Annotated in this window: 49 protein-coding genes (1 of these 49 only partly in view); 16 read left to right on the top strand and 33 right to left on the bottom strand. The window is 62.5% G+C overall.

Annotated features, from left to right (window positions below; genetic code table 11):
• Positions 1-173 precede the first annotated feature (173 nt).
• On the top strand, positions 174-1505 hold the full coding sequence (tig, locus tag AACZ65_RS08595) for a trigger factor (protein ID WP_339669892.1): 1332 nt from the start codon (positions 174-176) through the stop codon (positions 1503-1505).
• Between the two features lie 126 nt (positions 1506-1631).
• Here the strand turns inward: tig and AACZ65_RS08590 are convergent, their stop codons facing one another.
• The 5 genes from AACZ65_RS08590 to rpsF form a co-directional block, all read right to left on the bottom strand.
• Positions 1632-2426, bottom strand: coding sequence for an acyl-homoserine-lactone synthase (locus AACZ65_RS08590; RefSeq protein WP_339669890.1), 795 nt, complete (start codon positions 2424-2426; stop codon positions 1632-1634).
• 187 nt (positions 2427-2613) lie between these two features.
• On the bottom strand, positions 2614-3288 hold the full coding sequence (locus AACZ65_RS08585) for a LuxR family transcriptional regulator (RefSeq protein WP_037269562.1): 675 nt from the start codon (positions 3286-3288) through the stop codon (positions 2614-2616).
• A gap of 422 nt (positions 3289-3710) precedes the next feature.
• Entirely contained in the window at positions 3711-4313 is a 603-nt protein-coding gene (gene rplI / locus AACZ65_RS08580; RefSeq protein WP_339669884.1) for a 50S ribosomal protein L9, read from the bottom strand.
• A gap of 11 nt (positions 4314-4324) precedes the next feature.
• Positions 4325-4552 (bottom strand): 30S ribosomal protein S18, encoded by a 228-nt coding sequence (rpsR, locus tag AACZ65_RS08575; RefSeq protein WP_008282293.1) that lies wholly within the window; start codon positions 4550-4552, stop codon positions 4325-4327.
• Positions 4553-4581: 29 nt separating this feature from the next.
• Positions 4582-4998, bottom strand: a complete 417-nt coding sequence (gene rpsF / locus AACZ65_RS08570) for a 30S ribosomal protein S6 (RefSeq protein ID WP_339669881.1) — start codon at positions 4996-4998, stop codon at positions 4582-4584.
• Between the two features lie 235 nt (positions 4999-5233).
• Here rpsF and AACZ65_RS08565 point away from each other — a divergent pair, with 235 nt between their 5' ends.
• Both AACZ65_RS08565 and AACZ65_RS08560 read left to right on the top strand, forming a co-directional pair.
• Positions 5234-5743: a hypothetical protein gene (locus AACZ65_RS08565; RefSeq protein WP_339669879.1), complete on the top strand. Its 510-nt coding sequence runs from the start codon at positions 5234-5236 to the stop codon at positions 5741-5743.
• 137 nt (positions 5744-5880) lie between these two features.
• Complete coding sequence (locus AACZ65_RS08560; protein WP_339669877.1) at positions 5881-6456, top strand: YceI family protein; 576 nt, start codon at positions 5881-5883, stop codon at positions 6454-6456.
• Positions 6457-6519: 63 nt separating this feature from the next.
• Here the strand turns inward: AACZ65_RS08560 and AACZ65_RS08555 are convergent, their stop codons facing one another.
• The 6 genes from AACZ65_RS08555 to AACZ65_RS08530 form a co-directional block, all read right to left on the bottom strand.
• The gene (locus AACZ65_RS08555) at positions 6520-7728 is read right to left on the bottom strand and encodes an aminotransferase class I/II-fold pyridoxal phosphate-dependent enzyme (protein ID WP_339669875.1); all 1209 of its coding nucleotides are present in this window, start codon (positions 7726-7728) and stop codon (positions 6520-6522) included.
• A 126-nt stretch (positions 7729-7854) separates the two neighbouring features.
• On the bottom strand, positions 7855-9159 hold the full coding sequence (locus AACZ65_RS08550) for an FAD-binding oxidoreductase (protein WP_339669873.1): 1305 nt from the start codon (positions 9157-9159) through the stop codon (positions 7855-7857).
• Between the two features lie 48 nt (positions 9160-9207).
• Positions 9208-10575: a glutamine synthetase family protein gene (locus tag AACZ65_RS08545; RefSeq protein WP_102105841.1), complete on the bottom strand. Its 1368-nt coding sequence runs from the start codon at positions 10573-10575 to the stop codon at positions 9208-9210.
• Positions 10559-11254 (bottom strand): type 1 glutamine amidotransferase, encoded by a 696-nt coding sequence (locus tag AACZ65_RS08540; protein ID WP_339669870.1) that lies wholly within the window; start codon positions 11252-11254, stop codon positions 10559-10561. Before AACZ65_RS08540 ends, AACZ65_RS08545 begins: the two co-directional genes overlap by 17 nt.
• Before the next feature lie 47 nt (positions 11255-11301).
• On the bottom strand, positions 11302-12618 hold the full coding sequence (locus AACZ65_RS08535; protein WP_339669868.1) for a glutamine synthetase family protein: 1317 nt from the start codon (positions 12616-12618) through the stop codon (positions 11302-11304).
• A 183-nt stretch (positions 12619-12801) separates the two neighbouring features.
• Positions 12802-13491 (bottom strand): M48 family metalloprotease, encoded by a 690-nt coding sequence (locus AACZ65_RS08530; protein WP_339669866.1) that lies wholly within the window; start codon positions 13489-13491, stop codon positions 12802-12804.
• Positions 13492-13716: 225 nt separating this feature from the next.
• On the opposite strand from AACZ65_RS08530, the gene AACZ65_RS08525 reads away from it, so the two are divergent.
• The 4 genes from AACZ65_RS08525 to AACZ65_RS08510 all read left to right on the top strand — a co-directional run bounded on the left by AACZ65_RS08525 (position 13717) and on the right by AACZ65_RS08510 (position 16417).
• Positions 13717-14052: an SMR family transporter gene (locus tag AACZ65_RS08525; RefSeq protein WP_037269911.1), complete on the top strand. Its 336-nt coding sequence runs from the start codon at positions 13717-13719 to the stop codon at positions 14050-14052.
• Positions 14053-14135: 83 nt separating this feature from the next.
• Complete coding sequence (locus tag AACZ65_RS08520) at positions 14136-14552, top strand: Fur family transcriptional regulator (RefSeq protein ID WP_339669864.1); 417 nt, start codon at positions 14136-14138, stop codon at positions 14550-14552.
• A complete protein-coding gene (locus AACZ65_RS08515; RefSeq protein ID WP_339669862.1) occupies positions 14545-15462 on the top strand; it encodes a cation diffusion facilitator family transporter in 918 nt (305 codons plus the stop codon). The genes AACZ65_RS08520 and AACZ65_RS08515 overlap by 8 nt, the downstream gene beginning before the upstream one ends.
• Positions 15463-15541: 79 nt before the next feature.
• A complete protein-coding gene (locus AACZ65_RS08510) occupies positions 15542-16417 on the top strand; it encodes a DMT family transporter (protein WP_339669860.1) in 876 nt (291 codons plus the stop codon).
• A 3-nt stretch (positions 16418-16420) separates the two neighbouring features.
• Here AACZ65_RS08510 and AACZ65_RS08505 read toward each other — a convergent pair whose 3' ends face one another.
• Together AACZ65_RS08505 and AACZ65_RS08500 are read right to left on the bottom strand one after the other, a co-directional pair.
• Positions 16421-17056 (bottom strand): DsbA family oxidoreductase, encoded by a 636-nt coding sequence (locus tag AACZ65_RS08505; RefSeq protein ID WP_339669857.1) that lies wholly within the window; start codon positions 17054-17056, stop codon positions 16421-16423.
• Positions 17043-18569: a class I adenylate-forming enzyme family protein gene (locus AACZ65_RS08500; RefSeq protein ID WP_339669855.1), complete on the bottom strand. Its 1527-nt coding sequence runs from the start codon at positions 18567-18569 to the stop codon at positions 17043-17045. Before AACZ65_RS08500 ends, AACZ65_RS08505 begins: the two co-directional genes overlap by 14 nt.
• Positions 18570-18636: 67 nt before the next feature.
• Between AACZ65_RS08500 and AACZ65_RS08495 the strand changes: the two genes are divergently transcribed.
• Positions 18637-19260 carry an XRE family transcriptional regulator gene (locus AACZ65_RS08495; RefSeq protein WP_339669853.1) on the top strand — a complete coding sequence of 208 codons (624 nt, stop codon included), beginning with the start codon at positions 18637-18639 and terminating at the stop codon, positions 19258-19260.
• A gap of 72 nt (positions 19261-19332) precedes the next feature.
• Here AACZ65_RS08495 and AACZ65_RS08490 read toward each other — a convergent pair whose 3' ends face one another.
• Both AACZ65_RS08490 and AACZ65_RS08485 read right to left on the bottom strand, forming a co-directional pair.
• Complete coding sequence (locus tag AACZ65_RS08490; protein ID WP_339669851.1) at positions 19333-19593, bottom strand: hypothetical protein; 261 nt, start codon at positions 19591-19593, stop codon at positions 19333-19335.
• A 173-nt stretch (positions 19594-19766) separates the two neighbouring features.
• Positions 19767-20177: a group III truncated hemoglobin gene (locus AACZ65_RS08485; protein WP_339669849.1), complete on the bottom strand. Its 411-nt coding sequence runs from the start codon at positions 20175-20177 to the stop codon at positions 19767-19769.
• 283 nt (positions 20178-20460) lie between these two features.
• Between AACZ65_RS08485 and ileS the strand changes: the two genes are divergently transcribed.
• The gene (gene ileS / locus AACZ65_RS08480; RefSeq protein ID WP_339669848.1) at positions 20461-23400 is read left to right on the top strand and encodes an isoleucine--tRNA ligase; all 2940 of its coding nucleotides are present in this window, start codon (positions 20461-20463) and stop codon (positions 23398-23400) included.
• Between the two features lie 92 nt (positions 23401-23492).
• On the opposite strand, the gene AACZ65_RS08475 is transcribed toward ileS, so the two are convergent.
• From AACZ65_RS08475 to AACZ65_RS08465, 3 genes are all read right to left on the bottom strand, one after another.
• A complete protein-coding gene (locus tag AACZ65_RS08475) occupies positions 23493-24656 on the bottom strand; it encodes a serine hydrolase (RefSeq protein WP_339669847.1) in 1164 nt (387 codons plus the stop codon).
• A gap of 175 nt (positions 24657-24831) precedes the next feature.
• Entirely contained in the window at positions 24832-25512 is a 681-nt protein-coding gene (pth, locus tag AACZ65_RS08470) for an aminoacyl-tRNA hydrolase (RefSeq protein WP_339669845.1), read from the bottom strand.
• A 138-nt stretch (positions 25513-25650) separates the two neighbouring features.
• The gene (locus tag AACZ65_RS08465; RefSeq protein ID WP_339669843.1) at positions 25651-26277 is read right to left on the bottom strand and encodes a 50S ribosomal protein L25/general stress protein Ctc; all 627 of its coding nucleotides are present in this window, start codon (positions 26275-26277) and stop codon (positions 25651-25653) included.
• Between the two features lie 164 nt (positions 26278-26441).
• Here AACZ65_RS08465 and AACZ65_RS08460 point away from each other — a divergent pair, with 164 nt between their 5' ends.
• Entirely contained in the window at positions 26442-27470 is a 1029-nt protein-coding gene (locus AACZ65_RS08460) for a hypothetical protein (protein WP_339669841.1), read from the top strand.
• A 6-nt stretch (positions 27471-27476) separates the two neighbouring features.
• Here AACZ65_RS08460 and AACZ65_RS08455 read toward each other — a convergent pair whose 3' ends face one another.
• The 9 genes from AACZ65_RS08455 to zwf all read right to left on the bottom strand — a co-directional run bounded on the left by AACZ65_RS08455 (position 27477) and on the right by zwf (position 37414).
• Positions 27477-28643, bottom strand: coding sequence for an alpha-hydroxy acid oxidase (locus tag AACZ65_RS08455; RefSeq protein WP_339669839.1), 1167 nt, complete (start codon positions 28641-28643; stop codon positions 27477-27479).
• 78 nt (positions 28644-28721) lie between these two features.
• Positions 28722-30074, bottom strand: coding sequence for an MATE family efflux transporter (locus AACZ65_RS08450; RefSeq protein WP_339669837.1), 1353 nt, complete (start codon positions 30072-30074; stop codon positions 28722-28724).
• Positions 30075-30116: 42 nt separating this feature from the next.
• Complete coding sequence (locus tag AACZ65_RS08445) at positions 30117-31040, bottom strand: hypothetical protein (RefSeq protein WP_339669835.1); 924 nt, start codon at positions 31038-31040, stop codon at positions 30117-30119.
• The gene (locus tag AACZ65_RS08440; protein WP_339669833.1) at positions 31022-31666 is read right to left on the bottom strand and encodes a DUF1007 family protein; all 645 of its coding nucleotides are present in this window, start codon (positions 31664-31666) and stop codon (positions 31022-31024) included. Before AACZ65_RS08440 ends, AACZ65_RS08445 begins: the two co-directional genes overlap by 19 nt.
• Positions 31667-31744: 78 nt before the next feature.
• The gene (locus tag AACZ65_RS08435) at positions 31745-32503 is read right to left on the bottom strand and encodes a TylF/MycF/NovP-related O-methyltransferase (protein ID WP_339669831.1); all 759 of its coding nucleotides are present in this window, start codon (positions 32501-32503) and stop codon (positions 31745-31747) included.
• Positions 32504-32603: 100 nt separating this feature from the next.
• On the bottom strand, positions 32604-33581 hold the full coding sequence (gene ppk2 / locus AACZ65_RS08430) for a polyphosphate kinase 2 (RefSeq protein ID WP_339669829.1): 978 nt from the start codon (positions 33579-33581) through the stop codon (positions 32604-32606).
• A 117-nt stretch (positions 33582-33698) separates the two neighbouring features.
• Positions 33699-35279, bottom strand: a complete 1581-nt coding sequence (gene pgi, locus AACZ65_RS08425; RefSeq protein ID WP_339669827.1) for a glucose-6-phosphate isomerase — start codon at positions 35277-35279, stop codon at positions 33699-33701.
• Between the two features lie 12 nt (positions 35280-35291).
• The gene (pgl, locus tag AACZ65_RS08420; protein ID WP_339669825.1) at positions 35292-35963 is read right to left on the bottom strand and encodes a 6-phosphogluconolactonase; all 672 of its coding nucleotides are present in this window, start codon (positions 35961-35963) and stop codon (positions 35292-35294) included.
• Complete coding sequence (gene zwf, locus AACZ65_RS08415; protein ID WP_339669822.1) at positions 35960-37414, bottom strand: glucose-6-phosphate dehydrogenase; 1455 nt, start codon at positions 37412-37414, stop codon at positions 35960-35962. Before zwf ends, pgl begins: the two co-directional genes overlap by 4 nt.
• Positions 37415-37574: 160 nt before the next feature.
• On the opposite strand from zwf, the gene AACZ65_RS08410 reads away from it, so the two are divergent.
• Positions 37575-38528 carry a radical SAM protein gene (locus AACZ65_RS08410; protein WP_297537879.1) on the top strand — a complete coding sequence of 318 codons (954 nt, stop codon included), beginning with the start codon at positions 37575-37577 and terminating at the stop codon, positions 38526-38528.
• A 238-nt stretch (positions 38529-38766) separates the two neighbouring features.
• Here the strand turns inward: AACZ65_RS08410 and AACZ65_RS08405 are convergent, their stop codons facing one another.
• Both AACZ65_RS08405 and AACZ65_RS08400 read right to left on the bottom strand, forming a co-directional pair.
• Positions 38767-39171 carry a hypothetical protein gene (locus tag AACZ65_RS08405; RefSeq protein ID WP_339669819.1) on the bottom strand — a complete coding sequence of 135 codons (405 nt, stop codon included), beginning with the start codon at positions 39169-39171 and terminating at the stop codon, positions 38767-38769.
• Between the two features lie 8 nt (positions 39172-39179).
• The gene (locus tag AACZ65_RS08400; protein ID WP_339669818.1) at positions 39180-40382 is read right to left on the bottom strand and encodes a pyridoxal phosphate-dependent aminotransferase; all 1203 of its coding nucleotides are present in this window, start codon (positions 40380-40382) and stop codon (positions 39180-39182) included.
• An 85-nt stretch (positions 40383-40467) separates the two neighbouring features.
• Here AACZ65_RS08400 and AACZ65_RS08395 point away from each other — a divergent pair, with 85 nt between their 5' ends.
• The 3 genes from AACZ65_RS08395 (at position 40468) to AACZ65_RS08385 (ending at position 41749) form a co-directional block, all read left to right on the top strand.
• Positions 40468-40869 (top strand): helix-turn-helix transcriptional regulator, encoded by a 402-nt coding sequence (locus tag AACZ65_RS08395; RefSeq protein ID WP_297537873.1) that lies wholly within the window; start codon positions 40468-40470, stop codon positions 40867-40869.
• A complete protein-coding gene (locus AACZ65_RS08390) occupies positions 40862-41158 on the top strand; it encodes a succinate dehydrogenase assembly factor 2 (protein WP_206018420.1) in 297 nt (98 codons plus the stop codon). Before AACZ65_RS08395 ends, AACZ65_RS08390 begins: the two co-directional genes overlap by 8 nt.
• A 90-nt stretch (positions 41159-41248) precedes the next feature.
• Positions 41249-41749, top strand: coding sequence for a winged helix DNA-binding protein (locus AACZ65_RS08385; protein WP_297537870.1), 501 nt, complete (start codon positions 41249-41251; stop codon positions 41747-41749).
• Here AACZ65_RS08385 and AACZ65_RS08380 read toward each other — a convergent pair.
• The 4 genes from AACZ65_RS08380 to AACZ65_RS08365 all read right to left on the bottom strand — a co-directional run bounded on the left by AACZ65_RS08380 (position 41743) and on the right by AACZ65_RS08365 (position 45283).
• The gene (locus AACZ65_RS08380) at positions 41743-42423 is read right to left on the bottom strand and encodes a DUF1194 domain-containing protein (protein WP_339669900.1); all 681 of its coding nucleotides are present in this window, start codon (positions 42421-42423) and stop codon (positions 41743-41745) included. The genes AACZ65_RS08385 and AACZ65_RS08380 overlap by 7 nt on opposite strands.
• The gene (locus AACZ65_RS08375; protein WP_339669814.1) at positions 42417-42845 is read right to left on the bottom strand and encodes a VOC family protein; all 429 of its coding nucleotides are present in this window, start codon (positions 42843-42845) and stop codon (positions 42417-42419) included. The genes AACZ65_RS08380 and AACZ65_RS08375 overlap by 7 nt, the downstream gene beginning before the upstream one ends.
• A 79-nt stretch (positions 42846-42924) precedes the next feature.
• Positions 42925-44346, bottom strand: a complete 1422-nt coding sequence (locus tag AACZ65_RS08370; RefSeq protein WP_339669812.1) for a hypothetical protein — start codon at positions 44344-44346, stop codon at positions 42925-42927.
• Positions 44347-44356: 10 nt separating this feature from the next.
• A complete protein-coding gene (locus AACZ65_RS08365; RefSeq protein ID WP_339669810.1) occupies positions 44357-45283 on the bottom strand; it encodes a thymidylate synthase in 927 nt (308 codons plus the stop codon).
• Between the two features lie 205 nt (positions 45284-45488).
• On the opposite strand from AACZ65_RS08365, the gene thyX reads away from it, so the two are divergent.
• Entirely contained in the window at positions 45489-46403 is a 915-nt protein-coding gene (gene thyX, locus AACZ65_RS08360; RefSeq protein WP_339669808.1) for an FAD-dependent thymidylate synthase, read from the top strand.
• Positions 46404-46583: 180 nt separating this feature from the next.
• Positions 46584-47047, top strand: the 5' portion of a protein-coding gene (locus AACZ65_RS08355; protein WP_339669806.1) for an HTH domain-containing protein. 319 nt of this gene lie beyond the right edge of the window; the window shows 464 of its 783 coding nt (coding positions 1-464); its start codon is at positions 46584-46586; its stop codon lies beyond the right edge, outside the window.

Genomic DNA, 47047 nt, shown 5'->3' with positions numbered 1-47047 from the left:
GATTTAGGTTCTGGCGCCGCAAGGCGTGGGGGTTCAAGTCCCTCCACCCGCACCAACAGACTGGCGAAATGACGCCGGATTCCCCTTGCACGTTGGCGGGGGCCTCAATAGAACACGCGTGATTTTGACCGCCGCGGACGCCTCCGCGGCCCGATGCATATGAGAGGACGAAAATGCAGGTCACCGAGACCCTGAACGAAGGGCTGAAGCGCGGCTACAAGATGATCTTGTCGGCCAAGGATCTGGACGAGAAGGTAAACGCCAAGCTCAAGGAGGCCCAGCCGGATATCGAGATCAAAGGGTTCCGCAAGGGCAAGGTGCCGCTTCCGCTCTTGAAAAAGCAGTTTGGCCAGCGCGTGCTGGGCGAAGCCATGCAAGAGAGCGTCGATGACGCGATGAAGGCGCATTTCGAGGCCAAGGGCGAACGCCCGGCGTTCGAGCCTGACGTCAAGATGGCCAATCAGGAATGGAAAGAAGGCGACGATGTCGAAATCGTGCTGAGCTACGAAGCTCTGCCTGCGATTCCCGATGTTGACCTCAAGTCGATCAAGCTGGAGCGTCTGGTCGCCAAGGCCGACGATGCGGCGGTTGACGAAGCGCTGAAGAACCTTGCCGAGAATGCGCAGGATTTCAAGGACCGCAAGAAAGGCTCCAAGTCCAAGGATGGCGATCAGGTTGTGATCGACTTTGTTGGCAAGGTCGATGGCGAAGCCTTTGACGGCGGCAGCGCCGAGGATTATCCGCTGGTTCTGGGCTCAGGCAGCTTTATCCCCGGTTTTGAAGAGCAGCTTGTCGGCGTCAAGGTCGAAGAGGTCAAAGCCGTGACCGTGACCTTCCCCGAGCAATATCAGGCTGCGCATCTTGCCGGCAAGGAGGCTGTGTTCGATTGCACCGTCAAGGCCGTCAAAGAGCCGGTGGCCGCCGAAGTCAACGATGAGTTGGCGCAAAAATATGGGGCCGAGGATCTGGCCGCGCTCAAGACGCAAATCGCTGAGCGTCTGGAAATGGAATATGCCGGGGCCGCACGTGCGATCCTCAAGCGTCATGTTCTGGATCAACTGGATGAGAAGGTCAGCTTTGACCTGCCGCCGACCATGGTCGAAACCGAGGCCAAGCAGATCGCGCATCAGCTTTGGCACGAGGAGAACCCGGACGTTCAAGGCCATGATCATCCCGAGATCGACGTGACCGAAGAGCACACCAAGCTTGCCGAGCGCCGCGTGCGCCTTGGTCTCTTGCTGGCGGACCTGGGTCAGAAGGCGGATGTGGAGGTCACGGATGCTGAAATGACGCAAGCGGTGATGAACCAGGCGCGCCAGTATCCGGGGCATGAGCGGGAGTTCTTTGAATTCGTGCAGAAGAACCCGCAAATGCGTCAGCAATTGCGCGCCCCCATCTTCGAGGACAAGGTCATCGATTATGTGGTCGAGCTGGCCGATGTGAGTGAAAAAGAGTTGTCCAAGGAAGAATTGGAAAAAGCGATCGAGGCGATGAACGACGAGTGATCGTCAGGCAACCCGCCAAAAAATGAAGGGCCGCCCCGGGGAGAAGTGGGGCGGCCCTTTTCGTTCGAGCGCATGTGACATGGGCGACAGTGCCGGTCGCCGGTCAGGATTGCGCGCCCCTGGGGGTCAGGCGCGCTGATCCATGCGCGAACGAATCTTGTCCTCGAGTGCCGCCTTGAGGCGCAGAGCGGCAACACGCTCTTTTTCCGAGGTGGCTGCGGTAATCTGCTCGTCGCAATATTGCTCAAGCGGCGTTTTGGGAGTGGCAATGCGAGCAATCGCCGGAAGGGCAAGAGCCGCCTCATCGCTGATAAAAACGTCGCCCTCAACTCCGCCAAAGGCGCGGATGCGATTAATCCGCTCTTCCGTGCAATCCAGAAGGGCCGCGAGTGCGGGCACCTTGCCCATATCGGCTGTCTTGCCGACATAGTCATAGGGTGCATTGCCCGAGCGTTTCAGAACCCGGTCCATCACCGGATCAATTACGGTTACGATATCTGATACACCGGCGCGCTTTGCTGCCTCGAGCGAGGCGATCATCAACTCGCAGGTTGCGTATGAGACCGAATTGCGGTCCCGCCCCCGTCCAAGACGGCGCGTGTCCACGCAAAAGCGGGTGGATTCCCACAAGGTCGCGCTGCGCAAGGGCGGCTCGCCATCGAGAATATCGGCAAAGACATCGGCCAACATATGCGGACCGGTGGTCTGAAGTGCGCGCACGCAAGAGACGACATTCCCCTCATCGTCGAGCCCTACGGCGTAAGCCGGGTTCAGATCATCGAACAGGTCCCGCTCGCGTCCATCTTTTACTTCAACCTGCCACCCGAGTCGGTCCCCAAAGACCCGTGCGCGCAGTTTGAACATCTCGTCCAGCACATGGCCGAACCTGTCTTTGTTAATGGCATCAATTACCAAAATCATTGTGTCGTCTCCCCAAAAGTGGCGTATCCCGTGTGAGTGGTGCTTTTCGCAATTCAGAGGTTAGTAAAATTGGGGGATTATACTATTGGGGAAATCCCGTATCGCCGCACACGACTGCTCACCAACCCGTGACAACCTCTTTGGAAATACGTAAAATTTCGGATATCTGATCAAAAGCCCGCCCAGGTCAGCGCGGGTAGATCAAACCGAGATTGATCGCGCGGCCAATCGCCTGTGGCGTTGTCAACGCATTGAGTTTCTGACGCGCAGACCGCAGGTGCACTTCGACGGTGCGATGCGAAATGGACAGGATATCGCCGATGTCCTGTTGGGATTTCCCGGCGGCCGTCCATTGCAGGATTTCAATCTCGCGAGTCGAGAGAGAGGGGGTATTGAGCATCCTTGTCAGAGGATCAGCCTGGATCACCATGTCATGCATATACACTGCTGCCGACTGGAGATCACCAATGATCCCCGAGATGAGCAGGTGCCACTCGCGTTCAGAGCAATCACGATTGATGCTGAGACCGCCGACATCACCGTAGGGGCCGTGAATGGGAATCGTCAGCCCCCGATCCGAGATCCCAAAGTCACGGGCAGCCCGAAAGATGGTTTGAAATTCGGCCCCCCGCTCCAGTCTGTTCCAGTCCACCGGAGCGATGCTGTGACGGGCCTTGAGCAGGGTCGGGTCGATCTCGTAGTACTTGTTCTGGAGATAGTGAGATGTCCAGTCCGCACCATAGGTCATATGACCATGTGTGGCCCCGCTGATCGGGTTCATGCCGGCATAGGCAACGTGATCAAGTTCGAACCTATTGCGCAAATCGTCAAGAAACTGCCGGAACGGATCCAACTGAGCCATTTACCGCGTCCCCCTTTTATGGGTGGGCGGGCTGGTTGGTAAGGCCACCAAGAGAAAGGACATGCGCGTCAGATACCCGGCGCCTCCGCTCATAGGTTGGATCGCAAGACAGCCGACTCCAAGAGCATGCCACCGCTGGTGGCGGTGTAGGGTCAAATTCTGGATAAGCGGGGTTTCCATGTTGAGCAGGCCCAGGTGATATGGCGACAGGGGAACTGGTTGGTCCCACAATTTACGTCAGAAGCGAGCGAGACGGTGGGGTTACAGCACGAGAACCGCAAGGAAAGAAACCACTAGGAGGACAGAAAACTCGAATTTAAAGCCAAGCGTAACATTGCAAGACGCGTCTTGTCGACCGCGATGTCACAAAACAATGCCGCGCAGGAGACTGCGCGGCACGTTTTTCAGAACAATTGCCGATATCAGGCGTTATTGTCGCGACGATCCGAATAGTCATCCTCGTCGCCTGCGGCGCCGCCGATGTCGTCAAACAGTTCCGCGATCTCAAAATCAGCGGCCTGATCGGCCTCGGCGGCAGCATCTTGGATGCTCTTGCCAGAGGCTTGCAGGGCCGCTTCTTCGACCGAGCGTGCAACGTTCAACTGGATCGTGGCCACGACCTCGGGGTGCAGCGTCACGAGGACGTCATGCAGACCAAGATCCTTGATCGGACGGGTCAGGGCAACCTGCTTGCGCTCGACGGTAAAGCCATTCTCGGTCGCGGCTTCTGCCGCGTCGCGGGTGCTGACCGAGCCGTAGAGCGCACCGCTGTCAGATGCCTGACGGATGACGATGAACTGCTGACCGTTCAGCTTGTCCGCCATGGCTTCGGCTTCTTTGCGGGTTTCAAGGTTCTGGGCCTCAAGCTGGGCTTTGCGGGCGGCGAAATCGGAAATGTTCTTTTCCGACGCGGACAGCGCCTTGCCCTGCGGCAGCAGGTAGTTGCGGGCAAAGCCGGGCTTGACGTCGACGACATCGCCCATCTGGCCAAGCTTGGCAACGCGTTCAAGAAGGATCACTTGCATTTGAGGTCTCCTTATTTCACGGCATAGGGCAGAAGGGCGAGGAAACGGGCACGCTTGATGGCGCGCGCGAGTTCACGCTGCTTCTTGGCCGAAACGGCGGTGATGCGCGACGGCACGATCTTGCCACGCTCGGAAATGTAGCGCTGCAGCAGACGCGTGTCCTTGTAGTCGATCTTGGGCGCGCTATCGCCCGAGAACGGACAGACCTTGCGGCGACGGAAAAACGGTTTTGTAGCCATGGTTTATGCTCCTTGTCTCAGGGGATGGATCAGCGACGTTCGCGGCGTTCGCCACGGTCGGGGCGGTCCCCACGGTCGGGCCGGTCGCCACGATCAGGGCGGTCGCCACGGTCGCCGCGCTCGTCACGCTTCTGCATCTGGACAGAGGGGCCTTCTTCATGCGCGTCGACCTTGACGGTGAGCACACGCATCACGTCGTCATGCAGACGCATCAGGCGTTCCATCTCCTGCACAGCGCTTGAGGGCGCATCGCTCTTGAGAAAGGCATAGTGGCCTTTGCGGTTCTTGTTGATCTTGTAGGCCATCGTCTTGACGCCCCAATACTCGTGCTCGACGAGTGTGCCACCGTTCTCGGTCAGCACGGCACCAAAATGTTCGATCAGCCCTTCAGCTTGCGCGCTGGACAGGTCCTGACGCGCGATCATCACATGCTCATAAAGCGGCATGTTCACTCCATTTCTATCAAGGCGCATTTCATAGGACGGGCTTTGGATCTTTCGCGCCCCATCCACGAGAGACTGCGCGGTTCATAACGATTGCGAAAGATTGGGCGCGTATACATGGCCCTGCGGGTCGGCGCAAGGCGCTTTGATCCAGCCCGCAGAATGCCGCCGACTTGCCGCAATGCGGACGAATTTGGCGGGCAGGTTGGTCGTGTTCGAGGTGAAAAGGAGTATGACCATGGTTGCCCTGCCGGATTTTGAGCGCGAGTTCACGCATGCACCGTTCGATTACCACGAGACCACCGGCCATGCTTTGCCAGAGGCCCCGGCACTCGATCTTGGTCGCGCCACGCAGACCTTGTGCGGCAGTGCGCTGATCTTTTCGGCTTTTGGCCTCTGGCTGGTGTCGGCTGGCGCGCAGGACTCCGCGATGATGATGATCAAGCTGCTGTTCTTCGTGACGCTGCTCTTTGGGGGTCTGATGTGCCTGAGCCGCGCGCGTTCGGGTCAGACAGGACCCGAGATTCAGGTCGACGTGATGAACCGCCGCCTGCATGTGATCGCCCCTGTTGCGGGTGGGCGGGTGGCGCGCGTCGCAGTGCATGACCTCGACACGCTGTCGGAACTCTCGATGCGGGACCGGGTGCTGACGGCGCGTGATGCCGCCGGTCGTCAGATTGTCGCGATGAAGATCGAGGATCGCGCCACGGCCAAGGCCCTGCGCCTTGCCTTGGGCTTTCCTGCCTGAGCCGGGCAGGTATCACGCGCTACTGCGGCAGGTGTTCGCCAATCCACAGAGGTTGTTTGAAACTACGGGATTGTGATTTGGACCCGGAGCGCCAAATGTGATCATGTACGTCACATTTCACTCTCTGGAAGTTTCCGATGAAGAATATCCTGCTCGCCACGGCGCTTGCGTTCACCGCGACCGGCGCTGTTGCTGCCCCTGAAAAATACGAGCTGGACCCCAGCCACAGCCAAGTTGTGTTTTCCTACAATCACTTGGGCTTTTCCACCACCCATGGCATGTTTTCTGGCTTTGCTGGTGAGATCATGTTCGATGCCGAAGATCCGGCCGCGTCTTCGGTCAACGTGTCGATGCCGGTGATGTCGATGTTCACCGGCTGGGAAAAGCGCGAAGAGCATTTCATGTCTGAGGATTTCTTTGGCGCGACCGAAGGCGATATGGTCACCTTTACCTCAACCGGGATCGAGGTCACGGGCGACACCACCGCCAAGATCAGCGGCGATCTGACCATGAACGGCGTGACAAAATCTGTCGTGCTGGATGCCCGCCTCAATCAAAAGGCGGATGCGCACCCGATGAACAACAAGCCGTGGCTTGGGTTTGACGCCACCACAACGCTGTTGCGCTCGGATTTTGGCGTGGACAAATTCACCCCCTTCGTCAGCGACGAGGTCGAGGTGCAGATTTCGATCGAAGCTGGCAAAGCCGAATAAGCTTCTGTGAGAGAGGAATAAGGGCCGTCCGCACGCTGCGGGCGGCCCGTTTTCATGGCGGGATCAGGTGCCGTAGGCGCGGCCGCGGCCCATCACATCCTCTGCCGCAAGAACCAGCGCATCGGCGATCAGATCGAGATCGGCGCGGGTCAGGCGCGCGGGCAGGCGGGTATCGCAGGCGCGCATCAACATGGCGCGAGTCTGCGGCAGAACCGGGGCCGCACCGGGCAAGAACCGCCAGTTCCAGAACGCTCGGGCATTGTCGGTGCTCAGGCCAAATACCTGCACCTTGACGCCGCGCGCCGCCGCGGCCTGGGCAAAGGCGCGGGTATCCTCTTCGGTCATTCCCACCAGATTGAACTGGATCGAATCCGGGGCGCGCTCTTCGGGGGGGAGTTTGGCGGGAACGCTCATCCAAGGCGAGGTATCGAGCCGCGCCGCGACATAATCGTGATTGGCCCGCCCGTCGCGCACGCGCCGCTCCACCTCTGCCAATTGCGGACGGATAATGGCCGCCGACAGATTGTTGAGCCGCAGATTATAGAGCGGAAGCTGGTTCTGAGCGCGCGCGAACGCTGCTTCAAGCTCTGCATCGGGCGCGCTCAGGTGTTTGGCCCAGTTGTGTTCATAGGCGCCGGACATGATGACCGCGCGGGCGATGAGATCGGCGTCGTCGCTGACCATGATCCCGCCTTCACCGGCATTGACCAGCTTGTAGGATTGAAAGCTGAAACAGCCGATCTTGCCGATGGTGCCGATGTTGCGCCCGCCCCAGGTCGTGCCGAGCGAATGCGCCGCATCCTCGATCACCGGAATGCCGCGTGCGTCGCAGAGGTCCATGATGGCATCCATATCCGATGTATGGCCGCGCATATGGCTGATGATCACGGCCTGCACCGTATCCAGTCGAGATGTGAAGTCCGCAATGTCTATCCGGTAATTCTCGCCCACCTCGCACAGCACGGGCAGACAATCGGCATGCAGCACCGAAGAGGGCACGGCAGCAAAGGTGAAGCCGGGGATCAACACCCGCGCATCGCGCGGCAGGCCCAGTGCCTTGAGCGACAGGAACAAGGCCGCAGAACAGGATGACACAGCCAGCGCATATTTCGTGCCCAGCAATGCGGCAAACTCCTGTTCCAACAGCGTCACCGGGGCGTTCTCCGGGGCCGTGTAGCGGAAGAGATCGCCCGATTGCAGCATCCGGTCGATCTCCGCACGGGCGGCCTCGGGGATGGGTTCCGCGTCATAGACATTGGGGGCAAGCGCCATATTTTCGGATTTCCTGAAGTTAGATTTCGGTTTTCCGGAACATATAGGCGTGAATTGTGACAGTTTGTCAAAGGAAACCCAGCTGATACCGGGGCAAAGGGCAGAATTACGCTGAAATGGGCGGGGTCAAAGACCGAGACGGTCGCGCAGCGAAAACCAAGTCATCGCCAGCACCAGAAGCGGGCTGCGCAGCGCGGCGCCCCCCGGAAAGGCCGGCGCAGGCACCCGCGCCATGCAGTCAAAGCCCGATGCCTCGCCGCGCAGGGCCTCGGCCATCAGGCGGCCTGCATGTGTGGCGGTGCCCACACCATGCCCGGAATAGCCCGAGGCAGACAGGATATTGGGGGCAAGGCGCGCCAGATAGGGCATCCGCCGCAGAGTGATCGCCAGCGTGCCGCCCCATGCATACTCAAGCGCAACATCCTGTAAATGCGGAAAAATCTCGAGCATCGGTTTGCGGACGGTGGCGCGAATATCCTTGGGAAAGCGATAGCCATAGCTTTCGCCGCCGCCAAAGAGCAGGCGCTTGTCATGGCTGAGGCGAAAGTAATTGACCACGAATTTCGTATCGGCCACCGCGACATCCCGCGTCAGAACGCGGGCGGCGTCATCGCCCAGTGGCTCTGTCGCCACGATGAAATTGTTGATCGGCATCACCCGCGCGGCGACTTTGCGATCAAGGCCGCCGAGATAGCCGTTGCAGGCCAGAATAAGGTGATCCGCCTCGACCGCGCCTGCATCCGTGGCCACGCGCAGCTTGGGGCCGCGCGTGATCTGATGCACCGCTGATCCTTCGTGGATACGCACCCCTGCCGCCGCTGCCGCACGCGCAAGGCCAAGCGCATAGGCCAGAGGATGCAGATGCGCGGCCCCCATATCCAGCGTGCCACCGTGATAGGCGGGTGAGGGGCAGAGCGTTGCAAAGCCCTCGGCATCCAGCTTTTCGATCTGATCATAGCCATAGCGATTGGCCAGATGATCGGCATAGGCATGCTCTGCCGCCATTTCGCGCGCCGTAAAACAGGCATGCGCCACACCCGGTTTCAGGTAACAGTCGATGCCATGGCGCGCCACCAGCGACTTGACCAGATCCTTGGCTTCTTCCGCCAGCCGCCACAGATGCGCGGCATCATCCGCGCCCACCAGCCGCTCGAGCGCGGTCTGCTCCATGCGCTGCCCGCTGCCCAATTGCCCGCCATTGCGCCCCGATGCACCAAAGCCCACGCGCTGCGCCTCGAGCAGCACCACATCAAACCCCGCCTCCGCCAGATGCAGTGCCGCCGAGAGGCCGGTATATCCCGCGCCCACCACACAGACATCGGCCCTCGTTCGCCCGCGCAGGGGCGCGAATTCCGGCAGGGTCGAGGCCGTGGCCGCATACCAGCTTGGCGGATAAAGGCCGCGCCGGTCGTTGGAATAGAGCAGGTTCATGGCTTCTTCTTGGTGCAAATACTCAATCGTACGCCGGTGCCGCGCGGCTCAGACGTTGAGGAGGAGATGCTCACGCTCCCATGGGCTGATGACCTGGAGGAATTCCTCGTATTCGGTGCGTTTCACGATGGCGTAGACACGGGCGAATTCCGGCCCGAGAATCTCGTGCAGCGCCTTGGCTTCCTCGAACATATCGAGCGCGTCACCCATGACGTTGGGAATGTCCGGCTCGCCGGAGTAGGCATCGCCCTTGAATTGCTTGTCGGGCCAATCTTCGTTGAGAATCCCCAAGAGACCGCAGGCAAGGCTTGCCGCGATGCCCAGATAGGGGTTGCAATCCATACCCGCCATGCGGTTTTCCACGCGCCGCGCCTCGGGGCCGGAGAGGGGAACCCGAATGCCGGTGGTTCGGTTGTCACGGCCCCAGGCGAGGTTGATCGGGGCGGCGTGATCCTTGACGTAGCGGCGGTAGGAATTGACGTAGGGGGCCAGCACGGCGATGGCCGAGGGCAGGTGTTTCTGCAAGCCGCCGATGAAGTGGAAAAAGGCGTCGGTTTCGCCGCCCTGCGGCCCGGCAAAGATATTGCGGCCCGTTTCCATGTCGAGGATCGAGTGGTGGATATGCATGGCGCTGCCCGGCTCGTCGGCGATGGGCTTGGCCATGAAGGTGGCGAAGCAGTCATGGCGCAGGGCGGCTTCGCGGATCAACCGTTTGAAATAAAACACTTCATCCGCCAGCTTGATCGGATCGCCATGGCGCAGGTTGATTTCCAGCTGACCGGCACCGCCCTCCTGCGTGATGCCGTCGATTTCGAAACCTTGGGCCTCGGCAAAATCGTAGATGTCGTCAATCACGGGGCCGAATTCGTCGACTGCGGTCATGGAATAGGCCTGACGCGCGGCGGCGGGGCGGCCTGAGCGGCCCATCATCGGCTTGATCTCATGCGCCGGGTCAAGGTTGCGCGCCACAAGGAAGAATTCCATTTCGGGCGCGACCACGGGCTTCATGCCATGGGCGTGATACATGTCGACCACCCGGCGCAGAACGTTGCGTGGAGAAAAGGGAATAGGCGCGCCCTCGCGGTCGAAGGCGTCATGGATCACCTGAAGCGTCCAGTCCGCAGTCCAGGGCGCAGCGGTGGCGGTCGACATGTCGGGGCGCAGGATCATGTCGCGCTCGATAAAGCCGCCTTCGCCGGCTGCTTCGCCCCAATCACCTGTGATGGTTTGGAAAAAGATGGAATCGGGCAGGTGAAAGTATTTCTGGCGCGCGAATTTCGTCGCTGGCACCGCCTTGCCGCGCGCGATACCGGGCAGATCTGAGATGATACACTCGACCTCGTCGAGACGCCTATTCTCGAGATAGGCCTGCGCGGAGGCGGGTAGGGAATTGGTCAGGTCATTCAGATCGGCCATGGCTGGCACCTCGTTTGAAAAACTCCGCCATACGGGCGGCTATAGTGGCATTTGCGGTCGGTTGGTCAAGTTTGGCCTTGGCCTCGGCAATCAGGTCGGGCGGCACCACGCCGGGGGCGCGGTGGTGGATGAGGCGGTCGATCATTGTGGCGGTGAATTCTGGGTGCGGCTGGATCGTGTATATCCGGTCGCCGTAGAGCAGGGCAGCGTTTTCGCAAAACGCGTTGCTTCCAATCACTTGTGCCCCTTCCGGCAGTTCTGTCACCTGATCCTGATGCCAGGCGTTGAGAGGCAGGCGTTGCCCCTCGATATCATAGTCGGTGACACCCACCTGCCAGCCGCCGCCGAATTTCTCGACCTTGCCGCCCATGGCCTGCGCGATGATCTGATGACCAAAGCAGACCCCCACCAGCGGTCGTCCCGAGGCGTGGATATCCCGGATCAACTGCTCCAGCGGGGGAATCCACGGATGGTCCTCGTAGGCCCCGTGTTTCGAGCCGGTGATGAGCCAGCCGTCGGCGGCGTCCGGTCCGGTAGGGAAGTCTTCATCAACCACGTTGTAATGATCGAATTCAAAGCCATGCCCGTCGAGCAACTGGGCGAACATCACCTCGTAGTCGCCCAACTCGTCTTGCACGATGTCGGGGGCGTGGCCGGTTTTCAGGATGCCGATTTTCATGGCGGTCTCTTGATTTGATCAAATTAAGGCAGGGGTGCTGCTTCAGGCTACACCGTTTCGAGATAGGTCTTCCAGTGGTCTTCTTTGGGAATGGGGGACATATAGGCCAATTCCTGACGTTTGGTCATCACGAGGTTGCGGATGAGTTCGGGGTGAAAGATGCGCGCAATCATCGGATTCTCGGCGAACCAGTCGATCGCTGTGGCCCAATCTGCCGCCAGTTGCGGCATCTCGACCTCGTAGGCATTGCCGCTGATGGGCGGTGGGGGCGTCAGACCGTCTTCGATCCCGGTGATTGCCGCCCCCAGAATGGCGGCAAAACTGAGATAGGGGTTGATGTCGCCGCCTGCGACGCGGTGCTCGATCCGGCGCGCGGCAGGGGGGCCACCGGGGATGCGCACGGCGGTGGTGCGGTTTTCATAGCCCCAGCCTGCACCGGTTGGCGCATGGGCGCCGGGCACCAGCCTTGCATAACTGTTGGCATGCGGTGCGAAAATCAGCGTTGAGGGCGGCATTGCTGCAAGACATCCCGCCACTGCGGCGCGCAGGATGTCCGTGCCCTCGGCCGTGCCATCGTTGAAAACATTGTTCCCGTCCTTGTCCATAACCGAGAAATGCATGTGCATTCCGTTGCCGGTGTCGTCCTCGAAGGGTTTGGCCATGAAGGTGGCAACATAGCCGTGCTGGCGCGCCAAACCTTTGATAAGTGTCTTGAAAAGCCAGGTGTCATCGGCGGCGCGCAGGGCGTTCTGGTGATGCAGGGTCAGTTCGAACTGGCCGATGCCTGCTTCGCTGACGGCGGTCTCGACCGGCAGGCCCATTTCCATCCCGGCGTTGTAAAGCGCGCTGAGAAAACCGTCGAACGCATCCATCTGCCCAAGCGAGAGAATGCCCGGTGATTTCATCCGTCGGCCATTGCGGGGGTCGCGTATGTTCTTGAGAGTATTACCTTTTCCGTCTACCAATGTGAATTCCAGCTCGGTCGCGGCCTGAACGTGCCAGCCCTTTGCGGCGTAGCGGTCGAGGACGGACACGAGGGCATGGCGCGGATCACCGGCAAAGGGGGTGCCGTCTTCGTGGTGCATGACCATGGGCACAAGGCCTTGCGGCACGTCGAGCCAAGGCAGGGGCACTGGGCCACGGTCGGTGGGCAGGAGCACGCCATCGATATCGCCGGTGTCGAACACCAGCGGCGAGTTTTCGATATCTGCACCGAAGATGTCCAGATTTAGAGATGAAAGCGGCATACGCACACTACCGGTTGATAGTTTGTCCGCATGGGCGGCGGGAAGACGTTTGCCCCGCATCCGGCCATTGAGGTCACAGGCAGCCACGCGGAAGGTCTGGAACTGTGTAAGATCCATTGGAAGTAAGTCCTGATGATGATTTTGTGACAGCCTAGCCCGGCAGTGGGGGACTTGCCAAGATAATTTGATCAAAAAATTTTGAAGGTGACGAATGGTAAGGTTTGTAAGCTTTGTCAGGTGATTTTGTAAGGTCGTCGGAAGGCGGCAGATCCTCGGGTCAGGTCCGAGGATCACTGACAATCAAGGAAGGCTCTTCCAGCGACTCTCAAGTTTTTCGATCGCGGCGATGCGTTCAGCGGTCTTGGGGTGGCTGAGCAGCCACGCAGGCATGGCGCCGCCCGCGCTGCTTGTTAACGCTTCGAGTTTTTCGAACAGCGATTTTTGCGGAGCCGTGCCGATGCCCGCCTTGGTCAGGAGGGCGGCGGCATAGGCGTCGGCCTCATACTCGTCACCGCGAGAGAGGCGGGCGGCGAGCAGGGTGGTCAGACCGTTGGCGATCCAGACGCCCAGACCGGGAATGAAGCGCGACAGGATCATGGCAAGGGCCGTGCGCAGGGCATTCTGCCCGGAAAAGTCGATCATCCGGCGGCGGGAATGACCCAAGGCGACATGGCCCAACTCATGCGCGATCACAGAGGCCATTTCTTCGGCGGAAACCTCGCCGGTCTGGAACTTGCGATAGAAGCCACGGGTGATGAAGATGCGCCCATCTGGGGCGGCCAGGCCGTTCACCGGGTCAATCTCATAGATATGCACGCGAACGCGGGGCAGGTTGAGCGCACGGGCGAGCTGGTCTGTCATCGCCTTGAGCTTGGGGTCGGCCAGTTCGGTTGATTGAGCATCCAATTCCCTAGAGGTGCGCCAGACCGAGAAACGATACATGGCGAGCGCGTAGAGAATGGCGAGCAGGATCGGGGTGAATTTCAACATGAGAGGAATATGGGGTGGGGTGGGGTGGCTGGCAAGCAGGGTTTGAGGGGATGGGAGTTCGCTGAGGTTTGCATCAAGCGATCCGCGCGGCGGCGCGTCCCGCGCCTTGTTCCGCGCGGGGTTTCCGTGCAAGGCGCAGATGAAAGCCACCCTTTCCCGGTGGACGTCGCTTGCGCCCTCGCATAAGTCTGGGGCCGATTGCCCGAGACCGGAGTGTGCGTCATGATCCCACAGGTTTACCTGATCCTGTTTCTTGCCATTCTTGCCGAAACCGCAGGCACTACGGCGTTGCAGGCAAGCCAGCAATTCACCCGCTTGTGGCCGTCGGTTCTGGTGGTGGTGGCCTATGGCATCAGCTTTTTCCTGCTGGCGCAAACGCTCAAGGTGATGCCGGTCGGGGTGGTCTATGCGATCTGGTCGGGGCTGGGGATCGTGTTCATCGCCTGTATCGGCTATGTGATCTTTGGCCAGAAACTCGATCTTCCTGCCATCATCGGCACGGGTATGATCCTTGCGGGGATCGTTGTCATTCAGCTATTCTCGCGCACAGCACCGCATTGACCGCGCAGGCAGGGCGGCAAAGGGGCTGGTCAGCACCGCCCCGTGCCGTTATGGCACCGCCGCAAGACAAGACGAGGCCGCCCATGACAGAGACCATCACCGAGCGTTGCGAGGCCAAGGGGCTGCGCATGACGGAGCAGCGCCGCACGATTGCGTCGGTTCTGGAGGGGTCGGACGATCATCCGGATGTCGAAGAGCTATACGCCCGCGCCTCGGGGCGTGATCCGCGAATTTCGATTGCCACGGTCTATCGCACGGTCAAACTGTTCGAGGAGGCGGGTATTCTCGACAAGCTGGAATTTGGTGACGGGCGCGCACGCTATGAAGATGCCGAGCGCGACCATCACGATCATCTGATCGACATGAATTCGGGCGAGGTGATCGAATTCGTCGATCCCGAGATCGAGGCGTTGCAGGACCGGATCGCGGAAAAGCTGGGGTATCGCCTGATCGGGCATCGGCTCGAACTATACGGCGTGCCGATCAAATCCGGTGAGTGAGGCAGGGAGCGCCGCCACTCGAGTGATGCGGCTGGCGATTGGCAGCGTGGTCGTGGGGCTGTTGGTGATGGCGCTCAAGGTCTTGGCCTGGGCGCTTACCGGGTCGCTCGCGCTGATGTCGGATGCGCTGGAGAGCCTGGTCAATCTGGCGACGGCCTTGGCGGTGATCGTGGCGCTCAAGGTGGCGCGGCGGCCTGCGGATGACAATCACCCCTTTGGGCATCACAAGGCGGAGTTTTTCTCGGCGGTGCTCGAGGGGGTTTTGATCGTCATTGCGGCGCTCTTTATCCTGCGCGAAGCCTATGACGGGTTTCAGGCCCCGCGCGCGATGGACGAACCGTTTCTGGGCATGACGATCAACATGGCGGCGGGGGGCATCAACGCGCTCTGGGCGCTGGCGCTCATCCGCAACGGGCGGCGCTATCGCTCGCCGGCGCTGGTGGCGGATGGCAAGCATCTGATGACCGATGTGGTGTCTTCGGTGGGCGTGCTGTTCGGCGTTGGGCTGGCGTTGGCGACGGGCTGGCTCTGGCTTGATCCGGCGATGGCGGTCCTGGTCGCGCTCAATATCCTGTGGTCCGGCAGCATGGTGATCAAGGCGTCGCTGAGCGGGTTGATGGATGAGGCGGTATCCGAGGCGGAACTGATCATGATCCGGCAGGTGATCGAGACGGCCGCCAGCGACGATGCCGCCTTGCAGGCGCATGATCTGCGCACGCGCCATGCCGGGCCTGTGACCTTTATCGAATTTCATCTGGTGATGCCGGGCGAGACCACGGTCGAGGCAGCGCATGACCTCTGTGACCGGATCGAGGCGGCGCTGATGGCGGCACTGCCAGGCGCGCGGGTGACGATCCATGTCGAACCCGAGCACAAGGCCAAGCATAGCGGTCATGTCGTGCTGTCATAGCTCTGCCGCTTTTTTGGGCAGGTGATCCGCGCTATCACGGGCGTTCAACCGATCCGCAACCCGGCCAAGAAAGTCTGACATGGAAAACCTGCGCGGCAGTATTCTGATGGTCCTCTCGATGGGCGGTTTCGCGCTGGAGGATATGTTCGTCAAACGGTTGGCGGATAGCTTGCCGGTGGGGCAGATCATCATTCTGCTGGGTTTGGGCGGCGCGCTGATCTTTGGCACGATCACCCGGACGCAGGGCGGGCGGCTCTGGTCGCGCGATCTGCTGTCGCGGCCTGTGATCCTGCGCAATTGCGGCGAATTGGTAGGAACGCTGGGGTTCGTGATGGCGATTGCACTGACGCCGCTGTCGTCGGCCTCGGCCATTTTGCAGGCGACGCCGCTTGCGGTCACGCTGGGGGCCGCGCTTTTCCTTGGCGAGGCGGTAGGCTGGCGGCGATGGGCGGCGATCCTCGTGGGGTTTTGCGGTGTGCTGATGGTGATCCGGCCCGGCATGGCGGGGTTTGAGCCGGCGTCGCTCTTCGCGGTCCTGGCGGTCTTTGGGCTTGCGGCGCGGGATCTTGCGACGCGCCGGGTGCCGCGCACGATCTCGTCCATGCAGTTGTCGACCTATGCCTTTGCCACGCTGGTGCCGACGGGGGTGATATTGCTGGCGTTTCATGGCACGCCTGCGATGCCCACGGCGGTGAACTGGCGCGATCTGGTGCTGGCGCTTTTGTGCGGGGTGTCGGCCTACTACGCGATAGTCGCCGCAATGCGGTTGGGCGATGTGGCGGTGATCACGCCGTTTCGGTATTCCCGGCTGGTGTTTGCGCTGATCATCGGGGTCACGCTTTTTGACGAGCGGCCCGATGTCTGGACGCTGGCGGGGGCGGGGATCATCATTGCCTCGGGCATCTACACGTTCTGGCGCGAGCGGCGGTTGGCACGGCGGATGGCGCTGGCGTGAGTATCAGCTTGCGGCGGCGGTCAGGTCGTCGATCACCTTGACCCAAAGCTCTGGGGGCTGGCATCCCGGCACCGCGTGCTGGCCGCCGACGATGAAGGTGGGCACGCCCGAAATGCCCATTTCGCGGAATTGCGCATCGCGGGCGCGGATCGCGTCGCGGTCGGCCTCTGTGGCCAAGAGGCGCTGGATCATCGCGCCGTCAAGGCTGAGGCTGTCGGCGAGATCGGCCAGAACCTCGGGGTCGCCGATGTCGCGCCCCTCGTTGAAATAGGCCCGAAAGAGCGCCATGGCCATGCGGTCCTGACAGCCCTCGATGCCCGCCCAATGCAGCAGGCGATGCGCGTCGAGCGTGTTGGGCGTGCGCTTGATGGCGGCGAAATCAATGGTCAGACCTGCGGCCTCGGCGCGTTCCAGCACGGGCGCATAGGCCCGGATCGCGCCCTCTTTGCCGCCAAATTTGGTCTCCAGGTAGTCGCGCCGGTCCATGCCTTCGGCGGGCATGTCGGGGTTGAGTTGGAACGGATGCCATTCGATTTCGAACGGGTGATCGGGGCGCTGTGCCATGGCCTGATCGAGGAGCGTCTTGCCGATGTAGCACCAGGGGCAGATCGGGTCGGAGATGATGTCAAGCTTGACCATGGAGGTCCTCGTAGATCGGCCGCAGGGCGCGGCGCAGGATTTTGCCATTGGCCCCTGTGGGAAGGGCCGCGATGTGGTGATAGGCGCGCGGGGCCTTGTAGCCCGCGAGCCGGCCCCGCGCGAAAGCATCAAGCGTGGCGGGGTCGAGTGTCTCGGGGCCAGTATAGAAGGCCATGATGACGCGCGCATCCTCTTTCACCTCGATGTCGGTCACGGCAACGGTCGTGATGCCGGGATGCGTGCTGAGCACGGCCTCGACCTCCATCGGGGAAACGCGGTAGCCGCCTGCGTTCATCATGTCGTCGGCGCGGCCCAGATAGGTGATGTGACCTGCGGAGTCCATGCTCCCCTGATCGCCGGTCAGGAACCAGTCGCCGGTGAATTTCTCTGCCGTGGCCTCGGGCGCGCCGAGATAGCCCAGCATGAGACCTGGATCGAAGCGGTGGACGGCGATAGTGCCTTCGCTGCCAAGGGGCGCGGGCGTGCCGTCGGCGAGGATGGCGACGCGGCGGCCTGTCTGGGGGCGCCCCAGCGTGCCGGGGGCGGCGGGGTGATCGGGGCTGCCCGAGATGAAGGTCGAGCATTCGGACATGCCGTATGCCTCGAAGATCGGCGTGCCGGTGGCGTCCTGCCAATGCTGGCGGATGGTATCCGAGAGTTTCTCGCCCGCCGCCAGCCCGTGCCGCAGATGCGGCAGATCAAGGCGCTGACCGGGGTGCACAAGCTTGCGATAAACGCCGGGGGCGGCGGCAAAGATCGTGGCGTCATGGCGTTTGAGCAAGAGGGGTAATTGCTCGGGCGTGATACCGGGGGCAGGGATGAGGGCGGTGGCCCCCATGGTCCAGGGGTCCATCAGGCCGGTGCCAAGGGTGAAGGTCCAGTTGAAGGCGCCCGCGTGGCAGAGCCGGTCGTCGGGGCGCAGCCCATACCAGCCGTCAAACATCATCTGCCGCGCCCAGATGGCGCGATGGGCATGGACCACGGCGCGCGGAATGCCGGAGGTGCCGGAGGTGTAGATGATATAGGCGGGACGGTCGGGATCGCCCATGTCCCAATCGGCGGGGGGAAGGGCGTGCATCGCCTCGAGGCTCGACTCGGTGAGCGTGGGAATATCGGTGTCCGGGCAGGGCACGCCCTCGGCGCGTAGGATCAGCGCGGGTTGCGTGGTATTAAGGATGCCCGCCACCTCTGGTTCGGTCAATTGACTTGAGGTGGGGATCGGGATGAGGCCCACGGCAATGGCCCCGAGATAGGCAATCGGAAACTCGACCGTATTGCCCAGCCGCATCAGCACCCGGTCGCCGGGGTTCAATCCGGCGCGCAAAAGGCCGGTGCCGGTGCCGCGCACGGCGGCCGCGAGGCGGCCATAGCTCCAGCGGTCGGACTTGGTCAGGCTGAGGACTGCGAGGGCGATCTTGTCGGGATGCGCTTCGGCCCGGCGCAGAACATGGGCTGCGAGGTTGAAGGGGCGGGGGCAGGGGGCGCTTGGGCCCTGATCGAATATGGCGCTCATGGCCTTGGCTTAGGGGCCTCTGGGGACGGTTGCAAGTGGCCTTGCGCTTGGCCTATAGCGTGGGCCTATGACGGATCAAGCCTTGCCCCCTCTGCTGCGCGTCACGCGCGAAACCGGCGCTGACACGGTGCCGGAGCCGCTTGATCTGGGCGTTCGGGTGCGGCAATTGCGCAAGGCGCGGGGCTGGACGCTGGAACAGGCGGCGAAACAGGCGGGGCTGGCGCGCTCGACCCTCTCGAAGATCGAGAATGGTCAGATGTCGCCCACCTATGAGGCGCTCAAGAAACTGGCGCAGGGATTGGAAATCTCGGTGCCGCAGCTCTTTACCCCGCCGTCGCGCGACCGGATCAACGGGCGCATGGCGGTGACGCGGGTGGGCGAAGGCAGGCCCATGGCGACGGCGACCTATGAGCATGATCTGCTGGCCGATACGCTGAGCCAGAAACGCATGATGCCTTACCGTGCGCGTATCCGCGCCCGCGCGGTCGAGGACTTTGGCGGGTGGGTGCGCCACGATGGCGAGGAATTTCTCTATGTGCTGACCGGGGTGGTGCGGCTTTATACCGAGTTTTACGAGCCCATCGAGATGCGCCGGGGCGATAGCGCCTATTATGATGCCACCATGGGCCACAACGTGATTTCGGTGAGTGCCGAGGATGCGACCGTGCTCTGGGTGACGTCGCTCGACTGAGGCCGCTCAGGGCCAAGTGGCCCGGCCATGCTGGAGGCTCTGGCCGGGCCGTCTGCGCCGTGAGTGTGGTCGTTAATCGACCGGGGCGGCAGGGGTTTGTTGCGATTGCGTGCCGTCGATCACGCTGCTTGGGGCAGCATCAATCGCGGGTGGCGTGCTGTCGCGGCTCGGGCTGAGCATGCTGAAGGCGATCAGCCCGCCCATCAGGATCACCACGATGAGCAGACCCGCCAGCCCGCCGCGCGCACCGGCACCCGGATCATGGCCGGGGGGGGCGTAGCGGTTGAGGTCGCGGTTGGCTTGGCGGTGGATGTCGTCTTGGGGGGTGTACATGGCTGGCTCCTCTTTGACTGCGCTCAGCATAAGCCAGAGGTGGGGCAGTCCCCGAGGGTTTGAAAGCGCGGTAGTGTTTTCCGGCGCTTTGCCGCCATTTTGGGGGGGCGCGCCGGGCAGGTTCCCGCCGTCGGCCAGATATGGCCGCAGGCGGCAGGCGGATTCGGCAAGGATCAGCGCAGTTTGGGGATGCCGCCGGGAAGGGTGCTGCGATCCACCACGCCCGCGCGCAAGGACCGCCCGATGCGATGCGCCAGCGCCGACCAGGCGGCGGCCTGATCAGGAGAGAGTTCGCGCGCGAGCACCGCATCAAAGAGGGCGAGCCAGGTCGAGAACATGCCCGGTTGCACATTGCGGGCGTTGACATGGGCGGCCATCGGGCTGCCGTCGTAGACGCGTTCATGCAGGATGGAGTTGGCCCAGAAATCGGCCACCTTGGCCTCGTGCGCGGGCCAGTCGTTGACATGCACCGCAAAGATCGGCCCAAGGCCGGGATGCGCGCGCACGGCCGCGTAGAACGCGGTCACGACCCGCTCGATCTCGGGTCGGGTGATGGGGAAACGCGGGGGCAGGGTGGTGGTCATGGTCCTTATGTGGCGCGGGATGTCGCAAGAGGCAATCCCCCAACGTGGACCCGAAATCTTGAAAAGATTTCGGACCGCTTTCTTTTCAAGAAAGCGGACACCCGCCCTCTGGACGCTTGGACGGAGCGCGCCTATAAGGCGGGGCATGATGAGACGCAGCGCGATCATTATTCGAATTACATGCCCGGCGCTCTGAGACAATCGAGCTGCCGGGACAAGGCGTATGGGCACCCACGCCGCCTCTCACCCCCCAAATTCCAGACCAGTGACAAGGACGCAAACCATGTGCGCCGACACGACCCAGACGCCTGATTACAAAGACACGTTGAACCTGCCCGAGACTGATTTCCCGATGCGCGCCGGATTGCCTGCGCGCGAGCCCGAGTGGCTGGTCCGTTGGGCGCGGATCGGGGTCTATGAGAAGCTGCGCGAGAACGCAAAGGGACGCAAGCCGTTTACACTGCACGATGGCCCGCCCTACGCCAACGGCCATCTGCATATCGGGCACGCGCTGAACAAGATCCTCAAGGATATGGTGGTGCGGTCCCAGCAGATGATGGGCCGGGATGCGCGCTATATCCCCGGCTGGGATTGTCACGGGTTGCCGATCGAGTGGAAGATCGAAGAGCAATACCGCGCCAAGGGCATGGACAAGGACAAGGTGGATGTGGTCGATTTCCGTCAGGAATGCCGCAAATTCGCCGAGGGCTGGATCGACATTCAGCGCGAGGAATTCAAGCGGCTGGGCATCACCGGCTGTTGGGATCGGCCATACCTCACCATGGATTTCCGCGCCGAGCGGATCATCGCGGAGGAATTCCAGAAGTTCCTGATGACCGGCGTGCTCTATCAGGGGTCAAAGCCCGTGATGTGGTCGCCGATTGAAAAAACCGCGCTGGCCGAGGCGGAGGTGGAATATCACGATAAGGAAAGCTTTACGGTTTGGGTGAAATTTCGGGTCGTCACGCCGCGCCCCGGTCTGGAGGATACATCGGTCGTGATCTGGACCACGACGCCCTGGACCATGCCGTCGAACAAGGCCGTGGTTTATGGCGAGGGGATTTCCTATGGCCTCTATGAGGTGACCGGGACGCCGGGCGAGTGCTGGGCGGCTGTGGGGGAGAAATTCATCCTCGCCGATACCCGCGCCGAGGATGTGATGAACCGTGCGCGGCTGGAGCGGTCGATGTATCGGCGCGTTCGTGATGTGCCGACTGAGGAATTGGCCGGTATGCAGCTTCAGCATCCCCTGGCCGGGGCCGAGGGCGGGAACGGCGAATGGGATGACCTGCGCGATTTCCGTGCGGCCGATTTTGTCAGTGACGAAGAAGGCACCGGGTTCGTTCATTGTGCGCCCTCGCACGGGATGGAGGAATTCGAGCTTTACCGTGATCTGGGCGATCATCCCGAAGGTGGTACCTGGCTTGAGAAAGTGATCACCTATAATGTGCTGGAAGATGGCTCTTTCCGGCCCGAGTTGCCCTTCTTTGGTGGCAAGTTCATCCTTGACCGCAAGGGCAAGGAGGGCAATGCCAACAAGGCGGTGATTGATAAATTGGCCGAGGTGGGCGGGTTGCTCGCGCGGGGCAAGATCAAGCACTCCTATCCGCATAGCTGGCGCTCCAAAGCCCCCGTGATCTATCGCAACACGCCGCAATGGTTCGCGGCGATTGACCGCGCGGTGGGCGACGGGCAGGACGACTATGGCACCACGATCCGCGAACGCGCGCTGCGTTCGATTGACGAGTTGGTGACATGGACGCCCAAGACCGGGCGCAACCGGCTCTATTCGATGATCGAGGCGCGGCCCGATTGGGTGCTGAGCCGTCAACGCGCCTGGGGTGTGCCGCTTACCTGTTTTGTGAAGAACGGCGCGCAACCAACTGATTCTGAATATCTTTTGCGGAACGAAGAGGTGAACGCGCGTATCCTTGCGGCCTTTGAGGAAGAGGGCGCGGATGCCTGGTACAAGGAGGGCGCGAAAGAGCGGTTCCTGTCGGGCATCGTCAACCCGGAGGACTGGCGCAAGGTCGATGACATTCTGGATGTGTGGTTCGATTCCGGCTCGACCCATGCCTTTGTGCTGCGCGACCGCGAGGACGGGTCTGAGGATGGTTTGGCCGATCTCTATCTTGAGGGCACGGATCAGCATCGCGGCTGGTTCCATTCGTCGATGTTGCAGGCTTGCGGGACGCGCGGGCGCGCGCCCTACCGGGGGGTGCTGACGCATGGCTTTACCCTCGATGAGAAGGGCAACAAGATGTCCAAATCCTTGGGCAATACGGTCGCGCCCGAGGAAGTGGTCAAGCAATATGGCGCGGATATTCTGCGCCTCTGGGTGGCGCAGGCGGATTATACCGCTGACCTGCGGATCGGGCCGGAGATCCTCAAGGGTGTGGCCGATGGCTATCGCCGCTTGCGCAATACGCTGCGGTTCATGCTGGGGGCGCTGGCCCCGTTCACCGAGGCGGATCGCGTGGCCCCGGCAGATATGCCGGAACTGGAACGCTGGGTGCTGCACCGTCTGGCAGAGCTGGATCATAAGGTGAAGAAAGGCTACGAAACCTATGATTTCCAAGGGGTTTTCCAGCAAATCTTCAACTTCTGCACGCTTGACCTGAGCGCGTTCTATTTCGACATTCGCAAGGACGCGCTCTATTGCGATGGCGATACGCCCCGGCGGCGTGCGGCGCGCACGGTGTTGGACCTGTTGTTCCACCGCCTGACCACGTGGCTGGCGCCGGTGTTGGTGTTCACCATGGAGGAGGTGTGGTTGTCGCGCTTTCCGGGCGAGGAGAGCTCGATTCACCTCACCGATATTCCAGACACGCCCGCCGATTGGTTAGACGAGCCGCTGGCAGCTAAATGGGCGATGGTGCGGCAGGCGCGGCGCGTGGTCACGGCGGCGCTGGAGGTGCAGCGCACCGACAAGGTGATCGGGGCCAGTCTCGAGGCGGCACCGGTGGTGCATATCCGCGATGCCGAGATGCTGAAGGCGCTGAAATCGGTGGATTTCGCGGATATTTGCATCACCTCGGATCTGATGCTGACCGGCGATCCGCGCCCCGACGAGGCGTTCCGCCTGCCGGAGGTGGACACGGTTGGCGTGGTCTTTGAGCGGGCGGAGGGCGAGAAATGCCAACGCTGCTGGAAGATCCTGCCGGATGTGGGGCAGCACAAGCATCCGGGCACCTGTGGGCGGTGTGACGCGGCCCTGGGGTAAGCCAGGCGTCTACGCCCCGTCCCGGGCTTGACCCGGGACCTCGTTTCTCAAGAGGAGAGGCCCCGGGTCAAGCCCGGGGCGGCGTTTCGGGATCAGAGCGCCCCGGCGATCTGGCGCAGCACGGCGATATTGCCGTGTTTGACGCCGGGCTCGCGAAAGGCGCGGTCGGCGGAGGTGGCGACGATCACCACATCGCGGGCGCGGTCGATGTAGATATATTGGCCATAAATGCCGTGGCCGAAAAATTCGCCGGGCCGGGCATCGGCGGGCATCCACCATTGAAAGCCGTATTGCAGATCGCCGGGGGCGGTGGGGGCCGTGGGCGTTGTGGCCGCGCGCATCCAGTCCTCGGGCACCACCTGTTGTCCGTTGTAGCGCCCCAGATTGGCGGCCATCAGGCCAAAGCGCGCGTAATCGCGGGTGGTGACGTTGAGACCGCCAAGGGCAAAGGCCACGCCCTCGCCATCGGTGAGGTAAAAGGGTTCGGATTCAAAGCCCAAGGGTTGAATGATCTTTTCCGACAGAAGGTCCGGCAGGCTGCGCCCCGTGGCCCCACGCAGCACCATGGCCAGAATATGCGTGTCGATCGACACATATTTCCAGCGCGCGCCGGGATCCGCATCACGGGCGGTAAGGCCGGCGGCAAAGCCATCCATCGTACCGCCCAAGGCCAGCACGCGGCCCATGCGGTTGATGTCTGACTCGTAGTCGAGATAATCCTCATTGAAAGCCACGCCGCTCATCATCAGGAGCACGTTGCGGATCGTGGCCCCGTCATAGGCGCTGCCCGTGAGGCTGGGGGCGTAGCGCGTGACCGGATCGTCGAGCGATTCGATTTGCCCTTCGGCCACGATCACGCCGAAGAGGGCCGAGAGAAAGCTCTTGGCCATGGACCAGCTGATGCGGCGATCCTCGGGCGCAGTGCCGAGGTGATAGCTCTCATGCACCACGGTGCCCCGGTGCAGGACCATGAGCGAGGTCACATTGCGCGCGGTGATCCAATCGGTTGCTACGGCGGGCAGGGTCATGGCCGGGCCTGCGGGCAGCGGCGAGACAGGGCCCGTGCCGCGGGGCACGGGCACCGAGAGAAAGGCGCGGTCCATATGCGAGAAGTTCTGGACGATGCGGCCCTCGTCAAAGAGGCTGTTGACCGCCCAGAGGCGGATGATCTGATCGCGCTTCCAGAGGCCCACCGCCGCCGCCGCAAGGACCAGAACCACCACGATACGGGCCAACCATTTAACTGCCTTGCGCATTTTCACCCTCCCATATTCTGCGGATAGTTGAGCAGGGCCCTCGTGTCGGATCAAGTCTGACGTTGGGGCGGGTCTAAAGCGTTTCGGCATTTCTCTCTAACGCCAAAATGCCTTTACCCTTTGAACTGGCGCAGTTTCGAGCCGAAAAAGTCACTCAACTTTTTCTGAAATTGCGTTAGCGAAACTTGTCCGCGAGCCGTTGCAGGGGCGAGCGGGGGTCGGGGGTGGGGTCCGGCGCGGGAGCAGGGCTGCGTTCGGTTTCGACAGGGGTGGGGCGCGGGGGCTTGGGCGGGGTCATCGCCTGTGCCACGGCATTCTGAAAGCGGTCGGGCTTGCCCTGCGCCAGCCATGGTGCGCCCTTGGCGATACCGCGCAGCAGGTCATCGAGCCAGTCGTTTTCGGATTTGGCGAAGTCCTGAAGGACATAGCCTGCCACGCGGTCCTTGTGCCCCGGATGGCCGATGCCGAGGCGCACGCGGGCATAGGTCTCGCCGATATGTTGATGGATCGAGCGCAACCCGTTGTGGCCTGCGTGCCCGCCACCTGTCTTGCAGCGCAGCTTGCCGGGGGTGAGGTCCAATTCATCGTGAAAGACGGTGACATCGGCGGGTGTGAGTTTGTAGAAGCGCACCGCCTCGCCCACGGATTGGCCGCTGAGGTTCATGAAGGTCATGGGTTTGAGCAAGATGACGCGCGCGCCGTCCAGCGTGCCCTCAGAGACCATGCCCTGAAACTTGGAGCGCCACGGGCCAAAGCCGTGATCCTCGGCGATGCGGTCGAGCGCCATGAAGCCGATGTTGTGGCGGTTCCGCTCGTATTTCGCGCCCGGATTGCCGAGACCTACAAAGAGCTGCATGGGTGGTGCCCCCGATCCTGAATGGGTGACGGTCTAGGGGTTTGGGGGGCGGGAATCAACAGGGCGCAGGGCGCGCCAAAAGAAAACGCGGCCCCGATGGGGGCCGCGTTTGATTGGGTTGGGTCTGGTCCCGCGGGATCAGTCCTCTTCGCCCTCTTCATCTTCTTCGTCATCGCCCTGCGAGCGCAGCGCGGAGGGGGCGGAGATGTTGCAGATCACGAAATCGCGGTCCTTGATCACCGGCTCGGAGCCTTCGGGCAGGTCAACCATCGAAATCGTGACCACGTCGCCGATTTTCTCGACCTTCGAGAGGTCCACGGTCACGTGATCGGGGATGTCACCGGCGAGCACGTTGAGTTCGACCTCGGGGCGCACGACGGTCAGAACGCCGCCCTTACGCAGGGCCTTGCACTGGTCCGCATTGATGAAGTCAACGTGAATGAACAGGTTGATCCGGGTGGTGCGGCGCAGGCGCATCAGGTCGATATGGGTCGGCAGATCCTTGACCACGTCGCGCTGAACGTCGCGGCAGATCACACGCACATCGTCATGGCCTTCGACCTGAAGGTTGAAGAGCGTCGACTTGAAGCGGCCCTTCTTGAGGCGCTTGAGCAGTGCGTTGAACGGAATGTTGATCGCCAGCGGCTCTTTGTCGCCACCGAACACCACACCCGGAACCATACCCGAACGACGGGCTGCGCGAGCGGCGCCCTTGCCCGTCCCCGCGCGTTCCTGGGCTTGAAGATCAGGAATTTCTCCAGCCATTTAGTTTCTCCATAAGTTAGGGCGGGGCTCCTCCAAGGCTGTAGTCCCCGCGTGAGGTTGCGCCAATAGCCGGGTTTTGGGGAATTGAAAAGCGGAATCTTGTTGCCGGGGGGGGTGGCGTGACCTATCCGTCGGTCCCGTGACGCAAGAGGAGCCTGATCAAGATGCCACGCCGCGTTTTCCTGCATGTCGGCATGCCCAAATGCGCGACCACGACGATACAGGCGGCGTTGTTGCAAAAGCAAGAGGCGTTGCGCGGGCTGGGGATCGCCTATGACATGCCGGAGGGGCCAGCGGCGGAGGGGCAGGGCAATGCCGCGCGTCTGGCGATTTCGATCTTGCGGGACAGGGAAGAGGCCATCGAGGAGGCGCTTGATTTTTTCTCGCGCGGTGCGGGCGATGTTGTGCTGAGTTCGGAAGTGTTCTCGGCGCTTTATAAATCGGCGGCGGCGATCAAATTCGTTGAGGCGTTGCGCGCGCGGGGGTTTGATGTCTCGGTGATCGCCCTGTTTCGCAGGCAGGATCACTGGCTCGAGTCGGATTTCAAGCAGCATGTCAAAGGTGCGCGGACCTGGAACGGCAGCATCGGGGAGTTGCTGGAAAAGCGCACGGAGCAGGATGTGCTGAACTTTGCGCTCTTTACTCTTTATTGGGGGAAATATGTCGGTCGGGATCGGGTGTTCACGGCCGTGATCCAGCCGGGGAGCGCGCGCCGCGATCCGGTGAATTTCGTGCTGGAGCAGATTGGTGCGGGGGGCCTCTGCTATGCGGAGGGTGAGGCGGTGCCGACCGCCAATGTCAGCCCCCCCACCGGGCTGATCGAGCCTGCGCGGTTGCTGAAATGCGAGATGCAGGAGGCCGGGGCCTCTGCGGTTGAGGTGGATGTTGCTCTGGATCGTTTCTTTGCGGAGGCGCCGGGTGTGGTCGAGGTGCCGAAGCGGCGGTTTTTGATGCCCCATGCCCTACGTCAGGAGGTGGTGGACCGCTGGAAGGGCAGCAATCACGATTTGGAGCGGCGGGCGGGGCATCAGGGGGTTTTTGATGTCGAGGTGGCACAGGATGCCGCGTCGGAGGTGCAATTGGAGGACGAGGCGCGCGCCGTGCTTGCGGCGTGGCAGGCGGTGAAAGGCGTTGCGCCCGCACCGAAGGTGCAGGCGCGGGGCGGGCTTTTGCGGCGGCTTTTGGGGCGCTGATGCGCCTCACTCCATCCAGCGGCCGGTGAAATCCTCGGGCACCATCAGGATGTCGCGGTCGAGCGTTTTCACGTCACGACGCCCGCAGAGGCCCATGGTGCTGTCGAGTTCCTTGTGGATCACCTCCAGCGCGCGGGTGACGCCCGCCTCGCCCATGGCCCCCAGACCGTAGACGAAGGCCCGCCCGATATAGGTGCCTTTGGCCCCCATCGCCAAAGCCTTGAGCACGTCCTGACCTGAGCGGATGCCGCTATCGAGATGCACCTCGATCTTGTCGCCCACGGCATCCACGATGGCGGGCAGGGCGCGGATGGCCGAGAGCGCGCCGTCAAGCTGCCGGCCGCCGTGGTTCGATACGATGATCGCGTCGGCCCCGACATTCAGCGCCTCGCGCGCATCGCGCGGGTCCATGATGCCCTTGATGATGAGCGGGCCGTCCCACATCTTGCGGAATTGGCGGATGCGGTCCCAATCGAGCGCCTGATCGAAGGCCTCTGCCGTCCATGTGCTGAGCGAGGAGGGATCGGTGACACCCTTGGCATGGCCCACGATATTGCCGAAGAACCGGCGCTTGGTGCCCAGCATACCGAGGCCCCACTGAACCTTGGTCATCATGTTGGCGATGCTTTTCGGCGTCAGTTTGGGCGGGGCGGAGAGGCCATTCTTGAGGTCTTTGTGGCGCTGTCCCAGCATTTGCAGATCGACCGTGATCATCGCCGCAGAACATTTGGCATCGCGCGCCCGGTCAAACAGGCGCTGCATGAAATCGTCGTCCTTGAGGGTATAGACCTGCATCCAGAAGGGTTTGGTGGTGTTCTCGGCCACATCCTCGATCGAGCAGATCGACATGGTGGAGAGGGTGAAGGGCACGCCGAATTTCTCGGCGGCGCGGGCGGCCTTGATCTCGCCATCCGCGTGTTGCATGCCGGTCAGGCCGACAGGCGCGAGGCCCACGGGCATCGCCACATCCTGTCCGATCATCTTGGTTGCCGTGCTGCGCCCGGTCATGTCGATGGCGACACGCTGGCGCAGGTAGATCTTGTCGAAATCGGTGGTGTTCTCGCGGAAGGTCTGTTCGGTCCAACTACCGGATTCGGCGTAGTCGTAGAACATCTTGGGGACGCGGCGGCGGTAAATCTGTTTGAGATCGGCGATATTGGTGATGACGGGCATGGCGTCCTCCGAAATTGGTTAGTTTCCTTTACCAACGGACGCGGGTCCGCGCAATCACCCCTGTTGCCGCAGGGGGATTCATGGGATGGTGCGCACCGACCATCCCCAGAACCGCACCAGCATTAACACCCCCGCCAGTGCCAGCCCGGACGCGAGGCCTAGCCAGATGCCGGGGCCGCCCAAGCCGAGGGTGAAACCGAGCAGGTAACTGACCGGCACGCCGACCGCCCAATAGCTGAGGGCGGCGATGACCATGGGCACGCGGGTATCCTGCACGCCGCGCAAGAGGCCGAGCGCCTGAACCTGGGCCGCATCCACGAGCTGAAAAAGGGCGGCGGCGGCGAGGAGTTGGCGGCCAATGGCGATGACCTCGGCCCGGTCGGGATCGTCGGGGGCAAGGAACAGCCCGACCAGCGGATCGGGCACGAGCAGAAGCAGGGCCATGGTTGCAAGCGCCACGGTGGCCGAGAGGCCAAGCACCACGCGTGCGCCGTCGCGCAAGGACGCACCATCGCCGCGCCCATGGGCCTGTCCTGCGCGCACGGTGGCGACGTTGGAGAGGCCAAGGTGGATCATGAAGATGACCGAGGTGATCTGCATGGCGATGCCATGGGCGGCCAAGGGCAGCGTACCGAGCCAGCCCATCATGATCGAGGCCGCGGCGAAGAGGCCGACCTCGGCCAGATTGGTCAGGCCAATGGGCCAGCCCAGCCGAAAGACGCGGGCCAGTGCCTCGGGGTCGGGACGCCAGAAGCGTTGAAAGAGCGCGTGGTCCGGGGCGGAGCGTTGGACATAGACGGCCAGCACAACGAAGGAGGCGATATTGACCCCGAACGAGGCGATGGCCGCGCCCCGCACGCCCAGTTCGGGAAAGCCGAAATGCCCGAAGATCAGCAGGTAATTGATGCCGGCGTTGAGCGCCACTGCGCCCAGTGTCACCCAGAGCACCACGGCGGTGCGTTCGAGGGCGGCGAGATAGGATTTGAGCACCATCACCATGAGCGCGGGCAGGATGCCAAGCCCCGCGATTTCGAGGTAATCGGCGGCAAGGGCGGCGGTGGCGGGCTCTTGGCCCATGCGGTCAAAGAGCGCGCCGGAGCCCAGCATCAGGGGCAGGGTGGCCAAGCCGAAGAGGATCGAGGCCCAGAGGCCCATGCGGGTGACGCGGCGCACTTGGGTGGTTGCGCCCGAGGCCTGCGCGGAGGCCACCATCGGCATCACCGCCCAGGCAAAGCCGGAGCCCATGATCAAGAGGACAAAGAACATGGTGCCGCCCAGCACTTCGGCGGCCAGCGCCTCGACCGAATACCAGCCCAGCATGAGCGCATCGGTGAAGGTGATGGCGAATTGCGCCACATGGCTGCCGATGAGCGGCAGGCCAAGCCCCAGCACCGCACGGGCATGTTGGCGATATGTGAGGCGGGCTTGCATGGGATCGGGGTTAGACGGGGGGCGCGTGGGGCGCAACCCTCGTCAGAGTGCGCCCAGCATGAGATGTGTCGAGAGTGCCGCAATGATCACGCCCGCCGCGATTTCGAAAAGGGGCAGGGCGCGGGCGGTGTCGCCTGTGGCGAGGCGCGCCAGCGCGCCCTCGCGAAGGGTGACGGAGGCAAGTGCCACGGCAAGGGTGACGCTGGCCGTGCCAAGGCCCATGGCGAAGGCCCCAAGGATGCCTGCCAGATCCAGCCCCATGCGCCATGTGAGGATCAAAAGAAAGAGCGCACCGGTGCAAGGGCGGATGGCCACGGCCCCGATCAGGGCAGCGGCATCACGCCAGGTGGTGACGGCCTCGGCCTCGGCCAGGGTTGGCCCGTGTTTGTGACCGCAAGAGGCGCAGGGGGCGTCGTGGTCGTGGTCGTGGTGGTCATGGTGATGATGATGATGAGGGGGCGGGACGGGGCGGTTCTGCCGCCAGCGGCGCAGGCCGCGTATTGCCAGCCAGAGCCCCACGAGCGCGATGGCGGCGAAACTCGCGGGGGCCATGATGTCTTCGGCCAGATCGGTCATGTGCTGGCGGGTGAGGTCAAACACGAAGATGCCGGCATAGACCAGCAGCACCGCCGCCGCCGCCTGCGCAAAGCTGGAGGCCAGCGCCAAAAGGGACAGGCGCAGCGCGCTCACGCGTGCGGCCATGCCGTAGCCACCGATCAGGAGTTTGCCATGCCCCGGCCCCGCCGCGTGAAAGAAGCCATAGGCAAAGCAGAGGCCCATCAGCCCGGCCAAGGCCCCGGGTTCACCGGCGCGCAGGGCGCGCAGGAGGCGGGCCATGGCCTGTTGTGTTTCAGCCTGTCCGGCGCGCGCCCAGGCGGATACCTGCGCGGCCCCGCCAAAACCCCAAAGCCAGATCACAAGAGCGGCAAGGGCAAGGGCCGCGAGGCTCAGGACGGGGCGGCGCATGTGACCGAAAGGCTCTCGGAGAAAAGATTGCCGATTTCGACGCCGGTATATTGGTCCTCGGCGGTCAACTCGCTGAGCATCTGGCGGAACTGCTCCTGACTTTCGTCAAGGTCGGGTTCGGTGATCGTGTAGACGCATCCCTTGGGCAGGGTGATCGGACCGGCAAGGCTATGGGCCACGTAATAGGTGGGATCGTAGGCCTCGATGCGCAGTCCCTCGGCCTTGACAGGCCCAAAGCTGCGGGTGTGGGTGGCGATGATGCGGCCATTCGCAAGGGCAATGCCGGTCGGAATGGGGTGATCCAGAGCAATCTTGGTCTCGCTCTGATACATATAGAGATCACCCTCGAACCCCTCGGGCCATTCGACCAGATCAAAGCCCTTGAGCTTGTCCAGTTCCGCCTCGGTCAGCGTGCCGTCGCCATCGGGATCAAGGCCCATGTCGGTGAGGATCAGAAGGGAAAAGAAATCGTCATAGCTCCATGTCACCTCGACCTCGGTCAGGTGCCCTTGGGCGTCGGCGGTGAAGCGCAGGGCGACATCGACAAAGACATGCGGATGCGCGCCCATGGGGGCGGCGGGCAGGCAGAGGGCGGTGGCAAGGGCCATGGGAATGAGCGGCTTCATGCCGTCAGACTTAGGCGCAGGGACCGCGCGCCGCAAGGCGCGTTTGACGTGGGTGCGCGCGCCCGCGCGAAAGCTCGCTCAGGCCTTGATCACGATGGATTGCCCGCTGGTCAGCGAGAGGACATTCTCGGGCTTGTCGGCGAAAAATTCGTCGATCGCCTTTTTCGCGCCGGGGCAATCGCCAGAGCCGTAATCGTCGCAGATAATCACCCCGCCCGGTTTGACCCGAGGATAGAAGAATTCGACCGAAGCGAGCGTTGGTTCGTAAAGGTCCACATCGACATGGACGAGCGAGAATTCCTGATCTGCGACATCGGGGAAACGGTCGGGAATCCAGCCCTTGTGCAATTCCACCCGGTCACCGAAGGCGCTGAGATTCTGGCGCACGATGTCCTGGGGGACAGCCAGATCGCCCTTGGACCATTCGGATTTGCCGCCCGATTGCACATCGGCGTCGCTGGGTTCCGAGAGCCCCTGAAAGGAGTCGAAGATGTGAAGGCGCTTGGTGCTCTGCATACCTGCGCCGGTCAGCAGGAAGAGCGAGGATTTGCCATAGCGCACGCCACATTCGGCGAAATTGCCGGGAATGTTGCGAACCATGCGGGCAGAGGTCATCAGCGTGAAGCAGCGGTCATGCGGGCTGCCTTCGATGCCGCGCGCCTCGGCCATGTCACGGGCGGCGAGAAACTCGGGGTCGGTGAGCCAGATCAGGTGGGGCTTGTACACCTCATAGCGCTGCCGCGAGGCAAGACGCTTGGCCAGTTTATAATGGCCGCGCCGATATTTTTCGCGTCCGAAAAGAAGCCCGCCGAGCGAGTCGAGTGCCTTGAGTATCACGGATTGCCCCCTGTCTGACGCCGCAGACGGACCTGCTGGCCACGCCTGCGGGTTCTTGGCCCAGACCGGGGCACCGCGTCAAGGGGCGCGTGCACGGGCCTTAGCGGGTCTTGCGGTCCTCGGGATGCAGGGATTTGCCCAAGATGTGATCGCTCTTGTGCAGCACGTGCTGCGCGGTCGACACGATGAGCGGGTCGGGCGCATGGGCGATATGGCGATCCTTGCCGGGGTAGTCGAGCGAGTTGAGGAAATGCCGCATGCAATTGAGGCGCGCACGTTTCTTGTCATCGGATTTGACCACGGTCCAGGGTGCATCGGCGGTGTCGGTATAAAAGAACATCGCCTCTTTCGCCTCGGTGTAGTCGTCCCATTTATCAAGGCTGGCCTTGTCGATGGGGCTGAGTTTCCATTGCTTGAGGGGATCGGTTTCGCGGCTGGCAAAGCGGGCGCGCTGTTCGCCTTGGGTGACGGAGAACCAGTATTTGTAGAGCCGGATGCCCGAGCGCACGAGCATCCGCTCCAGTTCGGGGGTCTCGCGCATGAATTCGAGATATTCATGCGGCTCGCAGAAGCCCATCACCCGCTCGACGCCCGCGCGGTTATACCACGAGCGGTCATAGAGCACCATTTCCCCCGAGGTGGGCAGGTGTTGGACATAGCGCTGAAAATACCACTGGCCGCGTTCCTGATCGGTGGGTTTGTTCAGGGCCACGACCCGCGCGGTGCGGGGGTTCAGATGTTCGGTGAAGCGTTTGATCGTGCCGCCCTTGCCGGCCGCATCGCGCCCCTCGAAGATCAGCACGAATTTCTGCCCGGTCTCTTGCGCCCAAAGCTGGACCTTGAGCAATTCGGCCTGAAGATGCGCCTTTTGCGTCTCGTAGCTGCGGCGACCCATGCGGGTTTCGTAGGGGTAATCGCCATTTTCGAAGGCGTCGCGCAGCGAGTTGGGATCGATCTGGGAGGGTGCGGCGGCGGGGGAGCCTGCCGGGGCCGCCGGGGCTGCGCCATTGATCGGCAGGGTGGCGGAGGCGTCCGGAGTTTCGGGCGTGGGCAGGGGGGAGAGAGGGGATTCGCTCATACGGCACTCCAGACTGGTCTATTGATCACTCCTGGAATGATATTTGAACTTTTTGTGACAGACTTTGAGCGAGGTCAAACTCTGTGAGAAATGTGCGCCTCGTCTGTTGCTTTTGGCTCAGACCCCGGCCGCGCGGGCAAAGGCCACGAGGGCGGCGGTTGATCCGTCGCGGGTGAGGGTGGTGTCGCCGGTCAACATGGCATCGACATCGACCGCAAGTACCTTGCCCAGTTCCACCCCCCATTGATCAAAGGAGTTGATCCCGAGGATCACGCCTTCGACGAACACGCGATGCTCATAGAGGGCGATGATCTGGCCCAGACGGCGCGGGGTCAGCCGGTCATAGATGAGCGTTGTCGAGGGACGGTTGCCGGGAAAGACCCGGTGGGCCGCCTGCCGCTCAAGCTCGGGGCCGGTGTAGCCTGCGTCGCGCATGAGCGTGCGCGCCTCATCGAGCGAACGGCCGCGCAAGAGCGCCTTGGATTGCGCCAGGCAATTGGCCACCAGCAGGCGGTGATGATGCGCAAGTTCCGGTTCGTGCCCGGTTGCGGCCACGAGGAATTCGCAAGGAATGACGGCGGTGCCCTGATGGATCAACTGGTAAAAGGCGTGTTGGCCGTTGGTTCCCGGCTCGCCCCAGACGACGGGACCGGAGGGGCGGCTGAGCGCGGCGCCCGACATGCTCACGCGTTTGCCGTTCGATTCCATTTCGAGCTGTTGCAGATAGGCGGGCAGGCGCGCGAGGCGCTGGTCATAGGGCAGCACGGCGCGTGTGCCGTGGCCCATGCCCTGATGGTGCCAGATGCCGATGAGGCCAAGCAGGAGCGGCATGTTGTCGAGGGGATCTGCGGTCTGGAAATGCTGGTCCATCGCTTCGGCCCCGCGCAGGAAATCCTCGAACCGCTCGGGCCCGATGGCGATCATCAGCGGCAGGCCGATGGGCCCCCAGACGGAATAGCGCCCGCCGATGTAATCGCCAAAGCCAAAGACGCGGGACGCGTCGATGCCCCAATCCGCAGCTTTGGCCGCGGCAGAGGACACGGCGGCGAATTGCGGCCCCGGATTGACCCCGGCGCTAGTCATCCAGGCCTGTGCCGTGGCGGCATTGGTCATGGTCTCGATGGTGGTGAAGGTCTTGGACGCGACGATCACAAGGGTGGTTGCCGGGTTCAGCCCCGCCAGCGTGTCAGAGATGTCGGCACCGTCCACGTTCGAGACGAAATGGCAGCGCGGACCGTCGTGATAGGGGCGCAGTGCGCGCACCGCCATTTCGGGGCCGAGATGCGAGCCGCCGATGCCGATATTGACCACGTCGGTGATGGGACCGCGCCGGACGCTGTCGGCAAAGCGGGCCATGCGGCTGCGGGTTTCGGTGATCTCGGGCATGATGTCCTGGCCTGCGACCCGGACCGGGCCACCCGAGAGGTTGCGCAGCGCGGTGTGCAGCACCGGGCGGTCCTCAGTCTCGTTGATGGCTTCGCCTGCGAACATCGCGGCGCGGCGGATGGCGACGCCTGCGGTTTCGGCAAGTTCCAGGAGTGCCGCACGCGCGGGCGCGGTCAGGGCGGTCTTGGAATAGTCAAAGAGCATGCCATCGAAGCGGGTCGAAAAGGCCGTGGCGCGTGCGGGATCGCTGAACAACCCTGTGATGTCGATGTCGCGCGCCGCTCGGGCGCTCTCTTCAACCGCTGACCACATTCTCAAATCCTCTTAGGGGCACCAATGCACTGTGGCTCCCGCTAGCACGGCAGCAATCGGGGCCTCAAGGGGGCGCATATGCTGGGCGCGCTCTAACGCCGCCCGTTTTCGCGCGCCGGTGATCACCACATGCTTGCACAGCGCACCGTCTAGGACCCGCGCCGAGAGGGTGATGCGCGGCTCTTCCAGCCCTGGCGCGCGCATCGGCACGAGGATGGGTGCATCCTCGGCCAGCGCATCGGCGAGGCGGTCGGCACCGGGAAAGAGCGAGGCGGTGTGCATATCGGCCCCCATGCCCAAGAGGCAGACATCAATCGGCAGAACAGGCGAGATGTTGGTTTCCAACTCGGCCAGCACCGCCTCGGGTTCGGGCGATTTGGCGTAGAGCGGGAGGTAGCGCGCCGCCGCTGCGCGGTCACGCAAGAGGCGCTCGCGCAGGAGGCGGGTGTTGGAGCGCAGGTGCACCTCGGGGCGCCAGCGCTCATCCGAGAGCAGGATGTCAACCCGGTCCCAATCGAGATCAAGGCCGCAGAGCCCGTCAAAGATCGGTCCCGGCGTGGTGCCGCCCGGCACGACAAACAGCACGCGGTCACGGCTGCGCAGGGCGTTGCGCAGGTCTGACGAGAGAACATCGACAAGCCCCATCGCGAGCATTTCGTCGTCTGCGTAATCCACAAAGGTCATGGTCGTATCTCCCGCCAGCGGCGCCCATCGCGGTGCATGAGCATCAGCGCGTCATCCGGTCCTGCCGAGCCCGTGGCATAGGCAAGGGGGGGCACCCCCTCTTCTTCCCAATCGGCGATGATCGGATCGGTCCAGGCCCAGGCCGCCTCGACCTCGTCGCCACGCATGAAGAGGGTTTGATTGCCGCGGATCACATCCATGATGAGCCGCTCGTAGGCATCGGGGAAATCCGCCTCTTCCGGCCCCAGCGCCTCGGCAAAGGTCATGTCGAGGGGCACGTCAATGAGGCGCATGCCGCCCGGTCCCGGTTCCTTGATCGTGACACCCAGTTCGATCCCCTCGTTGGGTTGCAGACGAATGGTGAGAATATTGCGGTGCCGCCCGGCATCGGCGCCAAAGATCGAATGGGGCGCATCCTTGAACACCACGGCGATTTCGCTCGCACGGTCGCGCAGGCGTTTGCCGGTGCGCAGGTAAAACGGCGTGCCCGCCCAGCGCCAGTTCGAAATATGCGCCTTCAGGGCCACGAAGCTCTCGGTCGTGCTGTCGCGGTTGCCGACCTGATTGCGATAGCCGGGTTGGGTGCCGTCGCCCTCATACTGCCCGCGCACGACATTGCCCCGCGCCACAGGGTCGAGGGCGCGGATGACCTTGAGTTTCTCGTCGCGCACGGCATCGGGTTCGAATTTGGCGGGAGGTTCCATCGCGATGAGGCACAAGAGCTGCATCATGTGGTTTTGCACCATGTCGCGCATGGCACCGGATTTGTCATAGTAATCGCCGCGCCCGCCCACGCCCACGGATTCCGCCACGGTGATCTGGATGTGATCGACATATTGGCTGTTCCAGAGCGGTTCGAAGAGGACGTTGCCAAAGCGGATCGCCATCAGGTTCTGAACCGTCTCCTTGCCGAGATAATGGTCGATCCGGTAAATCTGGCCCTCGGTAAAGTGCCGCGCCAGGGTGCTGTTGAGGTCGCGCGCGGTGCCCAGATCGCGGCCAAACGGCTTTTCCACCACGATGCGGCTGAGATCGTCGGCCATGCCGTGTTTGTGCAGGCGTTTGGCCAGATCGCCAAAGAGCGCGGGTGCCACCGAGAAGTAGAAGGCGCGGATGCGGTCGGGGCGCATGAGAGCGGCCAGAGGCTCCCAGCCTTCGGTGCCGCGCGCGTCGAGCGTGACGAAATCGAGCAGGTCGAGAAAGGCGTTGAGGTCTTTCTTGCGGGCCGATTCCTCGCCGCCGAATTCGGTGATGGCGGCGCGCGCCATGGCGCGATAGCCATCGGCGTCCATATCGCTGCGCGCGGCCCCGATCAGGCGCACATCGCCTTCGATCTGACCGGCGACAAAGCGCCGAAAGAGGGCCGGCAATATCTTGCGCCGCGCCAGATCGCCGGTGCCGCCAAATATCACCAGATCGAAGGGATCGACCGGGATCACCCGAGAGGCCATGGCCTGTCTCCTTTGCTCGTCAATCGCCTGTTTTTCTGGCGCAACCCTTGCCCCTGCAACTCTAACATGTTGGGGCGTCTTCACAATGGCGTCAGAACGCTTCTCTTGCCAGATCGCGAGCGTTAGGTGAGAAAAGAAAAACAGCAAGGTGGATGACCTTATGAAAGATACCGTCACCGGCCCGGCCAATCAGGGCAAGTTTCAGGACCCCGCGCGCACCGCCAAGGGCGAGTTGCGTGCCTCGGTGCCGCTGAGCCATCCTGAAACGCTGTGGTTCAACACCGGCACGCTGTGCAATATCGAATGCCGCAATTGCTATATTCTCAGCTCGCCCAGCAATGACGCGCTGGTCTACATCACCGAATCAGAAGTGCGTGACTATCTGGACCAGGTGCGCGAGCGGGGCTGGCCGCTGCGCGAGATCGCCTTTACCGGCGGCGAACCCTTCATGAACCCCGAGATGATCGGCATGGCGCGTGCGGCGCTTGAGGCGGGGTACGAGGTGCTGATCCTGACCAACGCCATGCGCCCGATGATGCGCAAGACGATGCGGGAGGGGCTGTTGGAATTGGTGAAGGTCTGGGGCGACAAGCTGACCTTGCGGATCTCGGTCGATCATTGGTCCGAGGCGCTGCATGACGTCGAGCGCGGCGCGGGGGCCTTTGCCAAGACGGTGGAGGGGATGTGCTGGTTGCGGGACCATGGCATCCGCATGACCGTGGCCGGGCGCACCGTCTGGGGCGAGAGCGAGGCGGCGTCGCGCGCAGGCTATGCTGCGTTTTATGCGGAACATGGGTTCGAGATTGATGCGCATGATCCCGGTGCGACCGTTCTATTCCCCGAGATGGACGAGGGGGCCGAGGTGCCCGAGATCACCACGGCCTGTTGGGGTATTCTGAACAAGCGGCCCGAGGACATCATGTGCGCCTCGTCGCGCATGGTGGTCAAACGCAGGGGGGCGGCGCGGCCAGCGGTCGTGGCCTGCACGCTGCTGCCCTATGCGCCCGAGTTCGAATTGGGCGAGACGCTGGCCGAGGCCGAGCGCGACGTGGCGCTGAACCACCCGCATTGCGCCAAGTTCTGCGTGCTGGGCGGGGCGAGTTGTTCGCGGTGAGGGTGGAGCCTGTTGCTGATCTTGGCCCAAGCGACAGAGCCGCGCGGTGCCCGTCCGACGGGTGGGCGCTGTAACGGGGTCAGCTGGCACTTTATGCCTGCCAGATACTTCTGCGTTTCAGTGTGTTGAGACCTTGCAAAAGCGCCCGCCCGGAGGGGCGGACGGGCGCTGCGCGGCGGCGCGTACCGCGCCTTGATTCCGCGCATTGGAGATCGGGGCAAATGTCCCCTCCGCCGCCTCACTCTCCCTTGAGCAGCCGGTCCGCCTTTTTGCGCACCAGGACCGATCGCAGGTCGTGCATCGCCAAGAGAAGCGCATCCGTCACCTGTTCGAGCTGGTCGTCGGTCGCCTTGGACTGCACCCAATGGGTTGTGGTGTTGAGGTAATCCACCGCGCGCAGGATATCGTCGATGTCGCGGTATTCGACCAGCTTCAGCCGTTCCTCCATCCACGCGGTGATGGCGGCAATGTCGGCGTCGGACAGGGCGCGGTCGCCATGCGGCTTGATTTCGGACTTGCGGATATTGACGATGGCGATCTGTTCCATCTCGATCCGGCGCTGCCGGTTCTCGGTATCAACCCGAAACACGAAGGCCCCGTTTTCACGGACCCTGAAATAATAATCCGGCAGATCGCCCGCCATCCGTCCCCCTAGCTCAGCCCTTTGCAGAACGTCTGTATCCGCGTGCACGCCTCTTTGAGCGCTTCATCGGAGGTTGCATAGCTGATCCGGAAATTCGGCGATAGTCCAAAGGCTGCGCCAAAGACCACCGCGACGCCGGTTTCCTCCAACAAGGCCGTGGCAAAGGCCTCGTCATCGGTGATCTTGGCCCCTCCTGCGCTGGTCTTGCCGATCAGCCCGGCAATCGACGGATAGACATAGAACGCGCCATTGGGCGTGGGGCAGTCGATGCCCTCGACCTCGTTCAGCATCTTGACCACCAGATCGCGGCGGCGGGCGAAAACGGTGTTGTTCTCGGCGACGAAATCATGGCTGCCATTGAGCGCCTCGGCGGCCGCCCATTGGCTGATGGTGCAGGGGTTCGAGGTGCTTTGCGACTGGATCTTTCGCATTGCGGCAATCAAATCCTGCGGCCCCGCCGCATAGCCGATCCGCCAGCCGGTCATGCAATAGGCCTTGGACACGCCATTGCACGTCAGCGTGCGGTCATAGAGCGCCGGTTCCACCTGTGCAGGCGTGCAGAATTCAAAGCCGTCATAGGCCAGATGTTCATACATATCGTCGGTCATGATCCAGACGTGCGGATGGCGCAGGAGCACATCCGTCAGCGCCTTCAATTCGTCCCAGGTATAGCCCGCGCCGGTGGGATTGCTGGGCGAGTTGAAGATGAACCAGCGGGTTTTGGGCGTGATCGCGGCCTCGAGCGCCTCTGGCGTCAGTTTGAAGCCGGTTTCGATGCCTGCGGGGGCAATCACCGGCTCGCCGCCCGCCAGGAGCACCATGTCGGGGTAGCTGACCCAATAGGGGGCGGGGATCAGCACCTCGTCCCCGGGATTGAGCGTGGCCATGAGGGCGTTGTAGAGGATCTGCTTGCCGCCCGAGGCGACGCTGACCTGCGCGGGCACATAATCGAGCCCGTTGTCGCGCTTGAACTTGGCGCAGATCGCCGCCTTGAGCTCGGGAATGCCGTCCACGGCGGTGTATTTGGTCTTGCCTTCCTCGATGGCGCGGATACCGGCGGCGCGGATATGCGCGGGGGTCGGGAAATCCGGCTCTCCGGCCCCCAGGCCGATCACGTCGCGCCCTGCGGCCTTGAGTTCCTGGGCCTTGGTGGTGACGGCGATGGTGGGCGAGGGTTTGACGCGCGACAATGTCGCGGAAAGACGGGACATGGCCGGCTCCGGTTTGAATTCACTCCGAGAATGTCTTAGGCTGCGGTCAGGGCGCGATCAAGCCCGATCACTGGAAAGGAAGACAATGACCGCAGACAGCACCGACGGCTGGTTCGATCCCGATGCCACCACCTTTGGCGACCGCGTGACAGGCGCGCGCGAGCGCGCAGGCATGAGCCAGGCCGATCTGGCGAAACGGTTGGGGGTCAAGCTCAAGACGTTGAAGGCTTGGGAGAACGACCTGTCGGAGCCGCGCGCCAATAAGTTGTCGATGATGGCGGGGATGCTCAATGTCTCGCTCTTGTGGCTCTTGTCGGGCGAAGGCGAGGGGCCGGGCGCGCCCGAGATGGGCGAGCTGTCGCGCGACGTGATCGATATGCTGACCGAGATTCGCGACATCCGCGCACAGATGACCCGCGCGACCGACCGTCTGGGACGGTTGGAAAAGACCCTACGCGCCAAGTTGCGGGAAGAAGCCGGTGAGTGAGGCCCCTGTCGAGGCACCGGGCGGCGCTGATGAGCCGCCCGCCCACCGGATCAAGCGCCTGCGCATGCGCGCGATGCGCCGGGGGATCAAGGAAATGGACATCATCCTGAGCCGCTATGCCGAAGCGCGGCTCGAAGTGATGGACAAGGCCGCATTGGACGGTTTCGACGCGTTGTTGTGCGAGAACGATCAGGATCTCTATCAATGGGTGACGGGTCAAGCCGCGCCGCCTGCGCGCTTCGCGCCCTTGGTGGCAGAGATTGCGGCAGAGGCCAGCGGCGGAAAGTAGATCGCATTTTAGGCGGTTTCGTCGCGATTTACCGAATGTTCGGGTTTTTGCCAGATGGTCCCGTGCGAGCAGTATCGCACGGAGACCGACATGAGCTATCACAGCCCCCTCGCGACGAGCGCCGTTCAGAGCGCCTTTATCAGCAGCTATCTTGACGCTTTGTCGCTGGTGGAGCGCCTGCACCGGCTGTTGCTGGATGTCATCAAGGATGAGTTCGAGCGCGTGGGCGTGTTGGAAATCAACGCGGTGCAGGCGCTCTTGCTCTTCAACATCGGCGACCACGAGGTGACGGCGGGTGAATTGAAGTCGCGCGGTTACTATCAGGGCAGCAATGTCAGCTACAATCTCAAGAAGCTGGTGGAGATGGGATATATGCACCATCAGCGCTGCGAGGCGGATCGCCGGTCGGTCCGGGTGCGGCTGACGGAAAAGGGGCGCACGATCCGCGATCTGGTCGGCGATCTCTTTGCCCGCCACGCCGAGGGGTTGGAGGCGCGCGGCGTTCTGGGCCCCGATGGGATCGACCAGATTACCGCCTCTTTGCGCCGGGTGGAGCGGTATTGGACGGATCAGATCCGCTATATCTATTGAGGCAGGGCGCCAAGCATGAGATCGTTGATTTCGCGGAAGAGCTTGCGCGACATGGCGCGCTCGAAATCCTCGAATCCTTGGGCGATTTCGAGAAAGGCCCCCGGCCCGAAGAGCACCTCTCGCTGGTAATATTGGGTGACCTGCGGGTCGTGCCCCTCGATCACGAGGCCGTTGACGGTGATGTCGTCAAACGGAAAATGCTTGTAGGCGAGCGCCGGGCCGAAGCCCTGATTGTTGATCCCGTCACCCGAGACGTCGATCACCTGCCGATCGCAGCGGGGCGCGCGCGCCATCAGCGCCGCGCCATAGCCCAGCGCCGAGCCGAGGCCGGTGGGGTAATCGCTGGTCGAGCGCTGCATGCCCGCCAGCACCGCCACCGCGTCCGTTATATCGGCGTCAGAGCGCAGAAAGGTCCAGTCGAGATGCAGCCTGTCCTGAAAGCGGCCGCTCCACTCATAGACCGCCAGCGCCACATCGCCCGTGCTGCCGCGCAGGATGGCATCGCGGATCTCGGGCGCATCGAGGGCCGAGGCGAGGCCCACCCGTTGCAGGGCATATTCGGCCTCATCGACCGAAGAGGACACATCGAGGGCGAGCACCAGCGCAAGGCGACAGGCGCCTTGGGCCGGGGCCGCGAGAAGTGCGGCCGCAAGAAGGGCCGCGAGCCTCACCAATGGCCGATATTCTCCATGCTGGTCCAAGGCTCTGCCGGCGGCAGGGCGTCACCCTCTTGCAAAAGCTCGACCGAGATATTGTCGGGGCTGCGCACAAAGGCCATACGCCCGTCGCGCGGCGGGCGGTTGATGGTGACGCCATTGTCCATCAGGTGTTGGCACAGCTCATAGATGTTGCTCGTGGCATAAGCGAGATGGCCGAAATGGCGGCTGTCCGAAGGCAGGCCTTCGTCGCCGTCCCAGTTATAGGTAAGCTCGACCGGGCACTCTTCCTGGCCTTCGGGGGCCATGAACACCAGCGTGAAACGCCCGCCCTCGTTGTCCCAGCGGCGGGTTTCCTTGAGCCCAAGAAGGGCAAAGAACCGCTGGGTCGCCTCAAGGTCTTTGACCCGAACCATCGTGTGCAGATATTTGATGCGCATGGTCATCCTCCGTGATTGCAATGGGTCGGAGGATAGTGGCGCGTGCGCCGGTGTCGAGGGCAATCTGGGGCGGGGTGGCTCAGAACTCGGACCGGATCCCGAGGGTGATCGAGGTTTCCTCGACATCGAAGCGGCTGATGTTTGAATCGCTGCGTTCGCTGGTCACGGTGAGGGTGGGGACAAAGCCCATGTAGCCCCAGTCGTTGAACGTGGCTGTGACGCCGCCGAACACGGATCGGTCGTCACGCCCGCCCGGCACGCTGATAAAGCCGACCTGATAGCTGGAATAGTCCAACTGGCTGAGCCCAAGGGAAAATTCGAGGCTGGCGGGGCCGATGTCTCGTCCCAGCTGATAGCTGGCAATGCCGGTCCATTGATCCGAGGCGCGGTTGATGCCGTTGCTGTCCGTGTCGCGATACTGCACCTGAAAGCCGATCTGCGCGCCACTCTCAAGGGTCAGGCCGACCCCGGCAAAGCCGCTGGCGACGGTGCTGTCGGCCCCGCGCGCGCTCTCGTAGCGCTGATCCTCGAAGCTGCCACCAAAGCTCAGCATCAGGCGGTCGGTCAGCCGGTGATGGCGCGTGGCCCCCACGCGCGCGAAATCATAGAGCGGATCGTCCGCATACCAGACCCGCCCGCCGTCGAGGTCGAATTTCCACGTCACCGCTGCGGAGGTGCCGCGCAGATATTGGGTCAATCCCAGTTCCGCGACCGTCGAGGAGAGGTCATCGCCGCTCAGCCCCGGCACGGAGTCTGAAATATCGACCCGCCGGGCGTTGACGCGGGCACGCACCCGTGTCTCGCGCCCGTCGCTTTTGGCAAGGCGGTAGGAGAGGGCGGCTTGCGCCGTGGTGATCCAGCCCGAAAGCGCCTGCGCCGAGGGGCTGAGCGTGCCCACCACCGGCACGCCGTCGATCACGTTGAGCGGGCTGTTGGCCCCGTTGTTGACGTTGTCGGAGGGGGTCGTGGAAAAGCGGAAATCGAACCGCAGCGGGTTGCGCGCGCGCACGTTCTGAAAGGCGGTCACGGTCTGGGCGCGGGCCACCTCATCGGGGGCGTGATCGACCGCGCGGCGCAGCCAGAATTGGGAACCGGTCAGGCGCTCATCGGCAAAGCTGAGCTCTGCCGCGAGATTGGCGGCCTGAAAGCGCTGTGCGTCCGATTTGGCATGCCAATAGGCGAGCGCGGCCTTTCTTTCGGCGGCACCATAGGCCTTGGCCTGTGCAAGGGCCACGGCCTGAAAGTAAAGGGCGCGCGGATTGTGCGGGTCGGCCTGCAAGAGACCTTTGCTCAGGTTATAGGCAAGGCGTGGTTGCCCCGCGCCCAACGCCTGAGCGGCCAGCGCATCGGCTTGGGCGAGGGTGAGGTTGGCCGGTGTGGCCGCGCCAATCCCGGCAAGCCCAAGCGCGCCAGCAAAGGTACTGGCACGCAGCAGGTGTCGGATGGCACGCCATAGGGGCTTGGGGCTGTTTTGCGCCTTGGTATACACCGGGGCGGTCATGCCTCCGCCTTTAGCGGTCAAGCACGAAAATGCCGGTTTCCGACTCGTTGGTCAGCCCCAGTGGATTGCCTGGTCCGTCAAATTCGTTGAGCTTGATCGCGCCCGCGACTTCGGTCGCGTCGATGCCGCCAAAGATACCTGCGGACGAGCCGATGCTGGTACCGGTCACGCGGTCGGCTGGAAAGCCGGTTTGGTCATATTCGACCGTGCCACTGAACGTGCCGCCCTCGGTGATCTGTGTGTTGATCAGAACGAGCGACGGCAGGTTGATCACCACGCCGCCGGGTGTTTCGGAAATGCGGCGGTTGATGATATTGCCTTCGACCGCCCGATCCCCAAAGTTTGCACGCAGCACCACATCACCTTGGGTCGACGCGGCCTGAGTGGGGATCAGTTCTGGTGCGAGCCCGACCGGGGGCGGCAGCAGGTCTCCTCCTTGGGAGTCAAGGTTGGTGAGGCCGACATAGCGGCCAGTATAGACCACCTCGCCGGTGGTAGGTTGGGTATAGCTGCCGGTTCTCTCGAAGACGGCCCCGGTAAAGAGCCGGTTGCGCGGACCGCCGGTGGCGGCGACGCCAGCTGTCACGGCACCCGAGGTCTGGCTCTGCGCGGCAAAAGCGGTGCTGTGACGAGAGGCCCCGTCCTGTTGGATCGAGTAGGCCTGATAGCCCGGCACATCGAGCGCTACGGCGCGGTTGTATGTCACGGGGTCAGTGGTGCCGTCAAAGGTAAGCCCCTCGACCGTCAGCGTCTGGGTCGCGGGATCGAACTCTACCCGCGTCACATCCTGGGAGATCTCGGTGGGAACGGTCGTATCCGTGGGGGGCGCCGTCGTGCCGTCATCTTCGCCGGGATTGTCAAACGGATTGGAGGATCCGCCACCCCCACAGCCGCCCAGAAGGGCAGCGGCCATCAGGCCTGCCACGATATGTTTCATGATGAGACTGCCCTCAATATGTTTTATAGTTGTTTTGCAGCGACGTTCAGGCCATTGCCTTTAAAAGTCAATTCCCGATACATCTGCGGATTGCAAAAACTGCCCCCCTGTGGCGCATGGGCAAGCACCCGATATGGGCTTGGCGCATGGGTGATCCCCAAGATATAGTGATCTCCGACTCGTTCTTGTGATGAAAGGCCTCGCCATGCCCCTCAGCCCCGACCAACAGGCCGAAATCGACGCGCAGCGCGCGCAGAGCCAAAGCACCCTGCGCGCCACGGCGGCGGGGATGGAACAGCATCTCTACACCGCCTATCCGGTGCTCGATCACGGCTTTGTCCGAGTGATCGACTATATGGGCGACGATGCCGCCATCGTGCAGGCGGCGCGCGTGAGTTACGGCGCGGGGACCAAGCATGTGCAGAACGATGAGGGGCTTATTCGCTATCTCATGCGGCACTGGCATTCGACCCCGTTCGAGATGTGCGAATTTAAGCTGCATGTGAAGCTGCCGGTGTTTGTCGCGCGGCAATGGATCCGGCACCGCACCGCCAATGTGAACGAATATTCGGCGCGCTATTCGATCCTCGATCGCGAATTCTACATTCCGGCACCCGACATGCTGGCGGCGCAATCGACCACCAACAATCAGGGGCGGGGGGCAGCCCTTGAAGGGGAAGAGGCGCAGCGCGTGTTGCGCATCCTGACCGAGGACGCGATGCGCTGCTATGACCATTACGAGGGCATGATTTCGCAAGAGGGCCAGCAAGGGCTGGCGCGCGAATTGGCGCGGATGAACCTGCCCGCCAATATCTATACGCAATGGTATTGGAAGGTCGATCTGCACAACCTCTTGCATTTCCTGCGCCTGCGCGCCGACGCCCATGCGCAATATGAAATCCGGGTCTATGCCGAGGAGATTTGCCGCCTCGTGGCCGATTGGGTGCCCTATGCCTACAAGGCCTTCGAGGATTACCGCATGGGCGGGGCGACGTTGTCTGCTACCGCGCTGGATTGTGTGCGGCGGATGCTGAAGGGCGAGGTCGTGACGCAAGAGACCTCGGGCATGAGCAAGGGCGAATGGCGGGAGTTCGAGGGGGTTGTGAACGGGTCTGCGTAGGGTGCGCATTTATTGCGCACCGGTCCGGTCGAGAGAGCCGGGGCGAGGGGTGGGGTTTGCGCCGGTGACAATGGTGCGCAATGAATACGCACCTTACGGGAAAAGGTTTCTCTAAGGAAAGAACCGGCGCGCCACTAAAGCGGTTCGGATAAGCTGAGAAAGGTACTGCGAGATGTTAAAATGAGTGAACTTGGATGGGACGAAGCAATCAAAGTGGTCCTCGGTGATTCTGACGAACCACTTCACTACACAACGATAGCCGAAGAGATCGCAAAACGAGAACTCAGGCAAAAGCTTGGTGCGACCCCAGCAAATACAGTTAACGCATACATAAATAATTCTTTAAACTCTGAGGGAGTTAGTAGCCCATACGTTCGGACATCACGAGGTTTCTATTCTTTGAAGGCGTCTAGGGACCCGAATTCGAGGCCCACCGAAGAAGAATCGAAACAGTCAGAATCCTCTGGTTTAATTCAGTGTATCGGCATGTATTGGTGGGCTTCGGAGATAGTGTGGAAGTCTAATCCGAGGCTATTTGGACAACAGCAAGCCGGATCAGATAGGGTGGATTTTTCCGATCAGATCGGGGTCTACATTTTGCATGACCGGAGCAGAGTAATTTATGTCGGGCGCTCAATTGATCG

The organism is uncultured Roseovarius sp. (genome assembly GCF_963972555.1).
GTDB lineage: Bacteria > Pseudomonadota > Alphaproteobacteria > Rhodobacterales > Rhodobacteraceae > Roseovarius > Roseovarius mucosus.
Note: the sequence above shows the minus strand (reverse complement) of the source record. Positions and strands in the feature narration are given on the sequence as shown.

Bases quoted from the DNA above. Each gene is read 5' to 3' on its own strand.
- tig (WP_339669892.1), top strand. From the start codon at position 174: ATGCAGGTCACCGAGACCCTGAACGAAGGGCTGAAGCGCGGCTACAAG.
- AACZ65_RS08590 (WP_339669890.1), bottom strand. From the start codon at position 2,426: ATGATTTTGGTAATTGATGCCATTAACAAAGACAGGTTCGGCCATGTG.
- AACZ65_RS08585 (WP_037269562.1), bottom strand. From the start codon at position 3,288: ATGGCTCAGTTGGATCCGTTCCGGCAGTTTCTTGACGATTTGCGCAAT.
- rplI (WP_339669884.1), bottom strand. From the start codon at position 4,313: ATGCAAGTGATCCTTCTTGAACGCGTTGCCAAGCTTGGCCAGATGGGC.
- rpsR (WP_008282293.1), bottom strand. From the start codon at position 4,552: ATGGCTACAAAACCGTTTTTCCGTCGCCGCAAGGTCTGTCCGTTCTCG.
- rpsF (WP_339669881.1), bottom strand. From the start codon at position 4,998: ATGCCGCTTTATGAGCATGTGATGATCGCGCGTCAGGACCTGTCCAGC.
- AACZ65_RS08565 (WP_339669879.1), top strand. From the start codon at position 5,234: ATGGTTGCCCTGCCGGATTTTGAGCGCGAGTTCACGCATGCACCGTTC.
- AACZ65_RS08560 (WP_339669877.1), top strand. From the start codon at position 5,881: ATGAAGAATATCCTGCTCGCCACGGCGCTTGCGTTCACCGCGACCGGC.
- AACZ65_RS08555 (WP_339669875.1), bottom strand. From the start codon at position 7,728: ATGGCGCTTGCCCCCAATGTCTATGACGCGGAACCCATCCCCGAGGCC.
- AACZ65_RS08550 (WP_339669873.1), bottom strand. From the start codon at position 9,159: ATGAACCTGCTCTATTCCAACGACCGGCGCGGCCTTTATCCGCCAAGC.
- AACZ65_RS08545 (WP_102105841.1), bottom strand. From the start codon at position 10,575: ATGGCCGATCTGAATGACCTGACCAATTCCCTACCCGCCTCCGCGCAG.
- AACZ65_RS08540 (WP_339669870.1), bottom strand. From the start codon at position 11,254: ATGAAAATCGGCATCCTGAAAACCGGCCACGCCCCCGACATCGTGCAA.
- AACZ65_RS08535 (WP_339669868.1), bottom strand. From the start codon at position 12,618: ATGGATCTTACACAGTTCCAGACCTTCCGCGTGGCTGCCTGTGACCTC.
- AACZ65_RS08530 (WP_339669866.1), bottom strand. From the start codon at position 13,491: ATGTTGAAATTCACCCCGATCCTGCTCGCCATTCTCTACGCGCTCGCC.
- AACZ65_RS08520 (WP_339669864.1), top strand. From the start codon at position 14,136: ATGACAGAGACCATCACCGAGCGTTGCGAGGCCAAGGGGCTGCGCATG.
- AACZ65_RS08510 (WP_339669860.1), top strand. From the start codon at position 15,542: ATGGAAAACCTGCGCGGCAGTATTCTGATGGTCCTCTCGATGGGCGGT.
- AACZ65_RS08505 (WP_339669857.1), bottom strand. From the start codon at position 17,056: ATGGTCAAGCTTGACATCATCTCCGACCCGATCTGCCCCTGGTGCTAC.
- AACZ65_RS08500 (WP_339669855.1), bottom strand. From the start codon at position 18,569: ATGAGCGCCATATTCGATCAGGGCCCAAGCGCCCCCTGCCCCCGCCCC.
- AACZ65_RS08495 (WP_339669853.1), top strand. From the start codon at position 18,637: ATGACGGATCAAGCCTTGCCCCCTCTGCTGCGCGTCACGCGCGAAACC.
- AACZ65_RS08490 (WP_339669851.1), bottom strand. From the start codon at position 19,593: ATGTACACCCCCCAAGACGACATCCACCGCCAAGCCAACCGCGACCTC.
- AACZ65_RS08485 (WP_339669849.1), bottom strand. From the start codon at position 20,177: ATGACCACCACCCTGCCCCCGCGTTTCCCCATCACCCGACCCGAGATC.
- ileS (WP_339669848.1), top strand. From the start codon at position 20,461: ATGTGCGCCGACACGACCCAGACGCCTGATTACAAAGACACGTTGAAC.
- AACZ65_RS08475 (WP_339669847.1), bottom strand. From the start codon at position 24,656: ATGCGCAAGGCAGTTAAATGGTTGGCCCGTATCGTGGTGGTTCTGGTC.
- pth (WP_339669845.1), bottom strand. From the start codon at position 25,512: ATGCAGCTCTTTGTAGGTCTCGGCAATCCGGGCGCGAAATACGAGCGG.
- AACZ65_RS08465 (WP_339669843.1), bottom strand. From the start codon at position 26,277: ATGGCTGGAGAAATTCCTGATCTTCAAGCCCAGGAACGCGCGGGGACG.
- AACZ65_RS08460 (WP_339669841.1), top strand. From the start codon at position 26,442: ATGCCACGCCGCGTTTTCCTGCATGTCGGCATGCCCAAATGCGCGACC.
- AACZ65_RS08455 (WP_339669839.1), bottom strand. From the start codon at position 28,643: ATGCCCGTCATCACCAATATCGCCGATCTCAAACAGATTTACCGCCGC.
- AACZ65_RS08450 (WP_339669837.1), bottom strand. From the start codon at position 30,074: ATGCAAGCCCGCCTCACATATCGCCAACATGCCCGTGCGGTGCTGGGG.
- AACZ65_RS08445 (WP_339669835.1), bottom strand. From the start codon at position 31,040: ATGCGCCGCCCCGTCCTGAGCCTCGCGGCCCTTGCCCTTGCCGCTCTT.
- AACZ65_RS08440 (WP_339669833.1), bottom strand. From the start codon at position 31,666: ATGAAGCCGCTCATTCCCATGGCCCTTGCCACCGCCCTCTGCCTGCCC.
- ppk2 (WP_339669829.1), bottom strand. From the start codon at position 33,581: ATGAGCGAATCCCCTCTCTCCCCCCTGCCCACGCCCGAAACTCCGGAC.
- pgi (WP_339669827.1), bottom strand. From the start codon at position 35,279: ATGTGGTCAGCGGTTGAAGAGAGCGCCCGAGCGGCGCGCGACATCGAC.
- pgl (WP_339669825.1), bottom strand. From the start codon at position 35,963: ATGACCTTTGTGGATTACGCAGACGACGAAATGCTCGCGATGGGGCTT.
- zwf (WP_339669822.1), bottom strand. From the start codon at position 37,414: ATGGCCTCTCGGGTGATCCCGGTCGATCCCTTCGATCTGGTGATATTT.
- AACZ65_RS08410 (WP_297537879.1), top strand. From the start codon at position 37,575: ATGAAAGATACCGTCACCGGCCCGGCCAATCAGGGCAAGTTTCAGGAC.
- AACZ65_RS08405 (WP_339669819.1), bottom strand. From the start codon at position 39,171: ATGGCGGGCGATCTGCCGGATTATTATTTCAGGGTCCGTGAAAACGGG.
- AACZ65_RS08400 (WP_339669818.1), bottom strand. From the start codon at position 40,382: ATGTCCCGTCTTTCCGCGACATTGTCGCGCGTCAAACCCTCGCCCACC.
- AACZ65_RS08395 (WP_297537873.1), top strand. From the start codon at position 40,468: ATGACCGCAGACAGCACCGACGGCTGGTTCGATCCCGATGCCACCACC.
- AACZ65_RS08385 (WP_297537870.1), top strand. From the start codon at position 41,249: ATGAGCTATCACAGCCCCCTCGCGACGAGCGCCGTTCAGAGCGCCTTT.
- AACZ65_RS08375 (WP_339669814.1), bottom strand. From the start codon at position 42,845: ATGCGCATCAAATATCTGCACACGATGGTTCGGGTCAAAGACCTTGAG.
- AACZ65_RS08370 (WP_339669812.1), bottom strand. From the start codon at position 44,346: ATGACCGCCCCGGTGTATACCAAGGCGCAAAACAGCCCCAAGCCCCTA.
- AACZ65_RS08365 (WP_339669810.1), bottom strand. From the start codon at position 45,283: ATGAAACATATCGTGGCAGGCCTGATGGCCGCTGCCCTTCTGGGCGGC.
- thyX (WP_339669808.1), top strand. From the start codon at position 45,489: ATGCCCCTCAGCCCCGACCAACAGGCCGAAATCGACGCGCAGCGCGCG.